Source organism: Actinomyces denticolens (assembly GCF_002072185.1).
GTDB lineage: Bacteria > Actinomycetota > Actinomycetes > Actinomycetales > Actinomycetaceae > Actinomyces > Actinomyces denticolens.
On sequence record NZ_MVIW01000004.1, the window covers coordinates 1 to 57671 of the forward strand.

At 71.3% G+C, this 57671-nt stretch carries 47 protein-coding genes (1 of these 47 running past the window's edge); 35 read left to right on the forward strand and 12 right to left on the reverse strand.

The features are described 5' to 3' along the window. A partial coding sequence (locus B1H55_RS01760; RefSeq protein WP_143222401.1) for a LysM peptidoglycan-binding domain-containing protein occupies nucleotides 1-219 on the forward strand: 219 nt, incomplete at its 5' end. A gap of 102 nt (nucleotides 220-321) precedes the next feature. Further along, nucleotides 322-792 (forward strand): transcriptional regulator NrdR, encoded by a 471-nt coding sequence (nrdR, locus tag B1H55_RS01765; protein WP_073452201.1) that lies wholly within the window; start codon nucleotides 322-324, stop codon nucleotides 790-792. A gap of 80 nt (nucleotides 793-872) precedes the next feature. Here nrdR and B1H55_RS01770 read toward each other — a convergent pair whose 3' ends face one another. The 3 genes from B1H55_RS01770 to B1H55_RS01780 form a co-directional block, all read right to left on the reverse strand. Continuing rightward, nucleotides 873-2012 carry a glycosyltransferase family 4 protein gene (locus tag B1H55_RS01770; RefSeq protein ID WP_080461536.1) on the reverse strand — a complete coding sequence of 380 codons (1140 nt, stop codon included), beginning with the start codon at nucleotides 2010-2012 and terminating at the stop codon, nucleotides 873-875. Nucleotides 2013-2117: 105 nt separating this feature from the next. After that, on the reverse strand, nucleotides 2118-8627 hold the full coding sequence (locus B1H55_RS01775) for a DUF4011 domain-containing protein (protein WP_077239998.1): 6510 nt from the start codon (nucleotides 8625-8627) through the stop codon (nucleotides 2118-2120). Nucleotides 8628-8970: 343 nt separating this feature from the next. Beyond that, complete coding sequence (locus B1H55_RS01780) at nucleotides 8971-9711, reverse strand: IclR family transcriptional regulator (protein WP_073452197.1); 741 nt, start codon at nucleotides 9709-9711, stop codon at nucleotides 8971-8973. 175 nt (nucleotides 9712-9886) lie between these two features. Between B1H55_RS01780 and leuC the strand changes: the two genes are divergently transcribed. The 5 genes from leuC (at nucleotide 9887) to B1H55_RS01805 (ending at nucleotide 15376) form a co-directional block, all read left to right on the forward strand. Beyond that, a complete protein-coding gene (gene leuC / locus B1H55_RS01785; protein ID WP_073452195.1) occupies nucleotides 9887-11329 on the forward strand; it encodes a 3-isopropylmalate dehydratase large subunit in 1443 nt (480 codons plus the stop codon). Between the two features lie 35 nt (nucleotides 11330-11364). Next, a complete protein-coding gene (leuD, locus tag B1H55_RS01790; protein WP_077239999.1) occupies nucleotides 11365-12018 on the forward strand; it encodes a 3-isopropylmalate dehydratase small subunit in 654 nt (217 codons plus the stop codon). A gap of 101 nt (nucleotides 12019-12119) precedes the next feature. Next, entirely contained in the window at nucleotides 12120-13442 is a 1323-nt protein-coding gene (gene murA / locus B1H55_RS01795) for a UDP-N-acetylglucosamine 1-carboxyvinyltransferase (protein ID WP_077240000.1), read from the forward strand. Between the two features lie 87 nt (nucleotides 13443-13529). After that, on the forward strand, nucleotides 13530-14345 hold the full coding sequence (locus tag B1H55_RS01800; RefSeq protein ID WP_073452190.1) for a lysophospholipid acyltransferase family protein: 816 nt from the start codon (nucleotides 13530-13532) through the stop codon (nucleotides 14343-14345). Further along, nucleotides 14342-15376 (forward strand): NAD(P)H-dependent glycerol-3-phosphate dehydrogenase, encoded by a 1035-nt coding sequence (locus tag B1H55_RS01805; protein ID WP_073452188.1) that lies wholly within the window; start codon nucleotides 14342-14344, stop codon nucleotides 15374-15376. The genes B1H55_RS01800 and B1H55_RS01805 overlap by 4 nt, the downstream gene beginning before the upstream one ends. Before the next feature lie 50 nt (nucleotides 15377-15426). Here B1H55_RS01805 and B1H55_RS01810 read toward each other — a convergent pair whose 3' ends face one another. Beyond that, entirely contained in the window at nucleotides 15427-16113 is a 687-nt protein-coding gene (locus tag B1H55_RS01810; protein ID WP_077240001.1) for an AMIN-like domain-containing (lipo)protein, read from the reverse strand. Between the two features lie 375 nt (nucleotides 16114-16488). On the opposite strand from B1H55_RS01810, the gene B1H55_RS01815 reads away from it, so the two are divergent. The 5 genes from B1H55_RS01815 to B1H55_RS01835 all read left to right on the forward strand — a co-directional run bounded on the left by B1H55_RS01815 (nucleotide 16489) and on the right by B1H55_RS01835 (nucleotide 23198). Next, entirely contained in the window at nucleotides 16489-18792 is a 2304-nt protein-coding gene (locus tag B1H55_RS01815) for an Ig-like domain-containing protein (protein ID WP_077240002.1), read from the forward strand. Between the two features lie 37 nt (nucleotides 18793-18829). Next, nucleotides 18830-20044: a D-alanine--D-alanine ligase family protein gene (locus B1H55_RS01820; RefSeq protein WP_172575539.1), complete on the forward strand. Its 1215-nt coding sequence runs from the start codon at nucleotides 18830-18832 to the stop codon at nucleotides 20042-20044. Beyond that, nucleotides 20031-21209, forward strand: a complete 1179-nt coding sequence (locus tag B1H55_RS01825; protein ID WP_080461538.1) for a thiamine-phosphate kinase — start codon at nucleotides 20031-20033, stop codon at nucleotides 21207-21209. The genes B1H55_RS01820 and B1H55_RS01825 overlap by 14 nt, the downstream gene beginning before the upstream one ends. Before the next feature lie 565 nt (nucleotides 21210-21774). Next, on the forward strand, nucleotides 21775-22836 hold the full coding sequence (locus B1H55_RS01830; protein WP_157750271.1) for an OmpA family protein: 1062 nt from the start codon (nucleotides 21775-21777) through the stop codon (nucleotides 22834-22836). Further along, entirely contained in the window at nucleotides 22791-23198 is a 408-nt protein-coding gene (locus B1H55_RS01835; RefSeq protein ID WP_080461540.1) for a hypothetical protein, read from the forward strand. The genes B1H55_RS01830 and B1H55_RS01835 overlap by 46 nt, the downstream gene beginning before the upstream one ends. A 237-nt stretch (nucleotides 23199-23435) precedes the next feature. On the opposite strand, the gene rpmB is transcribed toward B1H55_RS01835, so the two are convergent. Continuing rightward, nucleotides 23436-23627, reverse strand: coding sequence for a 50S ribosomal protein L28 (gene rpmB, locus B1H55_RS01840; RefSeq protein WP_017178316.1), 192 nt, complete (start codon nucleotides 23625-23627; stop codon nucleotides 23436-23438). Between the two features lie 226 nt (nucleotides 23628-23853). On the opposite strand from rpmB, the gene B1H55_RS01845 reads away from it, so the two are divergent. From B1H55_RS01845 to B1H55_RS01860, 4 genes are read left to right on the forward strand one after another with little or no spacing between them, the layout of a single operon-like run. Then, a complete protein-coding gene (locus B1H55_RS01845) occupies nucleotides 23854-25650 on the forward strand; it encodes a DAK2 domain-containing protein (RefSeq protein ID WP_077240005.1) in 1797 nt (598 codons plus the stop codon). 16 nt (nucleotides 25651-25666) lie between these two features. Then, nucleotides 25667-28021, forward strand: coding sequence for an ATP-dependent DNA helicase RecG (locus tag B1H55_RS01850; RefSeq protein ID WP_370427855.1), 2355 nt, complete (start codon nucleotides 25667-25669; stop codon nucleotides 28019-28021). Nucleotides 28022-28069: 48 nt separating this feature from the next. Continuing rightward, the gene (locus B1H55_RS01855; RefSeq protein ID WP_073452178.1) at nucleotides 28070-28279 is read left to right on the forward strand and encodes a type II toxin-antitoxin system VapB family antitoxin; all 210 of its coding nucleotides are present in this window, start codon (nucleotides 28070-28072) and stop codon (nucleotides 28277-28279) included. A gap of 12 nt (nucleotides 28280-28291) precedes the next feature. Then, nucleotides 28292-28654, forward strand: a complete 363-nt coding sequence (locus B1H55_RS01860) for a type II toxin-antitoxin system VapC family toxin (protein WP_073452176.1) — start codon at nucleotides 28292-28294, stop codon at nucleotides 28652-28654. Between the two features lie 52 nt (nucleotides 28655-28706). Here B1H55_RS01860 and rsmD read toward each other — a convergent pair whose 3' ends face one another. Next, a complete protein-coding gene (rsmD, locus tag B1H55_RS01865; RefSeq protein WP_073452174.1) occupies nucleotides 28707-29279 on the reverse strand; it encodes a 16S rRNA (guanine(966)-N(2))-methyltransferase RsmD in 573 nt (190 codons plus the stop codon). A 100-nt stretch (nucleotides 29280-29379) separates the two neighbouring features. Here rsmD and coaD point away from each other — a divergent pair, with 100 nt between their 5' ends. The 6 genes from coaD (at nucleotide 29380) to B1H55_RS01895 (ending at nucleotide 33752) form a co-directional block, all read left to right on the forward strand. Beyond that, nucleotides 29380-29928 carry a pantetheine-phosphate adenylyltransferase gene (gene coaD, locus B1H55_RS01870; protein WP_307190089.1) on the forward strand — a complete coding sequence of 183 codons (549 nt, stop codon included), beginning with the start codon at nucleotides 29380-29382 and terminating at the stop codon, nucleotides 29926-29928. Between the two features lie 57 nt (nucleotides 29929-29985). Further along, on the forward strand, nucleotides 29986-30519 hold the full coding sequence (locus B1H55_RS01875; RefSeq protein ID WP_073452172.1) for an ATP synthase subunit B family protein: 534 nt from the start codon (nucleotides 29986-29988) through the stop codon (nucleotides 30517-30519). A 106-nt stretch (nucleotides 30520-30625) separates the two neighbouring features. Further along, nucleotides 30626-31183, forward strand: coding sequence for a YceD family protein (locus B1H55_RS01880; protein ID WP_073452170.1), 558 nt, complete (start codon nucleotides 30626-30628; stop codon nucleotides 31181-31183). Continuing rightward, nucleotides 31183-32013 carry a ribonuclease III gene (gene rnc / locus B1H55_RS01885; protein WP_073452168.1) on the forward strand — a complete coding sequence of 277 codons (831 nt, stop codon included), beginning with the start codon at nucleotides 31183-31185 and terminating at the stop codon, nucleotides 32011-32013. The genes B1H55_RS01880 and rnc overlap by 1 nt, the downstream gene beginning before the upstream one ends. 5 nt (nucleotides 32014-32018) lie before the next feature. Further along, nucleotides 32019-33041, forward strand: a complete 1023-nt coding sequence (mutM, locus tag B1H55_RS01890; RefSeq protein ID WP_073452166.1) for a bifunctional DNA-formamidopyrimidine glycosylase/DNA-(apurinic or apyrimidinic site) lyase — start codon at nucleotides 32019-32021, stop codon at nucleotides 33039-33041. 54 nt (nucleotides 33042-33095) lie between these two features. Then, nucleotides 33096-33752, forward strand: coding sequence for a response regulator (locus B1H55_RS01895; RefSeq protein WP_073452164.1), 657 nt, complete (start codon nucleotides 33096-33098; stop codon nucleotides 33750-33752). A gap of 46 nt (nucleotides 33753-33798) precedes the next feature. Here the strand turns inward: B1H55_RS01895 and B1H55_RS01900 are convergent, their stop codons facing one another. The 5 genes from B1H55_RS01900 to B1H55_RS01920 all read right to left on the reverse strand — a co-directional run bounded on the left by B1H55_RS01900 (nucleotide 33799) and on the right by B1H55_RS01920 (nucleotide 42163). After that, on the reverse strand, nucleotides 33799-35703 hold the full coding sequence (locus tag B1H55_RS01900; protein WP_080461541.1) for a sensor histidine kinase: 1905 nt from the start codon (nucleotides 35701-35703) through the stop codon (nucleotides 33799-33801). Then, nucleotides 35696-37507, reverse strand: a complete 1812-nt coding sequence (cydC, locus tag B1H55_RS01905) for a thiol reductant ABC exporter subunit CydC (protein ID WP_073452160.1) — start codon at nucleotides 37505-37507, stop codon at nucleotides 35696-35698. The genes B1H55_RS01900 and cydC overlap by 8 nt, the downstream gene beginning before the upstream one ends. Then, nucleotides 37504-39291 carry a thiol reductant ABC exporter subunit CydD gene (gene cydD / locus B1H55_RS01910; RefSeq protein WP_178140812.1) on the reverse strand — a complete coding sequence of 596 codons (1788 nt, stop codon included), beginning with the start codon at nucleotides 39289-39291 and terminating at the stop codon, nucleotides 37504-37506. The genes cydC and cydD overlap by 4 nt, the downstream gene beginning before the upstream one ends. A gap of 200 nt (nucleotides 39292-39491) precedes the next feature. Further along, entirely contained in the window at nucleotides 39492-40625 is a 1134-nt protein-coding gene (gene cydB / locus B1H55_RS01915) for a cytochrome d ubiquinol oxidase subunit II (RefSeq protein WP_073452156.1), read from the reverse strand. Between the two features lie 23 nt (nucleotides 40626-40648). Then, nucleotides 40649-42163: a cytochrome ubiquinol oxidase subunit I gene (locus B1H55_RS01920; RefSeq protein WP_073452154.1), complete on the reverse strand. Its 1515-nt coding sequence runs from the start codon at nucleotides 42161-42163 to the stop codon at nucleotides 40649-40651. A 508-nt stretch (nucleotides 42164-42671) separates the two neighbouring features. Here B1H55_RS01920 and B1H55_RS01925 point away from each other — a divergent pair. The 12 genes from B1H55_RS01925 (at nucleotide 42672) to proB (ending at nucleotide 56164) form a co-directional block, all read left to right on the forward strand. Further along, nucleotides 42672-45296 (forward strand): Rne/Rng family ribonuclease, encoded by a 2625-nt coding sequence (locus B1H55_RS01925; protein WP_073452152.1) that lies wholly within the window; start codon nucleotides 42672-42674, stop codon nucleotides 45294-45296. A 190-nt stretch (nucleotides 45297-45486) separates the two neighbouring features. Next, the gene (gene nrfH / locus B1H55_RS01930; RefSeq protein ID WP_073452150.1) at nucleotides 45487-45966 is read left to right on the forward strand and encodes a cytochrome c nitrite reductase small subunit; all 480 of its coding nucleotides are present in this window, start codon (nucleotides 45487-45489) and stop codon (nucleotides 45964-45966) included. A 13-nt stretch (nucleotides 45967-45979) separates the two neighbouring features. Continuing rightward, nucleotides 45980-47554 carry an ammonia-forming cytochrome c nitrite reductase subunit c552 gene (locus B1H55_RS01935; RefSeq protein WP_231952551.1) on the forward strand — a complete coding sequence of 525 codons (1575 nt, stop codon included), beginning with the start codon at nucleotides 45980-45982 and terminating at the stop codon, nucleotides 47552-47554. After that, the gene (locus B1H55_RS01940) at nucleotides 47554-48477 is read left to right on the forward strand and encodes a tetratricopeptide repeat protein (protein WP_080461543.1); all 924 of its coding nucleotides are present in this window, start codon (nucleotides 47554-47556) and stop codon (nucleotides 48475-48477) included. Before B1H55_RS01935 ends, B1H55_RS01940 begins: the two co-directional genes overlap by 1 nt. Continuing rightward, nucleotides 48477-49301 (forward strand): cytochrome c biogenesis CcdA family protein, encoded by an 825-nt coding sequence (locus tag B1H55_RS01945; RefSeq protein ID WP_073452146.1) that lies wholly within the window; start codon nucleotides 48477-48479, stop codon nucleotides 49299-49301. Before B1H55_RS01940 ends, B1H55_RS01945 begins: the two co-directional genes overlap by 1 nt. A 10-nt stretch (nucleotides 49302-49311) precedes the next feature. Beyond that, on the forward strand, nucleotides 49312-50859 hold the full coding sequence (gene resB, locus B1H55_RS01950) for a cytochrome c biogenesis protein ResB (RefSeq protein ID WP_073452144.1): 1548 nt from the start codon (nucleotides 49312-49314) through the stop codon (nucleotides 50857-50859). Further along, entirely contained in the window at nucleotides 50852-51796 is a 945-nt protein-coding gene (gene ccsB, locus B1H55_RS01955; protein WP_073452142.1) for a c-type cytochrome biogenesis protein CcsB, read from the forward strand. The genes resB and ccsB overlap by 8 nt, the downstream gene beginning before the upstream one ends. Continuing rightward, entirely contained in the window at nucleotides 51789-52490 is a 702-nt protein-coding gene (locus B1H55_RS01960) for a TlpA family protein disulfide reductase (RefSeq protein WP_073452140.1), read from the forward strand. The genes ccsB and B1H55_RS01960 overlap by 8 nt, the downstream gene beginning before the upstream one ends. A gap of 183 nt (nucleotides 52491-52673) precedes the next feature. Further along, the gene (rplU, locus tag B1H55_RS01965) at nucleotides 52674-52994 is read left to right on the forward strand and encodes a 50S ribosomal protein L21 (protein WP_073452138.1); all 321 of its coding nucleotides are present in this window, start codon (nucleotides 52674-52676) and stop codon (nucleotides 52992-52994) included. A 51-nt stretch (nucleotides 52995-53045) separates the two neighbouring features. After that, the gene (rpmA, locus tag B1H55_RS01970) at nucleotides 53046-53303 is read left to right on the forward strand and encodes a 50S ribosomal protein L27 (RefSeq protein WP_017178340.1); all 258 of its coding nucleotides are present in this window, start codon (nucleotides 53046-53048) and stop codon (nucleotides 53301-53303) included. 132 nt (nucleotides 53304-53435) lie between these two features. After that, nucleotides 53436-55037, forward strand: a complete 1602-nt coding sequence (obgE, locus tag B1H55_RS01975; RefSeq protein WP_073452136.1) for a GTPase ObgE — start codon at nucleotides 53436-53438, stop codon at nucleotides 55035-55037. Further along, a complete protein-coding gene (proB, locus tag B1H55_RS01980) occupies nucleotides 55034-56164 on the forward strand; it encodes a glutamate 5-kinase (RefSeq protein WP_073452134.1) in 1131 nt (376 codons plus the stop codon). Before obgE ends, proB begins: the two co-directional genes overlap by 4 nt. Before the next feature lies 1 nt (nucleotide 56165). Here proB and B1H55_RS01985 read toward each other — a convergent pair whose 3' ends face one another. Next, nucleotides 56166-56849 (reverse strand): hypothetical protein, encoded by a 684-nt coding sequence (locus B1H55_RS01985; RefSeq protein ID WP_073452132.1) that lies wholly within the window; start codon nucleotides 56847-56849, stop codon nucleotides 56166-56168. A 391-nt stretch (nucleotides 56850-57240) separates the two neighbouring features. Between B1H55_RS01985 and B1H55_RS01990 the strand changes: the two genes are divergently transcribed. Next, nucleotides 57241-57671: the 5' end (the start) of a glutamate-5-semialdehyde dehydrogenase gene (locus B1H55_RS01990; protein WP_073452130.1), read on the forward strand. It continues 916 nt past the right edge of the window; the window shows 431 of its 1347 coding nt (coding positions 1-431); the start codon lies at nucleotides 57241-57243; its stop codon lies off the right edge, out of view.

Sequence of the window (57671 nt, forward strand, 5' to 3'; positions counted from 1 at the left end):
CTCTCCCTGGTGGCCGCGGTGGGCATCATCGGCAGCGGGCTCATGGCTCCCGTGGAGACCTCCACTGCCACGGTTCAGGCCGGCCAATCCCTGTGGGATGTCGCCGCTGCGACGGGCGCTCCGGACGTGGCCGAGGCCATGGCCCAGATCGTCGACCTCAACGATCTGGACTCCTCAACGATCCACCCGGGGCAGACTCTCGTCGTCCCGGCGCGCTGACGCATCGCCCAGGAGCCGTGGCCGCGCGGGGCTCCTTGCGGCGCGGGCGGCGGGCGCCTAGGCTCCACGTCACAGGCCATGCTTCAACCCCGAGGAGCCCGCGTGCACTGCCCCTTCTGCCGCCACGACGGCTCCCGCGTGGTCGACTCCCGGACCTCCGATGACGGCCTGGCCATCCGGCGTCGCCGCGAGTGCCCCGCCTGCGGTCGGCGCTACACCACCATCGAGACGGCCAGCCTGTCCATTCGCAAGCGCTCCGGCGCCGTCGAGCCATTCTCCCGGAGCAAGGTGATCGTGGGCGTGCGCCGTGCCTGCCAGGGTCGTCCCGTGTCCAATGACGATCTCGCGCTCCTGGCCCACAAGGTGGAGGAGACCATCCGCGCCACCGGGCAGGCGATCGTCGACTCCCATGAGGTCGGCCTGGCGATCCTCGGGCCACTGCGCGAGCTCGATGAGGTCGCCTACCTGCGCTTCGCCTCGGTCTACTCCAACTTCAACAGCCTGGAGGATTTCGAGAGGGCCATCGCCGATCTTCGCACGGCCCACGCGGGCCGGCCCGTTGCTCGCGCCTGAGCAGTTCCGGCGGGATCGCCCCGCGCGGGCGGGGGCACTGGCGCGGGCCAGCGCTCAGCGGCGCCTGCCGGTGCCGTCTGTCAGCGCGCGTCGATCGCGTCGACGAGTCGCTCCACCAGGGAGGGCCACGTCCAGCGCTCGATCATGAGCCGCCTGCCGGCGGCGCCCATCCGGGCGCGCATGTCGGCGTCGGAGAGCTGGCGGACGATCGCCCCCACGAGCGCGTCCTGGTCCCGCCCATCGACCACGTTCCCGGTCACACCCTCCTCGACGGTCTCGGGCGCCCCGCCGCTGGTCCCCGCGATGACGGGCAGACCTGCGGCGGACGCCTCGAGGAAGACGATGCCCAGCCCCTCGACGTCGAGCCCCCCGCCGCGCGTGCGGCAGGGCATGGCGAAGACATCCCCCATGGCCACGTGCCCGGGCAGTTCGTCATAGGGGACCTTGCCGGTCAGGATGATCGAGTCGCGGACGGGGGACTGGCGCTTGAGGAGCGCCAGGCGGCGCGCGTAGGAGCCCCAGCCCACGATGACCAGGCGGGCCCCGGGAACGCGCTCCGCCACGCGCGGCCAGGCCTCGATGAGGGAGTCCTGGCCCTTGCGGGCCACGAGTCGGGATACGCACACCACCGTCGGGGCATCCCCCAGCCGGTAGCGGGCGCGCAGCGCGGAGCGGGCGGCGGGGTCGGGGCTGAAGCGGTCGACGTCGATGCCGCTGGGAAGATGGGTGGTGAGGGCGACCTGTGGCATGAAGGGGCGCAGGCGGCCCAGTGTGTACTCGGAGATGTAGGTCACGACGTCGGCCTCGCGGAGGATGCGGCGCAGGAGCCGGCGCGAGCCGGGCAGCATGGACCAGCCGACCTCGTGCCCGTGCGTAGTGGCGATGACGCGGCTCGCGCCGGCGCTCTTGGCGGCGCGGCCGAGCAGCCCGAGCGGGGCGGCGGCGCCGAACCAAACGGTTTCGATACCGCGCTCGGCGATGATGCCCCGCATCCTGCGCCGCACGTCTGGGGTGGGCAGGAGCATATGGGTGGGCATGCGGACGACGTCGAAGGGGATCTCGGAGTCGAAGGCCGCAGCGGCCTCGGGACCCTCAGGGGGAGTGGAGGCCAGGACGGTCAGGTCCGAGGGCGGCAGGCGGCGGGTGTAGTCGTCGAGGTAGGACTGGATCCCGCCCACGACGGGCGGGAAGTCATTCGTGACGAGGAGTGTCCGGCGCATGCCGCGAGTCTAGAAGACCTCTCCGTCGAGACCGGTCGAAAACGGCATCGAGACCGGCTCCCCGTCCACAGGGATGGCTGAGACACGCCGAGCACCACTGGCGGCTCATAGGCGATTCTCCTGCTGCCTGACCCGCGCCACCGACTGGGCGAGCACGCGGCGCACGGATGCGGTGAGCTTGCGGCGCGTCGAGAATGACAGCCCCGCGAGAAGGTTGTGCAGCAGCTGTTCATCATCGAGCCCGCCGTCCTCCCGCATGCGCTCTCGCGCGTAGTTGTCCAGCTCGCGCGGATGAATCTCCTCGATCGCGACGAAGTCGTACGGATAACGGCGGTAGCCGGTGAGACCAGCCGGATCAACGCCCTCCGGCCAGACGAAGCCATCGTGGTCGGTGAGGACTCGCGCGCTGCGGATGAGGGCGCGGATCTGCTGTTTCCTCACGCTTCGTGCCTGCTGCATGCCGAAGTCGTAGCAGACCAGGCTGAGAAGCCGTTCTCGTGCGATCGGGTACTCCTTCTCGCAGATCCGCTCTGCCGCCTCACGTACGAGCGCACGAGCCTGGGGATTCGTCGCCGTCTCGTCGAGAAGCGCGCGATCAAGGTGCTCGTTCGACTCGTAGGGAACGAAGTCGACGACTGCGCTGAGATCCCTGCGCTGCTCCGGCCACGCATGAGTTGGCGCTGCTGCGGTGGCATCCGTCACGGTGTGATCGGGCGTTGTCTCAATGCGCAGCGGGGCAACAGTCGGTTCGAGTGACGTCATGAGCCGGACTTGGTCAACCCCACCTCGATCAGTCGGCCCGGTCCCACAGGCTGCGGCCAGATCAGGGAACGAGGCCGGGGCCGCAGGCGCGGGTGTGACTGTGGATGCGGGCGTGGCTTCAAGTGGGCCCGGGGTCGCGTCGTCGCCGCATGGCTCGCTGCAGTCCTGCGCATGCTCGACGGCGCCGACAAGACGGGAGACGACCGTCTCCGGGTCCTGGAGCCATTCCGGCATCCAAATCCGCTCGACCCTCGGCCAGTGCATCATGCGAGCGAGTACCCTCGTCGGCAGCACGTCGCGGTCGTAGGAGGTGCGCCGGTTCTCCCAGCCCGGACCGTCGAGCAGGACGGCCACCCGCGGCTCGTCGGGGCACTCGCCAGGGGCGAGGACCAGGTCGATGCGGAAGTCGGACAGGCCCACGTCGGAACGCACAGCCAGCCCCTGCTCGCGCAGGGCGGTCGCAATCTCCTCACGATGTCCGTCGGGACGCGCCTGACTCGCCGCGCGCGCGGGCAGGACGCCCGTGCCGTGCTCGGCGAGCAGGAGATAGCGCTTGAGATCCTGCAAACCCGCCGAGGCACTGCGCTCTGCGCGGAGCGAGATCGGGTCGAAGGAGCAGAAGAGGATGACCTGGGCTCGCGCCCTCGTGATGGCGACGTTGAGGCGGCGCTCGCCGCCGCTCCGATTGAGGGGCCCGAAGTTGAGCGGTACCTGCCCGTCCTCTCGCGCCGAGAAGGCCACGGAGAACAGGATCGTGTCCCGTTCATCTCCCTGGACGTTCTCGAGGTTCTTGACGAAGACTCCCTCGGCTGCGTCGAGCGAGGTGGTGATCCTCGGGTCATCGAGCTCGCGCAGGCGGGTCTCGATGAGGTCTCGCTGCTGGATGTTGAACGTCACGACCCCAACCGACGGACCCTCGGGACCAGTGGGACCGTCATCGAACCGGCGCCGGATCTCCTCGACGATGGCCTCAGCCTCCGCCTGGTTCGTGCGATAGATCTTGCGCGACTGCCCGCGCGGGACGCTTCGCACGAAGTGTCCATCGACATGGCGCAGGCTGATGCCGAAGCCGTGGGGGCCGTCATCCCGCTCAGCCGCCATGGGACTCGGGAAAGAGGACAGCCTGCCCTGGTAGTACGCGGAATTGGAGAAGGCGATGAGGGACTCGACCCTGCTGCGGTAGTGCCAGGACAGCCAGAACCGTGGAACGTGGGCGGCCACGCACTCGCTGAGGATCGACTCCTCGTCGACGAGGTCGTCTTCGCCGTCGTCGTCTCGTGAGAGCTCAGCGAAGGAGGTCGGGGGCATCTGCTTGGAGTCCCCGCATACGACGACGCTACGGCCGCGCCCCATGGCTCCGATGGCGGCGGCGACCGTGATCTGGGAGGCCTCGTCGAAGACGACGAGATCGAAGTCCTGGCGGTCCGCAGGGAAGAACCGCGCCACCGAGTCCGGGGAGACGAGGACGCATGGGGTGAGGGACGTGATGAGGTCGCCGAACTCGCCGATGAGGTCGCGGATCCTCCGCTTCTTGCGCTTGCGCTCGAGAGCGGTGCGCAGATTGGCCAGTCGCAGGCCCTCGCTCGCCAGAGCATGGCCTCGGGCGATAAGAGCATCCTCGACGAGTGCCTCGGGCAGCATGCCCCGGATCTCGTCGAGCACCGCTGCGTACTGGGTCACGGTGGCGTTGTGCCGCTCGGCGTTGAACTCATCGAGTCGGCCCCGCTCCCCCTGCAACTCGAGCGTGGCGTGGATGAGACCGATTTCGAGGGCGGTGGAGGCATCCGAGGCGAGCACCTCGCCTCGCCGGAGCTGATCGAGGCAGGAATCGAGGCCGAGGCGGCGGAACTCCGCCCCGGCACTGAGGAACTCGCTCCAGCCGCGGAGGACTCGTTCTCGGCGCGGGGCGGGGATCGGCAGGAGGACCTCGATGGCGCCCCGTCCGATGCCGACTCGGCTCAGGGCCGTCAGCCCCTCACGGGCCCGGGCGTACGCGCGCATCCATCCCGCGATTGCCGCGCGGTCCGGCCGGATCGAGCGCGCGGCGACAATGATCCGCGTCTGGCTGTGCTGCCCCGCAGCGGCCAGATGAGCCCGCTCGAGCAGTTGGCGCAGCCTGTCCCCGGAGGCTGCGGCCGTGGGCCCGTCGAAGGGTGTCCAGCCATGGATCATCGCTGCGGTCCACGGCAGTAGGGACGAGTGCAGTCGGCGCAGTCGGTCACGGCGGTCGGCGAGGCTGATGAGTTCGTCGACGATGCCGAGCAGCGCGGCGGCGTCGTCGGGCATTGACTTGCCGCTGCGGTGGGCGGCGAGCCGGGCGAGTGCTTTCTCGGCCTTCTTGGACTTGCTGAAGAAGGCGTGCTTGGCGTCGATGAGGCTCTCTCTGACCTCGCCGAGAGGTTCGTCGAGGACGCTCTCCCGGTAGTAGGTGAGGGCCGGGTGCGGGTCAATGGCCTCGGCGTCGAGCTGCTGGAGGAGCCACTGGGCGTCGCGCACCCATGATGGATCTGCGATGAGGTCGAGGACGCGAGTGTCGAGGACGGGGTCCTCGAGGATGAGGGCAGCAGTCTCCAGCTCGGAGTCCGGCATCGTCTCGACGGCTGCTAGGAGCTCGTCGTCGCCGCTCGAGATGATGCTGTCCCAGCGTGCGGTGGCGGCGAGGACTTCAGAGAGGGAGACGTCGTCGAGAGGCTGGGAGATCACGGGCTCGGAGCCGACGAGCACGTCGCGGTAGCGGTCCAGGAGCATACTGACGGACGGGATGCTCGTGCGCAGACCGGCAACGTCGTCGTCCGTCATCGCAGCGAGTCGCTCGGGCGTGATCGTGAGGCTCCCGACGCGGTGGCCGGAGTATGCGATCTCAGCGGTTCGGGCGTCGTAGAAGGACATGCCGCTCTGGCTGCGCCCGTGGAGGGAGGAGCGGTACTCGGCGAGTCTGGCACTGTCGGCTCCAGCCAGAGCCCTCCGGGACTGCAGGGTGATGCGATCCGGGTGAGCCTCGAGATCCATCGCGGCGAGGATCTTCCGGCGCACGGCGTCCGGGGACTGCTTGCGGTCGTGGAGGTCCAGGAGGAGCCCGCCGACGCCTGCGTCGCGCAGGCGCCTGGCCACGACCTCGAGCGCCGCCTGCTTCTCAGCGACGAAGAGGACCTTGCGGCCTTCCGCGATGGCACTGACGATGACGTTGGTGATCGTCTGGGACTTGCCGGTGCCGGGTGGGCCCTCGACGACGATCGAGCGCCCGCTGAGAGCCTGGGCGACCACCTCGGCCTGCGAGGCGTCGGCCGCCACCGGGAGCCGGGGCAGGAGCTGCTCGAGGCCAACCACCGGGGCATGCGCCTGTGGGTCGGCGAACTCCTGGTCGGGCGTCTCGATGAGGTGGCGGACGAGGGGGTTGCGGGCGATCTCCTTCCATGACTCCTCAAGGTCCTTCCACAGCCGGAAGGTGCCGAACTGGAAGATGCCGAGGTACGTGGTCGCCTCGACGTGGAAGGGCAGACGGTTCTCCGCGAGTACTCGGCGCACGATCTCGAAGAGGCCTGGAAGGTCCAGGCCGGCGGCATCCTCCTCCGGTTCGCTCAGCTCCGTGAGTTCGAGGCCGAGATCGATCCGGAGACGCTCGACAAGGGAGTAGTTAGGGGTGGTTGTGCCCGAGGGATCGATCCGTAGGCGGAAGGGACTACGGGCTGAGCGGCGCTCTAGGTCGACCGGGATGAAGACGAGAGGAGAACGGATGGTCTTGCCGCCCGTCTTCCAGATGAGTGAGCCGAGCGCGAGATAGAGGTTGTTGGCGCCGGTCTCCTCGGCGAGAGTCCTAGCGTTGGAGCGCAGACGGCGCAGGATCGGGTCGTAGGCGTCCGCGCCCAAGTCGACCTCGACCTCGCGATGGTCCGCCAGTAGCGGGGCGAGCTGCGGAGGATCGAGCTCCGTGCGGAAGAGGCCACCGATGCGGCGCACCTCGGCGGCCCGCTCACCGGCGGGTCTCAGTGTGATGTCACGCCCGGTATTCACGAGGTCCTCGAAGGACCCGATAACCGCCTCGGGCACCGCGAGCTCGACGATCTTGTGGCTGCGGATCGCGCGATCCGAGCAGTTGATGAGGCGGTTGCGCGGGCTGAGATCGAGGAGCCGCGCCTTCCAGGCCTCGACCCGATCCGGGGCCTTGGCCCGCGTGGAACGAGGTCGGGCGGTGTTGAAGAGTTCGTCGGGCAGTAGGACGGTGTTCGGCCGCGGTGCGGCGACATAGGTGCTCTCAACGACCTCACCGGCCTCGTTACGGCTCCTCAACGGCATGGGGACGACCCCGCGCTCGCGGGCCGCCCGCACAGGGATCACGACATCGATCTCGGCGGCGTCGACGCCGATGAGCCGACGGGCCGCTTGATGGAGCTGGTCAGCGGTGGCTGAGGCCTCGCCGGTGAGGAGAGTCGTCTCGACCAGGCGGATCTCTCCGAGGTCGATCTGGTTGAGCAGTTTCCACCCGGGCATCGAGAGATCTTCGGAGATGTGGTGCTGCGTGCGCCAGTAACCGAGGAGGGCGTGGCCCGGAAGAAGGATGATCAGCGGCTCGATCTCGAGGTACTCCAGAGCGCTCGCCAGGAGGATCGTGGTGTCGAGGCAAGTGCCGAGACGGTTGTCGAGCACGTCTTCCGCAGTGCGCACCCGCTGTCCCGATTCGCCCCAGCTCGTCGGCGGAACCGCGTAGGCCACCTCGGCGTCCTGGATGGCGCGGCAGACTGCTGCGACGATGGAGCTCACCCTCGCGGGGCCGCCCTCATAGCCGTTGAGGGACGTCGATCCTGTGGCCGTGCCGAGCAACTGAGCGGCGTGGGAGCAGAGCGCCGCGAGCCTGGGCTGCTGAGGCTGGACGAAAGCGGTCAACGTGGCAGCAGCCTCCGAGGGGCGGCCTCGCATCACCCACTGGCGCGGAGTGAGGACATCCGGTCCATCGAAGAGGAGATCGCGTCGCGCGCCTGCCGACTCGAGGAGCAGATGAAGATGCGAGGGGCTCTGGGCGTCGACCTGAAGCAGGGCTGCTCGCTCCGGGAGGACGCTGACTGTGAGGGCCTCCCCCTCCGCGCCGAGCCGAGTCAGGATGACAGGACGACCGGAGGCGACACTCTCGCCATCAACCTCGACGCTGACGGTGACGCGGACGTCCTCGAGGGGAACCCACTGCCGAGCCCCTCGCTCATCGAGGTCGGCACCGTGGTCATCGACCGGCCGCAGATGGATGGTCACGGACAGGTGCCACCCGGCGACGGCGTGGGCATAGGAAACGACCGGGGGAGCATCGACGGAGATCGCGAGGAAGTCGAGGTCAGTCCCAGTCGGCCGTGGCAGGGGCGGTGGCTCGGCCACGACGCGCACCGTCTCGTCGTGGGCAGAGGACAGCGGGTCGGAGACGGCCGGAGCCGCCTCGGCCGCGGTGCGCCCGGTGCGCTTGTCCCAAGGCGTCGGCTTCTCGCGCGCTGCGGCCGGCTCCTGGAGAGGACCTGCTCGGGGAGCGTCCAAAGGCTCGACAGAAGACTCGGAGCCGGCGGGGGGCTCCGCCCCCGACGTCTCCATCCTGGGTCCGGCAGCCGCATAAGCCGCGAGTTCCTGCGAGACCCGGTCGGATGCCTTGACATCCCCGATGATCCGGAGGATCTCAACGATCCCGCTCAAAGCCGTCAGCATCTCGGAGCGTTCAAGCTCAGCGCCGTGAGCGAGCCGGTCGCGCACGATCTGGATGTCATGAATCCTGCCGTGCAGGCCCGGTTCGGCGCTGAGGATCGACTTGCCGCTCCTGTCTTGCCCGGTCAGGATGAAGAACTGCGTGGAGAGATCGTTGAGGTCGACGTTCCCCGGCACGCCGTCCCACAGCGCCGGGGACGACCAGTTCCGGTCCGGATACTCGTCGGCCAGGCGCCGACGGACGTAGGGGCCGAGGCTTTCCGCGAGGACCTGAAGGACGATGTGGAAGATAGGCTGCCGATCATCGGGCGCGGGACGGTCCTAGCGCTCGGGAATGGGTGTGCATAGTTTCGCACGCCAACCCCCTCTGGAGCAGCGGGCGTCGGAGGACATGGGTGGGCTTCCGGATCGGCGCCACCGCCTCCGATCGGTCCGGCGGCATCGCACGACCGGTCTCGTTGCCCGTATCGACCGGTTTCGATGGCGTTTTCGACCGGTCTCGGCGGAAGGCGGGGAGGGGTCAGCCCTCGTCGGCGGCGCGCAGGATCTCGGAGAGGCGGCGGGCGGCGGCCATGACCACGGCGCCGTGCATGCGCCCCGGCTGGCGGCCCATCCGCTCGATCGGACCCGAGATCGACACGGCCGCGATCACCTTGCCGCTCGCGCCGCGCACGGGGGCGGAGACCGAGGCGACTCCCGGCTCCCGCTCGCCCACGGACTGCGCCCAGCCGCGCCGGCGCACCGCGGAGAGCATCGTGGCGTTGAAGCGCGCCCCCACCAGGCCCCGGTGCAGCCTGTCCGGCTCCTCCCAGGCCAGCAGCACCTGCGCCCCCGAGCCGCCCAGCATGGACATCGTCGCCCCCACCGGGATCGAGTCGCGCAGGCCGATCGGGCGCTCCGCGTTGGCCACGCACACGCGCACATCCCCCTGACGGCGGTAGAGCTGGGCGGACTCATGGGTCTTATCCCGCAGGGCCGCCAGCACCGGACCGGCGGCCGTGAGCAGATGGTCCTCGCCGGCGGCCGAGGCGAGCTCGGTCAGGCGCGGGCCGAGGATGAAGCGCCCCTGCGAGTCGCGCGAGACCAGCCGGTGGTACTCCAGGGCGACGGCGATGCGATGGGCCGTCGGCCGGGCCAGGTGCGTGGAGGAGACGAGCTGGGCGAGGGTCGCAGGGCCCGCCTCCAGGGCGCTCATGACGAGGGCCGCCTTGTCGATGACGCCCACACCGCTGCTGGTCGCTGACTCCAACGCTTCGTCCATACTCTGATACTGCCATCCCGAGGGCTGAGATCTCAAGTAATGTCGAGGATCCACGGCAACGGTGTGTCACGAAAGACAGTGAGCGACGTCGAGCGACGCTGAACGGCACCGAGCGACATCAAGCTATATCAAGCGACATCGAGCGACACTGAGTGATGAGTGAAGGGGAGACGCGATGGGAATGACCCTCGCCGAGAAGGTGTGGCGGGACCATGTGGTCAAGAAGGGGGCGGATGGCGCCCCGGACCTGCTCTACATCGACCTCCATCTCGTCCACGAGGTGACGAGCCCCCAGGCCTTCGAGGGGCTGCGCCTGGCCGGGCGCTCGGTCCGCCGCACGGACCTGACGATCGCCACCGAGGACCACAACACCCCCACCCTCGACATCGACCTGCCGATCGCCGACGTCACCAGCCGTGCTCAGATCGAGACCCTTCGGGCCAACTGCGCCGAGTTCGGGGTCCGCATCCACTCCCTGGGCGACGCCGACCAGGGCATCGTCCACGCCGTCGGCCCTCAACTGGGCCTCACCCAGCCCGGCATGACCGTGGTCTGCGGGGATTCCCACACCTCCACCCACGGAGCCTTCGGGGCGCTGGCCTTCGGCATCGGCACCAGCCAGGTCGAGCACGTGCTCGCCACCCAGACCCTGCCGGTCGCCCCCTTCAAGACCATGAGCGTGACCATCGACGGCGATCTGCCGTCCGGTTCGGGGGCCAAGGACATCATCCTGGCCATCATCGCGAAGATCGGCACCAATGGAGCCCAGGGCCATGTCATCGAGTACCGGGGCCGCGCCATCGAGGACCTCTCTATGGAGGCCCGCATGACGATCTGCAACATGAGTATCGAGGGCGGTGCCCGCGCGGGTATGATCGCCCCTGACGAGACCACGTTCGACTACCTCAAGGATCGCCCCCATGCCCCGCGGGGCGCCGACTGGGACGCCGCGCTGGAGTACTGGCGCACCCTGCGCACCGACGACGACGCCGTCTTCGACACCGAGGTCGTCCTCACCGCCGCGGACATCGAGCCCTTCGTCACCTGGGGCACCAATCCCGGGCAGGGCCTGCCGATCTCCGCGTCCGTCCCCGACCCCGCCGCCATCGCCGACGAGACCGAGCGCCGCGCCGCCGAGCGCGCCCTGGAGTACATGGATCTCACCCCCGGCACCCCGCTGCGGGATATCGCGGTCGACACCGTCTTCCTCGGCTCGTGCACCAACGGGCGCATCGAGGATCTGCGCGCCGCGGCCGAGGTCGTGCGCGGCCGTACCAAGGCTCCGGGCCTGCGCATGCTCGTCGTGCCCGCCTCCGCCCGCATCCGCCTCCAGGCCGAGGCCGAGGGCCTGGACCAGGTCTTCAAGGGCTTCGGCGCCGAGTGGCGCAACGCCGGGTGCTCCATGTGCCTGGGCATGAACCCCGACCAGCTCGCCCCCGGAGAGCGCTGCGCCTCGACGTCGAACCGCAACTTCGAGGGCCGGCAGGGCAAGGGCGGGCGCACCCACCTGGTCTCGCCCGTCGTCGCCGCCGCCACGGCCGTGCGCGGGAGGCTGTCCACCCCTGCGGACCTGGAGCCCTTGGACGGGCGGAGCGCCGCGGCCGGCCGGGCCGCCTGAGAGACACCGGGACGAGACAGGGAAGCAGGATCACCATGGACAAGTTCATCCGCCACACCGGTATCGGCGCCCCACTGCGCCGCAGCGCCGTCGACACCGACCAGATCATCCCGGCGGTCTACCTCAAGCGCATCACCCGCACCGGCTTCGACGACGCCCTCTTCTCCGCCTGGCGCGCCGGCGAACCCGATTTCATCCTCAATCGGGACGCCTACAAGCGTGCCTCCGTGCTCGTGGCCGGTCCCGACTTCGGCACCGGCTCCTCGCGCGAGCACGCCGTGTGGGCGCTCAAGGACTACGGCTTCAAGGTGGTCCTCGCGCCCCGCTTCGCCGATATCTTCCGCGGCAACGCGGGCAAGCAGGGGCTCGTGGCCGGGGTCATCAGCCCCGAGGACTGCGAGCAGCTGTGGAAGATCCTCGAGAACGAGCCCGGTACTGAGGTCACCGTGGACATCGAGGAGCGCAGTGTCACGTGCGGATCCCTGCGCACGACCTTCCAGATCGATGACTACGTGCGCTGGTGCCTCATGGAGGGCCTCGACGACATCTCGCTCACCCTCACCGAGGAGGATGCCATCAGCGCCCACGAGGCCGCGCGGCCCTCCTTCAAGCCCACCACCCTGCCCGCCCGCCACCTGCCCCCGGCCCGGGTTGTTCCCGCCCGCAGTGCGGAGATGCCCACATCCTGAAGGGCTCGGCGGGGCGCCGGGCCTCGCCTATGCTTGGTTGGCCCGCCGTCCCTGCGCCGGGCGGAGCGCGGACCCCGCCGCGCGGCACTAAGGAGGTAGGCATGGTCGACGGTCTTCTTCAGGTTGAGGGCGGCCGCCCGCTCAACGGCGAGATCACCGTGCGCGGTGCGAAGAATCTCGTCCCCAAGGCGATGGTCGCGGCGCTGCTCGGCACGACGCCGTCGGTGCTCGGCAACGTCCCCCTCATCCGGGATGTCGAGGTGGTCTCCGGGCTGCTGACCCTCCACGGCGCCCAGGTGGACTACGACCAGGCCGCCGGCATCCTCCACCTCGACCCCTCCCGGGTGGAGGCGGCCCACGTGGCGGACATCGACGCCCACGCCGGCAGCTCGCGCATCCCGATCCTGTTCTGCGGCCCCCTCCTGCACCGCCTCGGCGAGGCCTTCATCCCCGACCTCGGCGGCTGCCGCATCGGGGACCGCCCCATCGACTTCCACCTCGACATCCTGCGCAGCTTCGGCGCCGTCGTCGACAAGCTCGAGGCCGGCATCCGCCTGACCGCGCCCGACGGCCTGCGCGGCACCGTCATCGAGCTGCCCTACCCCAGCGTCGGCGCCACCGAGCAGACGCTGCTCACCGCCGTGCGCGCCGACGGGCGCACCGAGCTGCGCGGCGCCGCCGTCGAGCCCGAGATCATGGACCTGGTGGATGTCCTGCAGAAGATGGGCGCCATCATCTCCGTGGACACCGACCGCACCATCCACATCGAGGGCGTCGAGGAGCTCGCCGGCTACCGGCACACCGCCCTGCCCGACCGCATCGAGACGGCCTCCTGGGCCTCCGCCGCCCTGGCCACCGGCGGCGACGTCTTCGTCCACGGCGCCCACCAGAGCCACATGACGACCTTCCTCAACATCTTCCGGAAGGTCGGCGGCGCCTTCGACGTGCGCGACGACGGCATCCGCTTCTACCACCCCGGCGGGGATCTGCGCTCCATCGTCGTGGAGACCAATGTCCATCCCGGTTTCATGACCGACTGGCAGCAGCCGCTCGTCGTGGCCCTCACCCAGGCCGACGGCGTCTCGATCGTCCACGAGACCGTCTACGAGAACCGCTTCGGCTTCACCAAGGCCCTGTGCAAGATGGGTGCGGCCATCCAGGTCTACCGCGAGTGCCTGGGCGGGACCGCCTGCCGCTTCGGGCAGCGCAACTTCTACCACTCCGCCGTCATCTCCGGGCCCACGCCGCTGCGCGGCGCCGATATCGTCGTGCCCGATCTGCGCGGCGGCTTCTCCCACCTCATCGCCGCCCTGGCCGCCCAGGGGACGAGCCGCGTGGAGGGCATCAACCTCATCGACCGCGGCTACGAGCACTTCATGAGCAAGCTGGGCTCGCTGGACGCCAAGGTGACCCGCCTGGCCTGACGCCCCGCGACACGAGGGGACCGCGGTCGGCGAGGCGCACGGTCGGCCCGATCCGACTAGAGTCGTGCCGTGCCCCAGAAGCGTCCTATGAGCCTGTTCTACCGCTTCGCCTCGCGCGGAGCGATCATCCCCTTCCTCAAGCTCGTCTCGCGCCAGCGCGTGACCGGTGTCGAGCGCTTCCCCGCCGACGGCGGCTTCATCGCCGTGGCCAACCACCTGTCCAATATCGACGCCCTCACCGCCATGCGCGCGCTCGTGGACGCCGACATCCCCGCCTACTCGCTGGCCAAGGCCAGTCTGTTCAAGATCCCCGTGGTCGGGCGGGTGCTGCGCGCCGGCGGCCAGATCCCCGTCGAGCGCGGCACGGCGAGCGCCTCCGACGCCCTGCGCGAGGCCGAGAGGATCCTCGCCGGCGGCGGCGTCATCATGATCTTCCCCGAGGGCACCCTGTCCCGCGATCCCCTGAAGTGGCCGATGGTCGGCAAGACCGGTGCGGCCCGCCTGGCCATGCGCACCGGCGTGCCCGTGGTCCCCATGGCGCAGTGGGGCGGGCAGGACATCATGGACACCTGCACCGACGCCTTCCACCCCTTCCCGCCCAAGCCCGTCACGGTGCGCGTGGGCGAGCCGCTGGACCTCACCCGCTTCGGCGCCGATACCGATGACCGCGACGCCGTGCGCGCCTGCACCGCTGAGATCATGCGCGCCATCACCTCCGAGCTCGAGGTCATCCGGGGCGAGAAGGCGCCCCGCCCCTTCGACCCGCACTACGACATCGACCACGGCCCCGGGGCCTATGGCGAGCGCCTGCCCGATCCCGAGCCGGGACCGGGCGCGGGCGAGGGGAGTGTCGCCCCGCCGGATCCCGAGCCGGGAGCCGATCCCGAGGAGGCCGGGCGGTGACCGGCCCCGGGAGGCCTACCCGCGCCGCCATCATCGGCTCGGGGGCCTGGGGCACCGCCTTCGCCTCCCTCGTCGCCGAGGCCGGCGGCAGCGCCACCATCTGGGCCCGCCGGGCCGAGGTCGCCGAGGAGATCAACACCGGCGCCAACGAGCGCTACCTGCCGGGCCTGCGCCTTCCCGCCGGCGTGCGGGCGACGACGGACATGTCCGCAGCCGCCAGCGGCGCGGAGATGGTGGTCGTCGCCGTGCCCTCTCAGGCCGCCCGGGGGATCGTCGCCCCGCTCGCCGGGCGCCTCGAGGAGGGCGCCGCCGTCGTCTCGCTCATGAAGGGCATCGAGCTGGGCACCGGGATGCGCATGAGCGAGGTCATGGGCCAGGCCCTCGATGCGGGGCCCGAGCGCCTCGCCGTGGTCTCCGGCCCCAACCTCGCCGACGAGATCGCCGCGCGGCAGCCCACCGCCACCGTCATCGCCGCAGCGGACGAGGATCTCGCCGCGCGTGTGGCCGCCGCCTGCGCCACCGCCGCCTTCCGCCCCTACACGAACACCGACGTGCTCGGCGTCGAGCTGTGCGGCGCGGTCAAGAACGTCATCGCGCTCGCCGTCGGCATGGCCGCCGGCCGGGGCTACGGCGACAACTCCAAGGCCACGATCATCACCCGGGGCCTGGTGGAGATCACCCGCCTGGGCCTGGCCCTGGGCGCGAGCCCCGAGACCTTCGCGGGCCTGGCCGGGATGGGAGACCTCGTGGCCACCTGCTCCTCGCCCCTGAGCCGCAACCAGTCCTTCGGACGCCACCTCGGCGAGGGCATGACCGTGGACGAGGCCGCCGCGGCCTCACGGGGCGTGGCCGAGGGCGCCAAGTCCGCGCGCGCCGTCCTCGACCTCGCCGCCCGGCACGGCGTTGAGATGCCGATCACCGCGGGAGTGGTGGCGGTCGTCGAGGGGGCGGCGAGCGTTGAGGAGGTCAACGACGCGCTCCTGGCGCGCCCCCGCAAGACCGAGGGCGTCCACGGCGAGCGGATCGACTGAGGGCTCCACCCGCCGGGAGCGGGAGGCCGAGCCGGTCCGGGGCGCGCTGCTCAGGGATGCTTGACGTCCACGACGAGGCGCGTGGGCGAGCTGAGTGCGAAGACCCGGTAGGACTGCGATGAGGTGCCCAGGACCAGCTGGTACTGGGCCTCGACGGTCGGGTCGTAGTAGACCGAGGCGATCGCGGGCAGGTCCAGGTCCGCGTTGAGGGTCTTCTGGACCGACGCGATCTCCTCAGCGGTGGAGGGCATGCGCGCACCCGTTCCGAGAACGCGCAGGACGTAGGCGCCGGAGGGCTGGATCGGGTCGCCCTTGCCCTGCGTGCCCGCCTCGGAGACCCAGTCCGCCTGCCAGCCGGGCGTCCCCTCGCCGCTCAGATCGACGACGACGCGGTCGTAGTCCTCATGCGTCCCCGTGCGCACGCCGGTCACCAGGAGGCTCGCTCCGTCGCCGGCCTCCCGCTCGGAGGCCGTCTCCACCCAGGGCGCGTCGGAGCCCGTCTCGGACGACTCCGAGGCGGTGGCGATCGTGGTGGCCGTGGGCAGGGGCTCCCCGGTGGGGATCGCCCCGGTGGTGGCGGCGCCATCCGCGGCGGCACTGGTGGCCGGGGCCGCGCCCGAGGCACTGGGGGCGGAGGGCGCGGGGTCGGCTGCGGAGCCGCAGGAGGCCAGCGCCAGGGAGGACAGGGATGCGAGGGCGGAAGCGGTGAAGATTCGGCGGCTGGGCGCGGTGGTCATGGTTCCTCCTCGTGGGCAGTGGTGGGACGACAATAGCGCCTTGTGTCCCATGGCACTGCCCGGACCGCTCACGGGCCGAGCCGGGGGAACGCCTTGCGACATCGAAGGGGATGGATGATCGTCCGCCCATTGGGATGAGGGAGGGCGATGCGCAACGATGGTATCTATTGTCGGTCTCTTTGCGATAACTCCGCCGATACCGCCTTCGGTCGAGAGGTAGATTGTCGGCTGGCGTTTAGGGTGCCCATTCCCCTGAGGTGCCTGCTCGCCTCCCCTGTCGGCAGAGTTGAAAGATATGGAGGAGCGTTCGTGCCGTCTCAATCCCATGCCCGGATGTCCCGCCATGCCTCAAGTCGGATTATGTCGAGAATATCGATGATCCTGATCATCGTCGCCATGGCGTCATCGCTGCTCGTGCTCCCGGTGTTTCCCGGCGTGCTGCCCCGCGCGTCAGCTGTCAACGCCTGCGCCGGCAGTGTGTCCGAGTTCTCCTGGCAGCCGGGCCCCAACATCGTCAACGTCGATGGCGTGAGCACCTACCAGAGCAGGGCCGGCCAGTTGGCCCGTCTCCAGTGGAAATGGACGGTCGATGCCAACGCCAAGGCCGGCGATGTCATCACGATCACCCTGCCGGACCTCGTGGAGGTCTACCCCCTGCTGACCTCTTTCGACGTCTATGACGGTGCGAGCAATAAGGTCGGCACCGTCACCTGGGGCTCCGGCAAGGGGGCCACGATCACGCTCACCCTCGGTGACTACGTGAACAACCACGGCTCGGTGTCGGGATCCGCCTATATCAATATCGTCTGGACACAGGGGGCGGCTGTCGGCAAGCACGACCTCGTCTTCAAGGGATGCAAGGGCGAGGGGACGCTGAAGTCCGAGCTCCTGCCCGAGCCCCCGGCCGGCACATTCTCCGTCAGCTCCAAGTACGGCCAGGTCGACTCGGCGAGGAATCAAGTCGTTTGGAGTCTCGGGCTTGGCAGTGCCACGAAGCAGAACTACTCCGACAAGCAGCCGGTGATCGAGGACCCGGGTGGCGAGGGTTATGTTCTCACCTGCGAGAACTTGACTATAGACAACATCACGCCGCGCCCGTACGACCAGGTTGTGTACCGAAAGAACTACCTCGACAAGAAGAGGTACAACTGCGAGAAATTCGGTGAGCGCGGCATCAGGGTGACGATCAACAAGAACGGGGACGGCAACTACATCGATCGCTATGAGACGTACTTCATGACCGTCTACGGCACTCTCGACCCCAACTACAAGGACTACGCGAAGCTCCACAACACCGCGAAGGTCATGAACGGCCCCGACGCGGAGAAGGGCCCTGACTATGAGGTGCCCGGTGAGGCGGAGGTCCCTGACGCCGGCGGCGTGGGCTCCGGCAAGCAGGTCAGCTTCTCCATCCAGAAGGAAGTGAGTGGTCCCGCTCCCGGCGGGGCCAAGTACTCCTTCGAGTACAAGTGCCTGGGGGACCGGTTCGCCCCGCTGAGCGCCGTGTCCGCCGGTGAGACGACCACCAGCGCCAAAACCAAGTCCTCAGCGACGTGCACGATCAGGGAGAAGGATGTTCCCAACGGCGTGGGAGTCTCATACGAGCTCCTGAATCCCGACTCGGGGGCGATACTGACCCCGGGCCAGGCGGGCGAGGCCACCTTGACGTTCAAGGAGGACTCCCAGGCCGATGTCAGGATCAAGGCGGTCAACACCTTCCCCGCGGAGCTCCCCGCCTTCGCCGTGAAGAAGGAGACATCCGACGGCGGCTTCGTCGTCGGCTCCACCGTGAGCTCCCTGCGCCGCACCTACAGCGTGACGGTGACGAACACGGGCACGGGGCGAGGGACGTCTCCGGAGGTCGTCGACACCCCCTCGACGCCCCGAGGATTCTCGATCGACACGGTCGAGGTCAACGGCGCCAAGGTTGAGAAGGCGCAGGCCGGGTACTACGTGACCCGAGGCGATGAGCTCGACGTCAACGCCTCCAAGACCCACGATGTGGTCATCACGTACAGCATTGATCCCACGGTCATGGACTCGGGGAGCCTTGAGCTCCTCGGCGAGTGCCGGACGGGCGGGGCCGCCGCCGATCCGACGAAGGGCCTCTACAACAAGGTCACCATGGACCAGGACTCCGATGGCGATGCCAACAATGATGCCTGCACCATTGGCGAGGACCGGCGGGGGCGGGTCACGTGGACCAAGATCGACGCCGACACCCGCCAGGCCCTGGCCGGATCCGAATGGGAGATGACCGGCAACGGCATCCCCGCCGGCACGGTCATCACGGACTGCGTCGCCGATCGCGCGGAGTCGTGCGCCCCTCAGGGCGGCTACGACGCAGCGGCCCTCTACGACCACGACCCGAAGCCGGGCGCTTTCGACGTCCAGAATCTCACCCTGGCGAACTCCTGGCGCAAGCTCAAGGAGTCCAAGGCTCCCGCGGGCTATCGGATGGACACTCGGGTGAAGAACTTCATCAACTACGCCGACGCCCCTCATTACACCTTCCAGGACTCCTTCGAGAACTCCAAGTCGCCGGTGCCGCTGCTCCCGCTCACCGGTGGGATGGGGGCGGACGCCTTCCTCATCAGCGGAGGCGTCGTCTTCCTCCTGGGTGCCGCCTGGGAGGCGGTCCGCAGGGTCCGATCGAGGAGGCGGCCCGCGGTCCTATGATCCGGTGACGGGAGTGAGTGGCGGGTAGCCTGGGCCCATGTCTGAGACCCTGGAACCCGCCGCTCCCTCCGCCGCAGAACCCGCCGTCGACGCCTCCGGGGAGCCCGCCGCCCGCACTCTCCCCGCGTCCGGCAGGCGCCCGCGTGTCGCCGTCGTCTTCGGGGGGCGCAGCGGGGAGCACACGATCTCCTGCGCCACCGCCGCCGGGGTCCTGTTCGCCATCGACCGGGAGCGCTACGAGGTCGTGCCCATCGGCATCACCATGGAGGGGAAGTGGGTCCTCGTCGACGACGACCCCGCCGCGCTGGAGCTCCGGGACGGCGCCCCGCCCGTGCGCATCACCGCAGAGGGCATGGGGCGCGGCGAGCTCGCCATGCGCCTGGGCGGGGGAGCGCCGGTGGCCCTGACCCAGGCCGGCCCGAGTGTCCTGGAGGCGATCGACGTCGTCCTGCCCCTCCTGCACGGCCCCTACGGCGAGGACGGCACCATCCAGGGAATGCTCGAGATGCTGGGCCTGCCCTATGCGGGCTGCGGTGTTCTGGCCTCCGCAGCGGGCATGGACAAGCAGGTCGCCAAGGTCCTCCTCGCCGATGCCGGGATCGCCACCGCGCCGCACGTCGTCGTCGGCCCGCACGCCTGGAGGCGCGATCCCGAGGCGATCCTCGCCGCCTGCCAGGAGCTCTCCTATCCGCTCTTCGTCAAGCCTGCCCGTGCGGGCTCGTCCCTGGGCATCACCCGCGTGGAGGCGCCCGAGCGCCTGCGCGCCGCCATCGAGGCCGCCCGCGAGGTGGACCCCAAGGTGCTCGTGGAGTCCGGGATCGAGGGCCGCGAGATCGAGGTCGCCGTCCTGGGCGGCCGCGGCGACGACGCCCCTCGCGTGGCCGAGCCCGGCGAGATCGCCATGGACGCCGCCCGCGGTGCCGGCGAGTTCTACGACTACGAGACGAAGTACCTGGCGCACGACGCCGTCGCCATGGTCTGCCCGGCACCCATCGCCCCCCAGGAGCGCGAGCTGCTCATGATCACCGCCGCCCGCGCCTTCGAGGCCATCGGCGCCGAGGGCCTGGCGCGCGTGGACTTCTTCCTCACCCCCGACGGGCGGGCGATCGTCAACGAGGTCAACACGATGCCCGGCTTCACGCCCTTCTCCATGTACCCCTACATGTGGCGCAAGAGCGGCATGACCTACCCCGAGCTCGTCACCGAGCTCATCGAGCTGGCCCTGGCCCGTCCCGCGGATGTCAACCGCTGAGAGTCCGGGCGCGCAGGCTCCGTACGCCCGGGGGCGGGGCGGGGATGAGACCCGCCCGACCGTCGCGGATCTTGGGGAGGAGGGGCTCCTCGCCCGCTTCGCCCCCCTGCTGCCTCACGCCGACGACGAGGTCGTGGGCACGGGCGATGACTGCGCCGTCCTGGCCGCACCGGATGGCCGCTACGCCGTGAGCACCGACGTGCTCGTCGAGGGCCTGCACTTCCGGACGGATTGGTCCACTCCGGAGCAGGTGGGCAGGCGCGCCGCCGCGCAGAACCTCGCCGACGCCGCCGCCATGGGGGCCCGGCCCACCGCGCTGACCGTGGGGCTCGCCATGCCCGGGACGACGCCGGTCGCCTGGGTGGAGGGGATGGTCGCCGGCATGGGCGAGGCCTGCCGCGAGTGCGGGGCCGGCGTGGTCGGCGGCGACCTCGTGGGCGGCCCCGCCATCGTCATCTCCGTGACCGTCCTGGGCGACCTCCAGGGGCGTGCCCCCGTGCTCCGCTCCGGGGCGCGGCCCGGGGACGCGATCGTCCACGTGGGCGCCCCGGGACGCAGTGCTGCAGGACTGGCCCTGCTCAGCGCCGGGACCGGGGAAGGGGATGCCCCGGGCCTCCAGGGGCGGGGCCAGGAGCCGGCGCATGCGGGATCGGCCCGCCCTCTCGACGCGGCCACCCGTGCCGAGGCGCGGGCCTGCCTGGAGGCCTTCCGCGCGCCCCGCCCGCCCCTGAAGGCCGGCCCCGCCCTGGCGCGGTCCGGTGCGAGCGCGATGATGGACGTCTCGGACTCCCTGCTGCGCGACGGCGAACGGATCTCCCGCGCGAGCGGCGTCATCCTCGATATCGACGAGCCCGCCCGGGGGAGTGGCGCGCTCGCGGACGCGATGGCCTCACTCGTGCCGGTGGCCCGCCTGCTCACCGACGACGAGGCCGCTGCCGCGGCGATCGCCCGCACGTGGGTGCTCACCGGGGGAGAGGATCACGGGATGCTGGCAACGGTGCCCGCAGAGATCCTGGGCGCGCCCGCGGGCGGCACCGACGGGCTCCCGGACGGGGCTCGGGTCATCGGGCACGTGCGCGCGGCGGGCGACGGTGAGTTGCCGGGCGTGCGCGTAGGAGGGCGCGCCCCCGAGGCCGGCCTCGGCTGGGACCACTTCGGGGGCTGAGCATCCTCCGGGGCTTGAGGGTGAAGGGCCGGGCTCTGGCATCAGGGACAGAGGGACAGAGGGACAAGGTAGGTCCGCCATCCGCGCCTCTTGTTCCTCGGGACGCTCCCACCGGCGCCATCGCAGTCCCGGTTCCCTCCGACTCCGAACGCCCCACTATGCCCCCGCGAGCATTGGGCCTTCTTCGAGCGGAGATGGTGGGCTGGGCGATTGCTTGCGAAACCCACCCTCAAATCATTGCGCCGTTATCAATCTGAGACACAGGATGCTCTTGGCCTGACCAGTGGTCGTCTCTGTGAGCTGATGGCGGCGGTCGGAATGCTGCTGTCCCGGTATGTTGATCAGTGCACCGCCGCTGTTGTTGGTGGCGGTGGTGGGAGGGATGAGAATGCCGATTCTTAGTCGTCGATCCTTGTTGTCTGTCCCTGTTCTTGTTGCTGTGGGTGTGCCGGTGGTGGCTGCCTGTTCGGGGGAGGGTTCTTCGGGTGAGGGCGGGGCGACGGTGGCTTCGGTGTCGGCTCCTGCGGGGTGGCAGTCGTTGTCGGGGAGTGTGATGGGGCATTCGGTGACGGTGGATGTGGGTCCGTTGGTGCGGATGGATGAGTCGACGACGCTGCTGCCGTTGCGGGTGACGCGGGCGGCGGATGATCCTGATGCTGAGGGGCTCGATCTTCGGGATGTGTGGTCGCATTACGAGGTCAAGCCGTCGTTGACGGCGCTGCGTGTGATCGATGTGGAGGGGTCTCGTGTGTGGGATCCGTTGAACAGCAATGATTCGTCGATGCCTGTGGAGGTGGGGCAGTCGGTCTTGTGCGCCGGCGTGTTCGGGGCCGTGGATGTGGGTCGTGTGACGGCGATGCTGCCGATGGTGGGCTCGCCTGCGGTTGAGGTGTTGGAGCGCGCGGACGCTGAGGCGGCGCTGGGGGCGGATGTGGATCTGGATCAGCTCCTGGCGGATGCTGCTATCGACCTGTTCGGGCGGTACCACAAGAGCGGCCTGGATGAGGCTCGTGAGCCGGTAGGGGTGGAGTCGTTCACGAGGGTGCTGGATGGTTCGGCGGCGTCGCGGACGACGACTACGAGTATTACGACGATTCTGTCCAGTGATGTGACGTTCGAGTTCGGCAAGTACGATCTGACCGCGCAGGCTGATGGGCAGTTGCAGGCGGTGGCCGGTCAGATCGCCTCGTATGGCGGTGGTGAGTTGAGCGTGGTTGGGCATACCGATGATGTGTCCGATGATGCGTTCAATCAGACGCTGTCGGAGCAGAGGGCGGCGGCGGTGCGCAAGCGGCTGGGGGAGTTGACTGATCTGTCGGCGTGGAGCGTGACCGAGGAGGGCAGGGGCAAGACCGAGCCGGCCGTCGAGGGCACTGATGAGGCGGCCAGGGCGGCGAACAGGCGTGTGGTGGTGACGATCACGCCCACGGGGGGGGCACCGCGACCGAGTCGGGCGTGCCTGCCTCGGCGAGCCCGTCGGCGGCTTCGTCGTCGGGGGCGCTTCCTGAGGCCAAGGGGCCGGTGGGTGCCGGGGCCGAGGGTGTGGTGGTCACCAGGGGTGCGGGGCAGGCGACGATCTCCATGGACAAGGTGGTGCGCCGGGGCAAGTACCTGTTCGGGACGCTGACGGTCAGTGGGGATGCGACCCTCTTGGTGTACTGGCTCAACGACTCCTCGGCGGGTATCTGGGCGAGCAGTCGTGAAGAGGCCAAGAAGACGATTCATCCCGCTGCCACGGGCGCCAATGGTCTGGACCTGCTCGCCGGTGGGCTGCGGTACTCGCCGTGCGATCATGTGCGGCCGGGCACCGAGCATCACATCACGCTGGCGGATGTGAGTGTCGATCATGACATGAGCGGGACCACCGGGGTGTGCGTCATCTGGCCGGACGTGGGTGGGGATACGGTCACCCTCGACCACGCCCCGGCCAAGCGCGTCCAGGACTCCATCCCCTGGCGCCTGACCGACATCCCCGTCGTCGACGAATGAGACGAATGAGTCGTCGAGGACCGGGCGGCATCAGTTGCCCGCGTTCCCCGGGGTTGCGAACGCGTCCGGGGGTTGCGGACGCGCGCCCGGGGCACGTCCGCAACCCCCGGACGCGTCGTCAACCCCGGGACGCGCTCTCAACCCGCGCTGGTGACGACATGGGGCCCGCTCATGACGAAGGCCGCCGCCCCGCGGGGGCGACGGCCTCGACCTTGAGCCTCGGCGGGCGGGCGCGCATCAGACGTTGCGCGTGACCTTTCCGGCCTTGAGGCAGGACGTGCACACGTTGAGGCGCTTGGGGGCGCCCTTCACGAGCGCGCGCACACGCTGGATGTTCGGGTTCCACCGGCGGTTGGTCCGCACGTGGGAGTGCGAGACGCTCTTGCCGAAGATGGGGCCCTTGCCGCAGACGTCGCACACAGCAGCCACGGATCTCTCCTGATCTTCCTTGCTTCAACGCTGGGGCCCTCGGCCCCGCGCCAGGTCTTACCGCCCGAGGCCGCGCCTCGGGCAACCAGGACACAATAGCGGAACCGCGGGCCGGGCCCCAACCAGCGCTGGCGTGGGCTCAGGCACACGACGACGGTACCCTGGCCCCGGGCGCGCCGCCGGTCGGCCGCGCGCGGCATGAGGAGCGACAGGGGAGGACGCCACCATGGGACCACGCGCGATCAGTGACTCCGGCCCCGCGCCCCTCCTGGACGCCCCGGCCCTGCGCCACTGGCTCGCCCTGGCCGTATCCGTCGCCGAGCGCTCCCGGAACCTGGTCGACTCCCTCAACGTCTTCCCGATCCCGGACGCCGACACCGGAACCAACGTCCTACTCACCCTGCGCTCCGCCCTCGACGCCGTCGGGCTCCTCCCCCCCGGTGCCGACGCCGCCCAGACCAGTCGCGCCATCGCCGACGGCGCCATCCGCGGCGCCCGCGGCAACTCCGGGCTGCTCGTCTCCCAGGCCCTCGCGGCGCTGGCCGAGACCTGTGCGAGCGCCCCCGATCCGGCGGGGCTGCGCCCCGTCGAGCTCGTCCAGGCCTTCGACCAGATGGCCTCCAGCACCTGGGCGGCCGTCTCCCGGCCCGTCACCGGCACCCTGCTCACCGTGGCCGCCGACGCCGCCTCGGCCGCCCGCGATGCCCTGGAGGGAGCCGGGCCCCGCCGGCCCGCCAGCCCCGTCCTCATCGCCGCCGCCGCCGCGCTCGGGGCTCAGGAGAGCGTCGTCGAGACCGGGGGGCTCGGGCACGGCCCCGTCGATGCCGGCGGTGCCGCCCTCATGCTCCTGCTCACCAGTCTCGCCGACACGCTCGACGCCGCGGGACTGCCCGCCGCGCTCGGCCCGACCACCGGCCCGGCCACCGACGTCGCCCTCCAGATGCTGACCGACCTCGCCGCCGGCGCCACCGCCCACCAGGGCGCGGGCGCGCAGGCCGAGGACGTGTCCACCGGCGAGTTCGAGGTCATGTACCTCCTCGAGGCCACAAGCGCCCAGGCCTCCCGCCTGCGCGCAGCCCTGGAGGGCATCGGCGACTCCGTGGGCGTCGTGGGCACCCCTGATGCGCTCGGCGTGGGCCTCTTCCAGGTCCACGTCCACACCGACACGCCCCGCGCCGCGCTGCCCAGGACCGGGCGCGCCCGCCAGATCTGCATCCACCACCTCGCCCCCACGCCCCTGATCGCCGAGGCCGATGAGCCGCCCGCCCCGTGGCTGGACGCGGCGGGGGGCGACAACCGCGTCGTCTCCTTCGAGCGGCTCGCCGCCCGGCGCGCCCGCCGGGGCACCGCCCAGCCCCCCGCCGACCACCCGCGCGCCACCGCCCGCATCGGGGTCATCGCCTGCACCCGCGCCCCCGGGCTCGTCGAGCAGCTCGCCCGCGCCGGGGCCGCTGTCGTCCTCGACCCCCAGCGGGAGGGCATCATCCGCGCCGCCGGAGACCTCGGTGCCGACGAGGTCATCGTCCTGCCCTGCGACTCCGCCGCCACCACCGCCTCCCACGAGGCCGCCCGGGCCCTGGCCGCGCGGGCCGCCAATTCCCCCGGCGGGTCCGGGGGAACGCATCTGACCATCGGTGACACCGATGACGAGGCCCGGGTCCTCGCCGCCGCCGTCGCCCTCGCCGGCCAGACGGGCCGCGAGGGCGCCCAGGTCGGGGATCTCGCCCGCCGCGCCTGGCGGGCCGGCGCCCACGTGCGCACGAGCGCCCTGAGCGGGTCCGGGGCCGAGCCCGATGCCGTCGCCCGCGCCGTAGCCGCCTCCCTGAGGGACGAGGACGAGATCCTCACCGTCATCCTCGGCCGCGCCGCCCTGCCCGACGTCGGCTTCATGGCGCGCGAGGCCGCTGCGCGCCCCACCGGGGGCGTCGGCGACCCCTCTGGCGGCGACGGCGACGGCGCCGTCGAGGTCATCGTCCTGGCCGGCGACCAGCCCACGCCCGACGTCCTCCTCGCCTTCGAGTAGAGCGGTGACGCGCCCCATGTGCCCGCCTCCCTCCCGCGATACCCTCACGGGCCCCTCACCCGGCTCCGTCCCCTTCCTGCGGCGTCCCCTGGACAAGGTCCTGGGCAAGCGCACCGCCGATCAACTCGCCAAGCAGGGCGCCACCACCGTAGCCGGGCTCCTGCGCCTCCTCCCGCGCCGTTACGACACCTGGGGCGAGCTCACCGATCTGGCCGCCCTCACCGAGGGCGAGCAGGCCACCATCCAGGCGGAGGTCGTCCGCTCGTCCTCCCGCCGCACCCGCTCCGGCCGGCCGCCCGCCATCCTCGAGGCCACCGTCACCGACGGCAGCGGCCTCATGGACATCGTCCTCTTCGGGGCGCCCGGGCTCATGAGCGCCTACGCCGCCCAACTCGCCCCCGGCTCCACCGTCCTGCTCAGCGGCAAGGTCGGCATGCGCCAGGGCCGCCGCCAGCTCGCCGGCCCCCGCTTCCAGGTCCTCACCGATCTCGACGACGCCGAGCGCGAGGCCCTCCTAGCCCGCCCCGTCCCCATCTACCCGGCCACCGACGCCCTGCCCTCCTGGCGGGTCGCCAAGGCCGTGCGCACCGTCCTCGACCAACTCGCCCCCGGCGACGTGCCCGACCCCATCCCCGCCGACCTGCGCGAGTCCGAGGATCTCATCGATGCCCTCACCGCCTACAGGTGGGTCCACATGCCCCAGGACCCCTCCCAGTGGAAGGCCGCCAGGGCCCGCCTGCGCCATGAGGAGGCCCTCGTCACCCAGACCGCGCTGGCCCAGCGGCGCGCGGAGCACGCCGCCCGCCGCACCGCCGTCGCCTGGCCCGAGCCGCCGCCCAGCGGGAGCCTGCGAGCCTCCCTCGACGACAGCCTGCCCTTCGCCCTCACCGAGGGCCAGAGGCGCGTCGGCGACGAGCTCGCCGCCGCGCTGGCGTCCACCATCCCCATGCAGCGCCTCCTCCAGGGCGACGTCGGCTCCGGCAAGACCCTCGTCGCCCTGCGCGCCATGACCCAAGTGGTCGGCGGGGGCGGGCAGGCCGCCCTCCTGGCCCCGACCGAGGTCCTGGCCGCCCAGCACCGGGAGTCCCTCGCCGCGCTGCTCGGCCCTCTGGCCAGCGCCGGCACCCTTGAATCCTCCCTGCTCACCGCGCCCGGTCAGGCGCCCGCCCCCACCACCGCCCTCCACCTGCTCACCGGCTCCACCCCCGCGCCCGAACGGCGCCGCATCCTCGCGGCCCTCGCCGGAGGAGAGCCCGGCATCGTCGTGGGCACCCACGCCCTGCTCTCCGAGACCGTCCGGATGCCCCTCCTCGGGCTCGTCGTCGTCGATGAGCAGCACCGCTTCGGCGTCGCCCAGCGAGACGCCCTGCGCGAGCGCCCCGGCGTCACCGACCCCGCCACCGGCCAGGTCCGCACCCCTCACCTGCTCGTCATGACCGCCACACCCATCCCCCGCACCATCGCCATGACCGTCTTCGGGGATCTCACCACGAGCATCCTGGACGAGCTGCCCGCCGGGCGCAGCCCCGTCGAGACCTTCCTCGTCCCCTGGGAGCGCCGCAGCTGGGTGGAGGGGCTGTGGCGCCGCGCCGCCACCGAGATCGCCGGCGGCGGGCGGGTCTACGTGGTCTGCCCGCGCATCGAGGCCGACGATGACGCCGCGACTGGGGAGGAGGCCCCGGTTCCCGGACCCGGGGCGGGGGAGGACCTGCTCGACGGCCTCGCCGGGGGAGCGGGGGATGGCGCCCCCGCCCGGCCGCTCGCCGCCGTCGAGGACTGGGCCGAGCGCCTCGCCGCCGAGCCCGCCCTGGGCGGGGTCGGAGTCGGCGCCCTCACCGGCCGCATGACCCCGGCCGAGAAGGACGCCGCCATGCGCTCCTTCGCCTCAGGGGCCGCGCCCGTGCTGGTGGCCACCACTGTCATCGAGGTCGGCGTCGACGTGCCCGAGGCCACCATGATGGTCATCCTCGACGCCGACCGCTTCGGCCTGTCCCAGCTCCACCAGCTGCGCGGGCGCGTGGGCCGCGGCGGCCGCCCCTCGGTGTGCATGGCCGTCACCGGGGCGGAGGTCGGTTCGCCCGCCTACCACCGCCTGCGGGCCTTCGCCTCCACCCTCGACGGCTTCGCCCTGGCCGAGGCCGACCTCGAGCTGCGCAGCGAGGGCAATGTCCTGGGCGCCGCCCAATCCGGGCGCCGCAGTGACCTCGACCTGCTGCGAGTGCGCCGCGACGCCGCCCTCATCGAGCGCGCCCGAGCCCAGGCCGAGGCCATTATCGCCGCTGACCCGGAGCTGGCCGAGCACCGCGCGCTCGCGGCCGCCATCGCCGACCGCCTCGACGATGAGGCCCAGGCCTACCTCGAGCGCTCCTGAGCATGGACGGGAGCATCGTTTGGCATCAAAATTGATGTAGGAGGGATGATGCGCACCACGATCACACTTGACGACGATCTTCTGGAACGAGCCACCGAGCTGACGGGCATCACCGAGAGAGCGGCCCTTGTGAGGGAAGCCGTCCAAACCCTGATCAGGGTCGAGAGCTCGCGCCGTCTCATCGCTTTAGGAGGAACCGACCCCACTGCCGAGGCGGCCCCGAGGCATCGAGGCGTGCGAGTCCAGCGGGATCGCTGACGAGGCCCCGCCATTATCCTCGTCGACACCAACGTGTGGATCGACCACTTGCACGCCAGTGAAGCTCGTCTCGTCGACCTTCTCGAAAACGCTCTGGTCGCCACCCATGAAGCGGTGCTCACCGAACTGGCGCTCGGGTCGATCAAGAACCGACAGGACGTCCTCGACTCCCTGGCGTCCCTACGACGAGTGCCCCGTGTCTCTGATGGGGAGGTTCGTTGGTTCGTTGAACGCCGTCGCCTGTGGGGAAGAGGCCTCTCAGCAGTTGATGCGCACCTGCTCGCATCCGCTGTCGCCGTGCCCGGCACGCTGTTGTGGACCAGGGATGAGCGTCTTGCGGTCGCCGCCGACGAACTTGGGGTCGGCCATCAATGATCGGTAGATGCGTTGACCACTTGACCACTGAACGGAATACCAAGGTGAGTCGTCAGTCGTCGGCGCCGGAGGGCTCGGCGAACCAGACGGTCGTCTCCCCGTACTTCCTGGAAGAGAAACGGCGCAGGCCCGTCGGCCATTCGGGCTCGCCCGAGCGCGTGGCCCGCTCGACGACGACCACCGCCCCCTCGGCCAGCCACGGGTCCTCCGCGCGCGTCAGTGGGGCGAGGATCTCCGATAGGGTCCCCGCGTCCATGTCATAGGGCGGGTCGATGAGCACGAGGTCCACCGGTGCCCCGGCGGCGCCGGCCAGGTAGGCGGCGGCGCCGGTCCTGACCGCCCGCACGCCCGCCAGCCCCAGCGATCGCGCGTTGCGCAGGCAGACCGCCACCGCGCCCCTCGCCGAGTCCACGAGCGCCACCTCCGCGGCGCCCCGGCTCGCGGCCTCCAGGCCCAGGGCCCCCGAGCCCGCGCACAGGTCCAGCACCCGGGCGCCACTGACCACCCCCAGGTGCTCCAGGCGGGAGAAGAGGGCCTCGCGCACGCGCTCGGAGGTGGGGCGCGTGCCCGCCGTCGGCACCTCGATCCGCCGTCCACCGGCGCTGCCCGCCACGATCCTCGTCATGGGCCGGAGCCTACGCGACCCTCGCACCGCACCGGGTCCCACCCGGCCCTCACCGGCGCGCGTCCCGCACGAGCGCCGGGCCCGCCGCTAGCGTGATGCCATGCCCATGCCGTCCGAGCCCGCCGCGCCGTCCTCACCGCCGGCGCCCCGCACGAGCGCCCTGGCGGTCTACCCGGGCAGCTTCGACCCCATCACCCTGGGCCACGTGGACATCGCCCGTCGAGCCGCCGCCCTCTTCGACGGGGTCATCCTCGGCATCGCCCACAACGCCGCCAAGGCCGGCCGCCACCTGCTCGACATCGACACGCGCCTCCGCCTGGCCCGCACCGCGCTCGAGGGGATCGAGGGCGCGCGCGTCGAGATCATCCCCGGGCTGCTCGCCGACTTCTGCCGGGAGCGCGGCGCCACGGCCATCGTCAAGGGCCTGCGCAACGGCACCGATCTCGACGCCGAGGCGCCCATGGCCCTGGCCAACAGGGAGCTCGGCGGGCCCGAGACCGTCCTGCTCATCGCCTCCCCGGCGCACGCCCACATCTCCTCCTCACTGGTCAGGGACATCGCCTCCTACGGCGGCGACGTCACTCCCTACGTCCCGCCCGCCGTCGCCACGGCCCTCGCCCAGCGCCTGGTCGCCACCCCGGGGCCCTGAGCGCCCAGTCCCCGGGCCCCAGACCACTCCACCCGACCCATCCTGAAGGACTCAGCCGTGACCAAGCAGCACGACGCGTCAGACGACCTCCTCGACATCCTCGATGCCCTCGACGAGCTCATCGCCACCGCGCGCTCCATGCCGATGAGCGCCTCGGCGATCGTCAACCGGGACGACGCCCTCGACCTCATCGACCGCGCCCGTCGCTCCGTGCCCACCGCCATCCACCGCGCCCAGGCGATCGTCGCCGACGCCGACGCCGTCCTGGCCCGCAGCCATGACGAGGCCGAGCGCATCGTCGTCCACGCCCATGAGGAGGCCGAGCAGATCGTGGCCGGGGAGAACATCGTGCGCATGTCCAACGACCGCGCCGACGAGATCATCGCCGCAGCCGAGGAGCGGGCCTCCTCCCTGCGCAGGGGCGCCGATGAGTACTCCGACCGCTCGCTGGCCACCCTGGAGGCCGAGATCGCCAAGATCTCCGAGCAGATCCGCTCCGGACGGGAGGTCCTCGCCTCCCGGCTGGGCGCCTGGGACGGCATCATCGGCGGCGGGGAGACCGACTCCGGCTCCCGCCGCCCATCGTGGTGACGCGGCCCGCACGAGGGGCGCTTCTCACGCCGACGTGCGCCGCCGGGACGCGCGAGGGGCGCCGCCCAGCGAGTACATTCGGCGCATTGGCACTCCTGGAGGAATCATGACCGGACTCGTCGTCGACATCCTCGACCTTCCGCCGACCATCGGCGCCACCAAGCAGATCCATCTCGACCTGGTCGCGCCCGAGGACCTGGGGACCGGGGTCATCGGCGCCGAGCCCGGCAGCCCGCTCATCCTCGACGCCTCCCTGTCGTCGATGGAGGACGGCGTGCTCGTGCGCGGCAGGGCCCAGGTGCGCGTCCACGGCGAGTGCGCGCGCTGCCTGACCGGCATCGACTCCGAGCGCGAGATCACCTTCGACGAGCTCTACCTCCTGCCCGACAAGGCCGCCCGGGCCCGCGCCGCCGAGGAGGACGAGGAGGCCGACGACATCTTCGTCGCCGGGGAGACCACCGTCGACCTCGAGCCGGCCCTGCGGGACGCCCTCATCCTGGATCTTCCCCTGCGCCCCCTGTGCCGCCCCGACTGCGCCGGTCTGTGCTCGCAGTGCGGGGAGCGACTCGAGGACCTGCCGGCCGACCACCACCACGACGCCATCGACCCCCGCTGGGCCGCCCTGTCGGGGCTGCTGCCGGACCCCGATGAGGCGCAGGACTGATGGCTCGCCGCACCCCGCCCCCCGCTCGCGACGACGTCGAGACCCTCGTGTACCGCTGGGGGGAGCGGATCGACCCCGAGCTGCTCGACCTCGCCCTGACGCACCGCTCCTGGGCCCACGAGAACGGTGGGCTGCCCACTAACGAGCGCCTGGAGTTCCTTGGCGACTCCGTGCTCGGCATCATCGTCACCGAGCGGCTCTTCCGCACCCACCCCGAGTCCCCGGAGGGGCAGCTCGCCAAGATGCGCGCCGCCACCGTCTCCGAGCCCGCCCTGGCCGCCGTCGCCCGCGACCTGGGCCTGGGGGAGTTCATCAAACTTGGCAAGGGGGAGGCCCTCTCGGGTGGGAGGGACCGCGCCTCCATCCTGTCCGACACCGTCGAGGCACTCATCGGCGCCACCTACCTGACGGCCGGCCTGGAGCCCACGCGCGCCGTCGTCGAGAGACTCGTCTCCCGCTTCCTGGCCACCGCCCGCACCCGCGGCGCCGGACTGGACTGGAAGACCAGCCTCCAGGAGCTCGCCGCCGCCCACGCCATGGGGCTGCCCTCCTTCGAGGTCGACGGCGTCGGACCGGACCACAACCGCTTCTTCTCCGCCCGCGCCGTCATCGACGGCGAGACGTTGGGCGAGGGCGAGGGCCGCTCGAAGAAGATCGCCGAGCACGCCGCCGCCGAGGCCGCCTACGCCGCGATCCTCGCCGCGAAGGGCGACGGCGGCCTCGATCTGCCCGGTGTCAACGAGGCCCTCCGCAAGGACCTGGCCGACCACTCCCGGCGGATGGCCCCCTCCGCGCCCGCCTCCGAGCGGGCGACCATGCCCCGGGGCTGACCCGCATGCCTGAGCTCCCCGAGGTGGAGGCGGTGCGCGCGGGCCTGGCCCGGCACCTGACGGGACGGCGCATCGCCGATGTCGAGGTCCTCGACCCCCGGCCGCTGCGGCGCCAGGACGGCGGTCCCGAGGCCTTCGCCCGGGCTCTGCGCGGGCGCGCCATCACCGGCGCCGCGCGCCGGGGCAAGTTCTTGTGGCTCCCCCTCGACGACGGGCGGGCCCTCGTCGCCCACCTGGGCATGAGCGGCCAGCTCCTCGTGCGCGGAACCGCAGCCCCAGTGGCCGCCGCCGCACCTGGCGCCCATCTCGGCCCTCCGGGCGAGTCGCCGCCGGACCTGACGGCCACCCGCGCCCCGAGCCTCGTGCGTGATCTGTCCGTTCATCCCCGCCACCTGCGCGTCCGTCTGCTGCTGGCCCCCGAGCCGGGGGATGCCCCCGGTGGTGCGGCCCTGGACCTCGTCGACCAGCGGATGCTCGGCGGCATGCGCGTGACCGGGCTCGTGCCCACCACTGATGGCGCCCCGGGCGGGAAGGGGTCGCCAGAACCGCTCCTGCCCGCCGACGCCGCCCATATCGCCCGCGACCTCCTCGACCCGGCCCTGGACTGGACGACCGCCATCGCCAGGGCCCGGTCCTCGCGCCGTGCCATCAAGGCCGTCCTGCTCGACCAGGGCATCGTCTCCGGGATCGGCAATATCTACGCCGACGAGGGCCTGTGGCACGGGGGAGTCCACGGTCTGCGACCGGCGGCCTCGCTGAGCCGGCGGGCGGTGGAGCGCGTCCTGCGGGCCACGGCGGACGTCATGGATCGGGCCCTGGCCGTGGGAGGAACCAGCTTCGACGCGCTGTACGTCGACGCCGAGGGCGCCCCCGGATATTTCGCGCGGTCACTGGCCGTCTACGGGCGGGCGGGCCGCGAGTGCCGGCGCTGCGGGGCCGCCCTCCGCTCCGAGGTGATCAGCGGGCGGTCCCACACGTCCTGCCCCCGTTGTCAGACGCGCCCCCGGGCGCGCAGGACGCGCGGTTGAGCCCGGGGGCGGCCTTTGTGACGTAGGTCCTCAGACGCTGCTAATGTCAGGTGCATGCCGAATGCTGCAACGCCCGGGACAGTCCGCGTCATGATCGTGGACGACCACGAGATCGTCCGCCGCGGGATCGCCGAGATCATCGACCGAGCGGACGGCATGGAGGTCGTGGCCGAGGCCGGCTCGAAGGCGGAGGCCGTGCGCCGTGCCGAGCTCGTGCGCCCCGACGTCATGCTCGTCGACCTCCAGTTGCCCGACGGCACCGGCATCGAGGTCATGCGGGAGGTTCGCGACTCCGTGCCCACCGCCCTGCCGATCGTCCTGACCTCCTTCGACGACGACGAGGCCCTCGCCGAGGCTCTCGAGCTCGGGGCCCGCGCCTACCTGCTCAAGACCGTGCACGGCGCGGAGATCAGCGACGTCGTGCGCGCGGTGGCCTCCGGCCGCGTCCTGCTGGATGAGCGCACGGTCACGCGTCGCCGTGCCGACCACGACGACCCCACCGCCGAGCTCACCAACGCCGAGCGCAAGGTCCTCGAACTCATCGGCGACGGCCTGTCCAACAGGGAGATCGGCGAGAGACTGGGGGTGGCGGAGAAGACCGTCAAGAACCACATCACCTCGCTACTGGCCAAGATGGGCCTCCAGCGCCGCACGCAGGTGGCCGCATGGGTCGCGGGGCAGCGGGCCTCCGGCTGGCGCAACAACAGCTGACGCCCGCCCCGCCCGTCGGGGCCGCCCGGCGCCCGCGGCCCCGGGGCTAGGCGTGGTCCAGCGGCGCTATCCAGGTGAAGATCGTCCCCCGTCGGGGCCCATCCGAGCGCGCCCTGGGACCGATGGAGAAGCTGCCGCCGTGGCGCCTGGCGCGCTCGGCCATGTTGGCGGTACCGGAGCGGCGCGTGACCGCGGGATCCACCCCGATGCCGTCGTCGCGGCAGGCGATCGCGGCGAGAGGCCCGGTCATGCCCCCCCAGTTCTCCTCCACGCGCTCGGAGGCGGGAAGCACCCCGTTGATCCGCACGTGGATCGTCGCCGAGGAGGCCCGGGCGTGGCGGGCCACATTGCTCAGTCCCTCCCTGACCACGGCCACCATGTCATCCGCGACGTCGTCATCCACGGACGCGGCGATCGCCCCGGACAGCTCGCGGTGGGTGTCCGCGCCCTCCTCGGTGAGGGCGTGGCCGTCGACGGTGATGAGCAGGGAGGGCGCGAAGCCGAGGGAGGTGCGCGCCAGGGAGGCCTCGCGCCGCAGCCGTTCGACGAGCCCGACCTCCTCGTCACGGTCCCGGAGCGAGTGGACGATGGCGCGGATCTGGCTCACCGAGTCATCGACGGCGGACAGGACCGAGTCCAGGATGTCGCGCATCGCCTCGCAGTCGGCGTCATCCTCGCGCAGGCGGTCCCGGGCGGCCGTGACCCGCATCCCGGTGGCGAAGAGCTGCTGGATCGCCAGGTCGTGGAGGTCCCGCCCGATGCGGGCGCGCTCATCGAGGAGGGTGGCCATCTCCTCGGCGTGCTGGGCGTCGGCGAGCTCGAAGGCCATGGTCGCTTGGCCCGCCACGAGCTCGGCGATCTCCAGGTCCTGCTGGGTGAAGGGGGCCTCCCCGGGCTCGCGCAGCAGCAGCATGACGCCGACTCCCCGGTCGCGGTGGATCATCGGGGCGTAGAGGGCCGGGCCGAAGCGCGCCAGCGCCTCCACCTTGAGGTCCTCCGCTCCCCAGGCGTCGATGAGGGAGGGGACGGTCAGGCCGGTGCGCCGCGCGAGGGTGGACATGGCGCGCCCGGCGGGAGGGAAGTAGGTGCCGATGAGCTCGTCGGCATGGTGCCCGTCGGCGATCTCGCAGATCCAGGTGTCGCCCACGCTGGGCAGGACGAGCGCGGAGGTGCCGGCGTGGGCCACCTCCCGCACGCGCCGCGCGATGAGGGTGAGGGCGTCGTCCTGCTCGGCGCCGGACAGCAGGAGGGTCGTGATCTCCTGGGACAGGGCCATCCACTGCTCGCGGTCCCGGGCCTGGCGGTACAGGCGGGCGTTCTCGACGGCGATGGCGGCCGCCTCGGCGAGCGTCACCACGGCGTCGATGTCGGCGCGCCCGAAGCCCCCGGGGCGGTCACCCAGGTAGAGGCGGCCGAAGAGCCGCCCGTGGGCGCGAACCGGCACCGACAGCATCGAGCCGGACTCCTCGCCCTCGATGGCCCCGGTGAACGCGGTGGCGCCCGAGAGATCGTTGACGACGACGACCCCCTGGGGGATCCCGTCGGTCGGTGCGCCATCCACGACGCCGGGGGCGTCCGGCGCGCCGGACGCGGGGGCCCCGCTGAGGAACTGCTGAAGGATGTCGGGCTGGTCCCCGATGAGGGTGGGGACATTGCCCGTGGAGGGGGGCGCTGCCGCTTCGGGCTCGACGACGGCGTCCTTGCTCACGGCGATCGTGCCCCACGTGGCGCCGGTGATCGAGCAGGCCGAGTCCACCAGGCGCCGCAGCGCCTCGGTGACCCGCAGTGAGCTCGTCAGGCGCAGCGCCGCCTGGACGACGTCGGCCGCGCGCTCCCAGGGCGGCTCTTCGCCCCGGGGCCCCCCGGTCCCCGCCGGTGCCTGGCGGGCGTGGACGGCGTAGGCCAGGGGTCCGCCCGGGCCCGGCCCCCGCGTCTCCTCGTTGTCAGGCATCGGCGTCCTCCTGGGAGAGCGACCAGCGGTAGGTCTGAGAGTTCCTCATGAGCTCATCATGCGTGCCGCGCGCCAGGACGGTGGCGGGTTCGCCGGAATCGCGCGCTGATCCCCCGCGGCGGCCCAGCACGAGGATCTCATCGGCGTCCGCCAGAGCGCTCAGCCGGTGCGTGATGAGCAGGACGCCCCGCTCGCGGCTCCCGGCGCCCAGCAGATCGGCCACGAGCCGGTCGGCCGTGACGGCGTCGAGGTGCTCCCCGGGCTCGTCGATGAGGAGCAGCGGCGCGGGGGCGGCCAGGGCTCGGGCCAGGAGCAGTCGGCGCCGCTCCCCGCCCGAGATCCCGGTGGCCCCGGTGCCCAGGGGCGTGTCGAGCCCCGCGGGCAGGGCATCGAGCCAGGCGGCCAGTCCCGCCCGCTCGAGGAGCGCGGTGGCGCGCTCGGGCGTCAGAGCGCCATCGGCGACCCTGAGGTTCTCCAGGACGCTGGTGTCGAAGACATGGGCGTCCTCCGCAGTGAGCGTGAGCCGGACGGCCACATCCCGCCGTTCGGCGCCCCAGGGCGGGGCACTGTCGATGGTGATCTCGCCGGCCTTGGGCTCGATGAGCCCGGCGAGGGTGAGCAGCAGGGTCGTCTTGCCGATACCGGAGGGCCCGACGATCGCCAGGCGGCGCCCGGGGGCCAGGTCCAGGTCGATGCCCGAGGCGACGACCGGCCCCTCGGGCCAGCCGACGGCCAGGCCCCGGGCGCGCAGCCTCGGTCCTCCCCCGGAGACCCGAGGGAGCGGCGACGGCTCGGGCACGCGGGCCGCCGAGGCCTCAGCGGCCTCCACGAGCTCGACGACGCGCCGGGCAGCCCCCGCTGAGCGGACGAGCTGCACGCTGGCCGGGCCGAGCGCGGACACCGCCTCGAAGGCGGACAGGGGCACCAGGACGATGACGGCCAGCATGACCGGTGCGAGCCGTCCACTGCTCACTGCGGGGATCCCCGTCAGGAGGGCGCCGATGACGGCCAGTCCCAGGGCGGCGGCGTCCAGGGCGGCGGCGACCGCCGCCGGCCGGGCTCCCGCGTCGCGGGAGGCGGCGAGGTGCTTCTCGGCGCGCGCCACCTCCTCCATGAGCCGCGGCATCCGCCCCGAGACGCTGAGCTCGGATCCGGACTCGATGGCGGTGAGCGCATGGGCGGCCAGGTCCGTCGCCTGCTCCTGGCGCGCCAGCTCGGCGGCCCTGGCCGAGCGGACGGTGATGGCCGGCCCGACGACCCCTGACAGGAACAGGCAGGCGGCGAGGATGAGACCCGCGGGCCAGTGGACGATCATGATCCCCACCACGGTCCCCGTGCTCACGGCGATGGCGATGGCCACGGGCAGGTAGGCGCGGATGACGAGATCCCCGACGGCGTCGATATCCGCACCCACGCGAGCCAGGACATCGCCGCGGCGCAATCCCGCCACTGTGTCGGTGCGAGAGGCGGCCAGGGTCTCATAGAGGCGGGCGCGCAGCGCGCTCATCCCGCGCAGGGCGGTGGAGTGCGAGACGAGGCGCTCGCAGTAGCGCAGGACCGAGCGCGAGATGCCGAAGAGCCGCACCGCGACGGGCGCCACGCCGAGCGCGGCGACATCGGGGATCTCGGCCGCTCGCGCGATGAGCCATGCGGCCACCGCACTGAGGCTGACGGCGCTGCCCAGCCCCAGGGCCCCGGCGATGACGGACATGGCGAACCGGCGGCGGTCGAGTCCGAGCAGGTCGACGGCGCGCCGCAGCGCCCGCCGTTCGGCGATGATGAGGGGGGAGAGGGACATGCTCATCGACCATCACCGGCCCTCGTGAGGGCGCCCGCGGCGGTGGCCTCGCCAGGCGGTGCGGCCCCCTCGGACGGCGTCGCGTCGGGATCGTGGGCCGAACGAACCTCGACGACGTCGTCGGCGATGGCGATGAGGGCCCGGCGGTGGGCGATGACGATGATCGTCCGTCCCTCGGCCCGCAGCGCCTCGACGGCGCGCAGCACATGGGCCTCGCCGGCGGCGTCGAGGTGGGCGGTGGGCTCATCGAGCACGACGAGGGGCCTGGGGGCGAGGAGGGCTCGGGTGAGCGCGAGGCGCTGGCGCTGACCGACGCTCAGACCGACCCCGCCCTGGCCGATCGGGGCCAGCCAACCGCGCTCCAGGGAGGCGATGACCTCGTCGAGCCCGGTCTGTGCCGCGGCCCGCTCGACGGCCTCGGGAATCGGGGCTCCCGATGCTTTCATCGCGGCCTCCTCGTCCTCGCCCAGGACGTGGGCCAGGAGGGTTCCCGGCAGGATGGCGGGGCGCTGGGGGACCCAGGAGATCTGCTCCCACCAGGTGGCGGGATCGATGTCCGCCAGGTCGATCGGCCCATCGGCGGGCGCCTCGGGGGAATCATCGAGCGGGGCGCTGATGAGCACGCGGCCGCGGTCGGCCGGCAGGAGGCCGAGGAGGACCTGGGCGGTGGTGGTTTTGCCGGCCCCGGAGTCCCCGGTGAGCACCACGAGCCGACCGGGGCGGATGACGGCGGTGAGCTCGTGGGGCGCCCAGGCGCCCCGGGCGGCGACCGACAGTCCCTCAATGCGGATGGTCGCGGTGGCGAGGGAGGGCGCCGCAGTGGTGCCGTGCTCCGGAATGGGGGTCTCGAGGATGGAGAAGACGGCCTCGGCGGCGGCCACGCCATTGGCGGAGGCGTGGAAGTGGAAGCCGACCTGGCGCAGGGGGTTGAAGATCTCCGGGGCGATCATGATGACGAGAAGACCGGTGGCCAGGTCGAGGTCGCCGTACAGGAGCCGGAAGCCGACCTCGACGGCGATGATCGCGACCGACAGCGTGGTGATGAACTCCAGGACCGCGCCGGACAGGAAGGCCACGCGCAGGGTGGACATCGTGGTGGCGTTGTAGGCCTCGCCCAGTGCCCGCACCCGCTTGGCCGGCCCGGCCTCACGGCCCAGGGCCTTGAGCGTCGGGAGGCCGGCGATGAGGTCGAGCACCTGGGATCCCAGTCGCTCCATGGCCTCCAGGCGCGCCTCGGAGTGCGCCTGGGTGAGGCGCCCGATGAGGATCATGAACACCGGGATGAGGGGGATCGTGAGCACGACGGCGACGGTCGATGGGATGTCGGCCGCGAGCATGACGGCACCGGTCATCGGGGTGACGGTGGCGGCCAGGAGGAGCTGGGGCAGATAACGGACGAAGTAGGGCTCGAGGTCGTCCAGCCCACGGGTGAGCAGGGTGGTGGTATCGGCGCCGTGGGCGGACTGCCACCGGGGGCCGAGCGCTGCCGCGCGGGCCAGGACGAGGCGCCGCAGCTCGATGATCGTGGAGGTGGCCGCCCGGTGGGCCCGGCCCTCCTGGACGAGCACGACCAGTGCGCGCGCCACCGCCACGCCGGCCAGGGCCGCCAAGAGGCCGCTCTGCTCTCCCGGGCGCGCCTGGTCCAGGATGACGGGGGAGACGATCCGGGAGATGAGACAGGCCTGCGCCACCACGAGGATCGCCGTGAGGACGCCCGTCACGGCGGTCAGGACCACGTAGCGCCGGGCCGAGCGCGCGTAGCGCATGAGACGTGGGTCAAGGGGCTTCACGGCGCCCATCCTATGTGTAGGGCTCTTGAACGCCGGTTCATAGGGGAAGGCTATGTTGCAGGGTGCGATGCGCGGCACGACGATGATCGCCGCCCGGCCCCGATGGGCCGGGCGGCGATCATCGTCGGTGGCGGGATCTCACCCCGGCAGAGGGTGAGAGGGTGCAGGGGTGCTCCCTAGCGCGGCGGGGCCGCGTCGGTTCAATAGCCGATCACGGCCTCCGGCTGGGCGGAGTCGCGCACCTTCGTGGGATGCAGGCCGCCCGTATCGGGGTTGATGGTCTCGGCGCTGATGCGCCCGGCGAACACCTTGTAGCCCCAGATCGTGTAGAAGAGCACGACCGGGACGAATACAACGGCCGCCACCGTCATGATGAGCAGGGTGACATCAGCGGAGGCCGCCTGCTGGATCGTCAGGGAGTAGGCCGGGTCGATGGACGAGCGCATGACATCGGGCGCCATGGCGGAGAAGATGAAGGCCACGGCGAAGGCGATTCCCGCGAAGTGCAGCCCGAACGCCATACCGAAGCGGCGGCGGTGGCTCATGGCCAGGGAGCCGATGAGACCGACGGCGGCGATGATGAGCGGCAGCCAGGCCAGGGCGTTGGGGGAGTGGGCCAACTGCGCCCAGAGGGCCCACACTGCGGTGAGCGTCGCGGAGACGCCGCCGGAGCGCACGGCGAAGGACTCGGCGCGCTCGCGAAGCGCCCCGGTGGTCTTCAGGGCGGTGAACAGCGCGCCATGGGTGACGAAGAGCATGCAGGTCACCGCACCGCCAAGAAGGGTGAACGGGGTCAGCAGCGAGAAGAATCCGCCGGTGAGCTGATGCGAGGCCCCGCGCAGAAGCGAGTCGGCCGGGACGAGTGACGGGTCCACGGCCGCCCCGCTCGCCGTCTCGATGACCTCGATCCTCATTCCCTGCACCAGATTGGCGAAGGCCACGCCCCACAGCGCGGCGGGCACCCACGCGCTGATCGTGTGGGCCCAGTCCCACCAGTCGCGCCAGCGCTGGGAGTTGATCTTGATGCGCCACTCGATGGCGCAGATGCGCACGATCAGGCACAGCAGGATGAGGAACAGCGGCAGATAAGCGCCGGAGAAGAGGGTGCCGTACCACTCCGGGAAGGCGGCGAAGGTGGCGCCGCCGGCGGTGAGCAGCCAGACCTCGTTGCCGTCCCAGTGCGGCCCGATCGTTCCCATCATGGCGCGGCGCTCGCGCTCATCGCGGCCGAGGATCCTCAGGAGCATGCCGACTCCGAAGTCGAAGCCCTCCAGGGTGAGGTAGCCGGTCCACAGGACGGCGATGAGGACGAACCAGAGAATCGAGAGCGTCATGGTCGTGTTCTTCCTTCCCGGCTTCAGTACTGGAAGGACAGCAGGGCGGGGGCGCCCGCGGTCCTCGTGGATTCACTCGGCCCGGAGGCCTGGGCCCCGGAGGCGGTCTTCGGATCGACCGGGGTGCGCACGCCCTCGCGGATGTAGCGGCGCAGCAGGTAGAACCAGATGACCCCCAGGGTCGCGTACAGGAGGGTGAAGAGAACCATGGAGGCCAGGACGGTTCCCGAGGAGACCACGGTGGAGACCCCGTCGGCGGTGCGCATGTAGATCTGGGAGACCGGGTCGGCCAGATTCGGGACGATGACCCAGGGCTGGCGGCCCATCTCCGTGAAGATCCAGCCGAAGGAGGAGGCGATGAAGGGCAGCCACATCGTCCACAGGGCAGCCTTGCCCAGGGCCGGGCTGCCGATGAGCCGGTCGCGCCGGGTGAGCCACAGCGCGAGGGCGCCGATGGCCATGGAGATCATGCCGAGCCCGATCATGAGGCGGAAGGTCCAGAAGGTGATCATCTCGTTGGGCGTGTAGTCGCCCGGGCCGAACCTCTGCTCGTACATGGCCTGGGCGTCGTTGAGGCCCATGACCTCGGCGTGCGGGTCGTTGGTGGCCATGAAGGAGTAGACGTTGGGGATCGTCAGGATGTGCGACGCCGTGCCGTCGGCGCACGAGCCGAAGGCCGCGACGGTGAATCCCGCTCCCTCCCGGGTCTCGCACAGCATCTCGGCGGCGGCCATCTTGGCGGGCTGGACCTCCGCGATGATCTGCCCCTGGGCGTGGCCCGAGGCGGTGCACAGCAGTCCGGAGATGATCATGGTGACCGCCCCGAAGCGGGTGAGGCGCCGCCACAGCTCCCGGGCCTCGAAGTCCTGGCCGGCGCGCACGGCGCGGGTCATCCACCATACGGCCACGCCCAGGATGACGGCCCCCGCCACGAGGAAGGAGGCGGAGATGGTGTGGGCCAGGGTGGTCCACAGCAGCGGGTTGCCCAGCACCTTGAGGAAGCCGCCGACGCCGTCGAGCTCGGCGCGCCCGGTCTCCGGGTTGAGGACGGCGCCCATGGGGTTCTGCATCCAGGAGTTGGCCGCCAGGATGAAGAACGCCGAGACGTTGGTGCCCAGGGCGACCATCCACATGCACAGGTTGTGCAGCTTGGGGGACAGGCGGTCCCATCCGAAGATCCACAGGCCCAGGAAGGTCGACTCCATGAAGAAGGCCAGGAGCGCCTCGAAGGCCAGGGGGGCGCCGAAAATGTTGCCGACGAATCGCGAGTACTCCGACCAGTTCATCCCGAACTGGAACTCCTGGACGATGCCGGTGGCCACGCCCAGGGCGAAGTTGATGAGCAGGATCTTGCCGAAGAACTTGGTGGCGACCTTCCACTGCTCGTTGCCGGTGCGCAGGTAGAGGGTCTCCATGAGCGCCACGAGCGGGGACAGGCCGATCGTCAGGGGAACCAGGATGAAGTGGTAGACCGTGGTGATGCCGAACTGCCATCGAGCCAGGTCGAGGGAGTCCAGCGCCATCGGCGCGAGGGTCATGATCGCACCTTTCGGAAGAGGTGAACGGAAATATAGGCGACACCATTGGATGCGGTGACGACGTATAGGAGTTGGGGTTGGTGCGAGTGTAGGCCACGGGCTGACGCTGTGTCGCGATTTCGTTGGCGCGCGGGGCCTCGTATCCCAATCGCATCCGGCGCGCCCGGCCCGCGGCGCCCCTGGGCGGAGCCGCCGCGGAGGTCGACGTGCGCTACGCCTCGGGCATGATCGGCCCTGCCGCGCAGCCGGGCGCCAGGGGGTGTGGAATACTCTGACCCGGCCCCGGCCTCCCTCGTACAGGCGGTCGGTGTCCGACCCTCGTCGGCTACCCCGGCAGTGGAGACTTGCGCCGCATCGCGCGCCGCCGCACTCCCGCGCCGAGCGGGTGCCCCGACGAGTCGGCGCCTCACGGCGCAGACGCAGACTTTCTCTGCCCCTCGCCGAGGGGCTGACAGCGCCCCGGCGCCGCGAGTACGGGCGGCGCGCGGGCATCCGGAGAGTGCACACGATGCCACGAGCCAAGAAGACCAACGAAGCCGCGACCGAGGCCGTCGAGCCCATGAGCGCCGTCGAGCCGGAGGAGGTCCCCGCCGCGCCCCCGCGCCGACGCCGCAGGGCGACCGCCGCGGCGGCGGCCCCGGAGACCGCGCCCGCCCCCCAGGCGGAGACCCGGGCGGAGAAGAGCCCCCGGCGCGCCCCGGCGGCCGACGGGGCCGAGGGGCACGGGGTCGAGCGGGACGGCGCCTCGCAGGAGGCTCAGCCGATGCTGCCCGTGGCCTCCCTCCTCTTCCAGGCGCCCGACCCCGCTCGCGCGAGGCGTCGTCGCCGGGTCTCCTCGGCGACGACGGCACCGCAGGAGGCGCCCGCAGCCGAGCAGTCCGCCGCCCGCGGGCGGGGCGCCGATGATGATGCCTCCGAGGCCGTCGGGCCGCAGGGCTCCGATGCCGCCTCTGAGGGCGACGCCGCGCCCGCGGGGAAGGGGCGCCGCCGTCGCAAGGCGACAGCCCCGGCCTCCGCGCCCGAGCACGTGGAGGAGGCGGCCCCCGGTCGTCGCCGCTCGCGCAGGAAGAAGGCGGCGGACGCCCCCGCCGAGGCCGAGGGCTCCGACTCCCAGGAGACTCCGGTTCTTACCGAGGATGAGCCCGCGGAGCCCTCCGAGGGCGAGGGCGACGCTGCCGATGACGCCGCGGACTCCGAGGCCGGGCAGGGCAGGCGCAAGCGCCGTCGCGGGGGCCGCGGGCGCCGCTCCCGGGGGCAGTCGGCCCAGGACCCCGCCGAGGAGGGCCCCGACGATGCCCCCGGCTCCGAGAGCGCCGATGGCGCTCAGTCCGACGACGACCGGGACGCGGGCGCGTCCGCGGATGGCTCGGAGGACTCCGATGGCGCTGAGAGCGCTGAGGAGGGCGGTTCCTCGCGCCGCCGCCGTCGCCGCCGCTCGCGCAGCCGTTCCGACCGCGAGCCCCGCGAGAGCCGGAGCAAGGACATCCGCGATGAGGTCACGGCCCTCAAGGGCTCCACGCGCCTGGAGGCCAAGCGCCAGCGGCGCCGGGAGGGCCGTGCCGCCGGCCGGCGTCGCCCGATCGTCACCGAGGCCGAGTTCCTGGCCCGGCGCGAGAGCGTCGACCGGCGCATGATCGTGCGCGAGCAGGATGGGCTCAACCAGATCGCGGTGCTGGAGGACGGCCTGCTCGTCGAGCACTACGTCGCCCGCCACACGCAGGCCTCGATGGTCGGGAACATCTACATCGGCCGTGTTCAGAACGTCCTGCCCTCGATGGAGGCGGCCTTCGTCGATCTCGGCAAGGGCCGCAACGCCGTGCTCTACGCCGGCGAGGTCAACTGGGACGCCGCGGGCATGGAGGGCAGGCCCCGCCGGATCGAGGACGCCCTGTCCAGCGGTGACACGGTCCTCGTCCAGGTCACCAAGGACCCCATCGGTCACAAGGGGGCGCGGCTGACCAGCCAGATCACCCTGGCCGGCCGCTACCTCGTCCTCGTGCCGGGCGGCACGATGACCGGTATCTCGCGCAAGCTGCCCGACACCGAGCGGGCCCGCCTCAAGAAGATCCTCAAGCGGGTCGTCCCCGACTCCGCCGGCGTCATCGTGCGAACGGCCGCCGAGGGCGCCTCGGAGGAGCAGCTCGCCGCGGACGTCAAGCGACTCGTGGACCAGTGGGCCTCGATCGACAAGCGCGCCAAGGCCGTCCTGGGCGGCTCGGGGAAGGCCCCGGTCCTCCTCAAGGGCGAGCCGGAGCTCGCGCTGAGGGTCGTCCGCGATGTCTTCAACGAGGACTTCCGCCAGCTCGTCGTGGCTGGGGCGGAGGCCTGGCGAACCATCTCCGAGTATGTCACCGAGCTCAGCCCCGATCTCGCCGATCGGCTGCGCCACTGGGTGGAGCCGGAGGACGTCTTCACCGCCCACCGCGTCGATGAGCAGCTCGCCAAGGGCTTCGACCGCAAGGTCTGGCTGCCCAGCGGCGGCACCCTCGTCATCGACCGGACGGAGGCCATGACCGTCATCGACGTCAACACCGGCCGCTACACCGGCGCCGGCGGCACTCTGGAGGAGACGGTCACCCGCAACAACCTCGAGGCGGCCGAGGAGATCGTCCGCCAACTGCGCCTGCGCGACATCGGCGGCATGGTCGTCATCGATTTCGTCGACATGGTCCTGGAGTCCAACCGGGACCTGGTGCTGCGCCGCCTCGTGGAGTGCCTGGGCCGGGACCGCACCCGCCACCAGGTCACCGAGGTCACCTCCCTCGGCCTTGTGCAGATGACCCGGAAGCGCGTCGGCCAGGGCCTGGTCGAGGCCTTCTCCACGCCCTGCGACTGCTGCGGGGGCCGCGGCTTCATCGTCCACGAGAGCCCCGTCGAGAATCAGCAGGCGGACATGTCCGCCTCGGGCTCCCGCTCATCGGGCCGCAAGGGGCGCAAGGGCAAGGAGGGCGCGGCGAAGTCCTCCGACCGCGCCCCGGGCAAGACCGGCACCGGTCGCTCCGACCAGGCCGAGGATGCCGGTGACGAGGCGGCCCGCGCCGCCGTCCGCGGCGCCCTCGCCCAGATCGCCGCCGCCGCCGAGCACGCGCACGAGCAGTCGCAGGACGCCTCCCCGGAGACCGACGACGACTGATCGGGTCCGGATGGGGCCAACGTCCCACCGCCTGGGCGTGTCGCCGGACTCGCCGCGGAGAGCGCCTGCCCCGATCTCATCATTGTGGCGGTGAATCCCTGAAGATCCCCGTAGCATTGGATGTGATGACGCAATGCCATCAACCGGGGGAGGGGCCCCGGTGCCGTGCACGGAGTTGTGGGGAGGGGTCATGGCGGCGGCCACCGTCAGGCGGATCGGGATCGCCGCGATCCTGCGCTGGATCGTGGCATTCGCGATCGGCATCCTCATCGGGCTGATGGCCTACACCTTCGTGTACGCCAAGGGGTTCTCCTACCTCAGTAATGACCCGCAGGCCTGCGTCAACTGCCATGTGATGGAGGACCAGTACGAGTCCTGGCAGGCGGGGCACCACCGGCACACCGCCACCTGCGGGGACTGCCACCTGCCGCATGACAACATCGTCCACAAGTACTGGGTGAAGGCGGAGGACGGCTTCCTCCACGGCTTGAAGTTCACCACCGGCGACTACCCCGAGAACATCGTCATCCGCGACGTCAACATGGATGTCGCCAACGAGGCCTGCGTGCACTGCCACGCCGATGTCACCGACGACATGCGCCATGGGGCGCTCAACCGCAACGAGGTCTACGACTGCGTTCACTGCCATTCCGGGATCGGCCATGAGTAGAGAGGATCAGGCCATGGACACCGCCGACGAGAGCCCCAAGGGGCTCGCAGCGGAGGTCGAGCGCGACAGCGCCGAGAGCCCGATGAGGGGCGAGGGCCCCGGTGAGGGGACGGCGCGGCACAAGCGCTCCTTCCTCAGGGGACCGGTGTTCATGGTGCTGCTCATGGCGCTGGTCGCAGGGGCGACCTTCGTCGTGACCATGCTGCTCATGAGCATCAACAACCACCAGGCTGAGGGCTCGCGCGCCTTCCACAACGTCGTGGAGCTCGATGAGACCTCCTACGACCCCGCCGTCTGGGGTCAGAACTACCCCATCCAGTACGCCGACTACAAGAAGACCGCCGAGTTCACCCCCGCCGAGCACGCGGGCACGATGGTGCCGCACTCGGTGGAGGGCGACCCCCGCACCGAGGTCAAGTCCCAGAAGCTGGAGGAGGACCCCCGGCTGGTCGAGATGTGGTCCGGCTACGCCTTCGCCGTGGACTACCGGCACGCCCGCGGGCACGAGTACGGCACGGTGGATCAGCAGTACACGCTGCGCAACGCGAAGGACCAGCAGCCCGGAACCTGCGCGAACTGCCACGTCTCGGCCCCGGCCCTCTACGACAAGCTCGGCAACGGCGATCGGGAGGCGGGCTTCGAGGCCACTGGCACGATGAAGCTCTCGCAAGTCCTCTCCGATGACTCGGTGTCCCACCCGGTGGCCTGCATCGACTGCCACGACCCCAAGACCATGGAGCTGCGGGTCACCCGCCCGTCCTTCATGCGCGGCATCAAGGCCCTCAAGGCCAGCCAGGGCGTGAACGACTTCGAGGTCAACAAGGACGCCACGCCCCAGGAGATGCGCACGTACGTGTGCGCCCAGTGCCACGTGGAGTACTACTTCAAGGGGGACGACAAGGTCCTGACCTTCCCCTGGGACAAGGGCATCGACATCGACAACATCTACTCCTACTACGAGGAGCAGGGCTTCACCGACTGGACTCACGAGAAGACCGGGGCGCCGATGCTCAAGGCCCAGCACCCCGAGTTCGACATCTGGTCCAACTCGGTCCACGCGGCCAATGGCGTTGGCTGCGCCGACTGCCACATGAACTACAAGCGCGTGGGCTCCGGCAAGGTCTCCAACCATCACGTCACCACGCCGATGGTGGACGTCAACGCCTCCTGCGGCACCTGCCACAAGACCGGAGACGGCGTCCTGGAGAAGCGGGTGAGGACGATCCAGTCCAACTTCATCGCCTCCCGCGACTCCGCCTTCGACGCCCTGGTGGGCCTCATCACCGATCTGGAGGCGGCCAAGACCAATGGCACCTCGCCCGAGCAGATCGCCCTCGCCCAGCAGTACCAGCGCAAGGCGAGCTTCTACCTCGACTACGTCTACTCCGAGAACTCCTACGGCTTCCACGCCCCGGACTACGAGCAGCGGATCATCAACCAGGCGGAGAGCGCCGCGCAGAACGGCCGCCTGGCGCTGACGGGCAAGACCGCCGAGGAGCTCAAGGCCTCGGACATCTCGACCGCCAACGCCGAGCACTACCCCTCGGACAAGGCGGCGACCGGCGCCTCCCAGGGCAGCGGCCACTGATGGCGGGCGCTGAGGACAACGGCGCGCAGGGCGATGCCCCGGCGCCGGACGAGGGGCGCCTCCGCTGGGTCCGCGAGCTGCTCGATGAGCTGAGCCCGCAGGAGCGCCGAGCGGTCCTGCGGGGCCGGGGAGCCTCCACGGGCTCCGAGGAGGCCGGGGCCGCCGCCCAGGGCGGCTCGAAGGACTCGGGGAAGGACCGCGCTGACGGCGTCGGCGCCGAGCCGGAGGAGCAGGACGAGTCCGAGGCCTTCTACGCCGGCCTGGAGGAGGACGACGACCTCATCGGCTCCAAGCTCGCCTCGCGCCGCGCCAAGCGGGGTAAGGACGGGCACCGGGGGCCTGCCGGCTCAACGCCGAGGCGGCGGGCGCCGTTGTCGAGCGCGGAGCGCATCGCGCTCGTCGCCGCCGTCATCCTCGGCATCGCCGCCGCGATCTGGTACAGCGACGTGGGCGGGCTCTCCTCCTCCCCCCACGGGGACGCCATGGCCGGCGCGGGCGCGCGGGCCGATGCCACCAGGCCGGGCACCGAGCAATGGGCCGCGGAGGTCTCCAGCATTCAGGCGCAGATCGAGGCCGACCCCTCGAACCTCGATCTGAGGGTTCAGCTCGGGCGCGCCTACGCCGGCCTCGGTGACTACGACCGGGCGATCGAGACCCTCACCGGCGTCACCGACGAGGACCCGGCCAAGGCGGAGGCCTGGTACTACCTCGGCTTCATCCACATGAGCACCAACCCGCCGGACGAGGCGGCCGCCAAGGCCGCCTGGCAGAGGGTCATCGACCTCGACCCCGACTCGGAGAGGGCCGGCAAGGCGCGCTCGCACATGGCCAACCTGGGCTCGCAGGGCGGTTCGGCCGGGCCGCAGGGAACGCCCGCCGATCCCATTGGAGGCGCGAGCGCCACCGCCGAGGCGGTGCCCTGATGACGTCCGTGTCCGTCCCCGTCGCGCTCCTGGCGGGCCTCATGGCCTTCGTCTCGCCCTGCTTCCTGCCACTGGTGCCCGCGCTCCTCGCCCACCTCGCCGGGCGCGGGAGCGCCGCAGCCGCGCAGATCCCCTCGCTGCGCCGCGCCCCCGTGCTCACCAGGGACGACCTCGGGAGGGCGGTGGGCGGCGGCACGGCGGTCCCGCTGAGGGCTCCTGCAGTCGGCAAGACCGCGCGCCTCGCCCCGAACCGCGTCGTGCTCAACGCCATCGCCTTCGTCCTCGGCTTCTCCGCCGTGTTCGTGGGGCTGTGGGCCCTCGTCGTCACCGGCGCCGTCGCCCTGGGCCCGCATCGCCGGACCCTGCGCCTCGTCGGCGGTGCCCTCCTGGTCATCATGGGCCTGCACGCCGTCGGATTGCTGCGGATAAGGGCCCTGGATCGCGCCCTGGGCGGTGGGCTCGGCGATGTCGGCCGCTCCGGCACAGGCGCGACCCCTGTCAGCTCGCTGCTCATGGGCTGCGGCTTCGCCCTGGGGTGGTCGCCCTGCATCGGTCCGGTGCTCGGCGCGATCATCGCGCTCGCCTCCCAAGCGGCCTCCGCCTGGCAGGGGCTCGCGCTGATGGCGGTGTTCTGCGCCGGGCTCGGCGCGCCGGTGATCGTCCTTGCCCTGGGCATCGAGCGCGCCGCCGCCAGAACAGCGTGGCTGCGCGCCCACGGCCGCGCTATCCGCATCGCCTCGGGAATCCTGCTCATCGCCGTCGGGGCCCTGATGACCATGGACCTGCTGGCCCCGCTCTCCGGTCTCGCGAGCACCCCACTATGAGGAGGACTCCATGACAGACAAGGCGCCCAAGGCCGCTCCAGGTCCGAAGAGCCCTGACTCGGCCGCTGAGGTCACCGCTCCCGACATCAGCGGCGGCGAGAGGGACGTGCCGGTCGCCGAGCTGTTCCTCTGGCTCTACCGGCTCTTCTACTCCAAGACCCTCGGCCTGACAGTGATCCTCCTGTTCGCCCTGTACGCCTTCATCGGCTCGCTCCTGCCGCAGGCGACGAAGGAGGTCCTGGCCGATCCGTGGGCCAAGGAGGCCTTCCTCAACGCCAGGCGCCCCGCCCTGGGGCGGATGACGACCGCCCTCGACGCCCTGGGCCTCTTCCACGTCTTCACCTCCATCGGCTTCTACGCAGTGGTCTCGCTACTGGCCCTGAGCATCATCGCCTGCACGGTCCACCGCATGCCCGAGCTGGTCAAGCGCGAGAGGGAGCCCCGGGTTCATGTCGCCCCCAGGTTCTTCGACAAGGCCCGCTACCGCGCGCGCATCCCCAGCCCCGACGGTGTCCCGGCCTCCCTGGAGGCGGCCCGTGAGGTCCTGCACGGGGCCCGATGGCGGGTCATCCCGGATGACCGCGACCCGGAGCACTGCCTCTACGCCGACCGCAACGCGCGCTCGGGCATCGGCACCGTCCTCGCGCACACGGCCTTCGTCCTCATCCTGGGCGCCTTCGTCGTCTCCTCCACCTGGGGCATCGAGGAGGACCTGACCGTTCCCGTCGGCTCCAGCGTCGAGATCGGCCACGGAACGGGGCTGAGCGTGCGCGCCAACTCCTTCACCGACTCCTACACCGACACCGGGCAGCCCATGGATTACGTGTCCGACCTGTCCATCCTGCGCGGGGAGGCGGAGGTCGCCCACCAGGAGGTCCGGGTCAACTCACCGCTGTCCGTCGAGGGCTACCGGCTCCACCAGGCCTCCTACGGCACGTCGGCGGATGTCACCATCGCCGACGCCGCCGGGACCGTCCTCGCCCAGCGCAGCGTGCCGCTCCAGTGGCAGACCCCGCAGAGGACCGAGGCCTACGGGCGGGTCGATCTGCCCGATGGCAGGGCCGTCTACGTCTTCCTTCCCGCCTCGGGGCAGGCGATGTCCCAGATCGCGCCGGGAACCGCCGTCTTCGGTCTGGCCCCCGACGGCCACAGCGACCCGCAGGCCGAGCAGCAGGCCGAGGCCGGGACCGCGGCCCGGCTCGAGGACCTGACCGTCACCTTCGATCGGGAGCGCCAGTACACGGGGCTCACACTCCGGCGGGACCCGGGCACCCCGATCATGTGGGCCGCCTCGGCGCTGCTGATGATCGGCATGTCGATCACGTTCCTCATGCCCTACCGGCGCCTGTGGGTGCGCGTGGAGCCCGACGAGAAGGGCGCCGGGAGCGTCATCCGCCTCGGGTCGGTCTCGCGGCTCGACATCACCTTCGAGCGCATGTTCGCCGCGCTCGTCGGGCGCATCGAGGACGCCGTCGCCTCCCCGGAGGGCCCTGAGGACCCCGATCCCGCCGCCAGTGCCAAGGAGAGCAAGGAGAAGGAGCTCAGCGACCATGAATAATGTTCTCTCAATCGGCCAGTTCCTCCTGACCTCGGCCATGGCGATCCTCGGCCTGGCCGTCGTCTGCGATGCCGTCGTCCTCACCGGGCGCGGGGCGCGGGCCCGGGCCATCCCGGCCGCAGCGGGCTCAGGCGGGGGCCGCGGCGGCCGGTCCCCCGGCAGGGCGGCGGGGAGCCGGGCGAGCCACTCGGCCCATTGGGCGCGCGCCTCACGGCCGGGCCTGCCTAGGGGACTGGCGCTGTACGCCACCGGCTTCACGGTGATCGCCCTGGCGCTCATCACCGCGTACTTGGCGCTGCGCGCCAGCGCCACCGGGTACAGCCCCTTCGCCAACCAGCATGAGTTCGCGGTGTCCTTCACCTTCGGCATCCTGCTCATGTACCTCATCGCGGAGTTCCGCTACCGCGTGCGCTGGCTGTCCATCGTGGTCCTCCCCGTGGTCATCGCCCTGCTCATCTACGCCAACAGCCAGGACAAGGCGATCAAGCCGCTCGTGCCCGCCTTGCGCAACTCCCTCATGCTGACGCTCCACGTGTTCTTCGCGGTACTGGCCTACGGGGCGGCCTGCGTGTCCTTCGCCGCGGCGATCCTCTACCTCCTCCACCCTCATCTGAAGAGGTTCCGGTCGCTCCCCTCGCGCGAGGTCCTCGACGACGTCGGCTACAAGGCCGCCACCGCCACCTTCCCGCTGCTGACCATGATGACCGTCCTGGGCGCCGTTTGGGCGAACACCGCGTGGGGCCGCTACTGGGGCTGGGATCCCAAGGAGACCGCCGCCCTCGTGACCTGGCTCATCTACGGCGCCTACCTGCATGCAAGGGTCACTAGGGGCTGGCAGGGGTCGCGAAGCGCGTGGCTCCTCGTCCTCGGATTCGGCGCCGTGCTCTTCGCCTACTTCGGGAACCACTTCTTCGGGGGACTGCACTCCTATGGCTGACAGTGAGGTCAGGGACGACGAGGCCCTCCTGGACGAGTGCGGGGCGAGCCCCGCCCTGTCGATGGCGCCCGATGCCGGGGGAGGGGATGCCGAGCCGGGCCCCCGCCGTGTCCCCATGTGGCTGAGCAACATCCTCGTCCTGGCCGTGGCCACGGCGCTCATCCTGGGCGGCGTGTGGCTGACGGGCTCGTGGCGAGCCCAGGGCCCCACCGCCGAGGCCTCCGGCCAGGGGGACGGAGGGGTGACGATGCTGTCCACGGACGCCCCCGGCGCCGCCCCCCAGGTGGGCCAGGAGGCCCCCGCATTCAGCGCCACGGATATCAACGGCCGCCCGGTGGACCTGACCGAACTGCGCGGCAGGCCCGTGTGGCTGCTCTTCGGCGCCACCTGGTGCGCCGAGTGCCGCACCGAGGCGCTGGACATCCAGGCGATCTCGGAGGAGTACGCCGAGCGGCTGACGGTGGTCGCCGTCCACGTTCAGGACAGCCCCCGGACCGTCGCCGACTACGTCCAGCGCCTGGGACTCACGCACCCCACCGTGGTGGACTCCGATGACACGATCTCCTCGGCGTACGGCGTCTACGGGATCCCCTCCCACTGGTTCATCGACGCCAACGGCACGATCGCCGCCACGAGGGTCGGCGCGATGTCCCCCGCCCAGATGCGCGAGCAGGTGCAAGCGCTCACGGGCTAGTCGTGCAGCCGGTCGCCGCTCCGTGCCGAAGAACACAGGCTCGTCGCGGCCATGGGCTTGGAGCCCCGGGAGCCTTTCACCTAAAGTAGTCAGCCGGTGCGTGTCGCACCGTTTGCCCAGGAGAGCGCCCTCCCGGTGCGGGCCGGTCCGGCCCACCGGAGGCGCTCCGCAGATTCGGAAGAGATGAGCATTCCCGTGGTCTACGCGATCGTCAAGGCTGGTGGCCGTCAGGAGAAGGTCTCCGTCGGCGACGTCGTGGTTGTCGACAAGCTTGCCGGTGAGATCGGCGACGAGGTCACTCTCGCCCCCGTCATGCTGGTCGATGGCGACAAGGTGACCGCCTCCGCCGCCGACCTTGCCAAGTCCTCCGTCACGGCTGAGATCGTCGGCGACGAGAAGGGCCCCAAGATCAACATCCTCAAGTTCAAGAACAAGACCGGCTTCCGCAAGCGCCAGGGCCACCGGGCCCAGCTCACGGCCGTCAAGATCACCGCGATCAAGTGACGCCCGGCGCCACCGAAGAATCGCACCAGTCAAGAGAGAGAGAAGCCTGAGATGGCACACAAGAAGGGTCTTGGTTCCTCCCGCAACGGCCGTGACTCGAACGCCCAGCGCCTCGGCGTCAAGCGCTACGGCGGCCAGTTCGTCAAGGCCGGCGAGATCATCGTCCGCCAGCGCGGCACCCACTTCCACCCCGGCAACAACGTGGGCCGTGGCAATGACGACACGCTGTTCGCCACCGCCGCCGGCAACGTCGAGTTCGGCACCCACCGCGGCCGCCGGGTCGTCAACGTCGTGCTCCCCGAGGCCTGAGCCTCGCGCACCCGGACTCTCGCGAGGGCGAACGGCTTGGGCCGTCCGCCCTCGCGCTGTTCCCAGGGCCGGGCCCGGGCGCCCCGGCCCGGCCCCCCCCGTCCCACTCGGCCCAATCCATGAGGAGAGACCATGCCCAGCTTCATCGACCGAGTGGTCCTCCACGTCGCCGGGGGCGACGGCGGCGACGGCTGCACCTCCATCCACCGGGAGAAGTTCAAGCCGCTGGCCGGCCCCGACGGCGGCGACGGCGGGCACGGCGGTGACGTCATCCTCGCCGTCGACCCCCGGACCACCACCCTGCTCAGCTACCATCGCGCCCCGCACCGCAGCGCCGGGAAGGGCAGCCCGGGCATGGGCGATTGGCGTCGCGGCGTCGACGGCAAGGACGTCATCCTGCCCGTTCCCGAGGGCACGGTGGTCAAGGACGACGAGGGGCGGGTCCTGGCCGACCTCGTGGGCGCGGACGCGCGTGTCGTCGTCGCCCGGGGCGGAACCGGCGGGCGCGGCAACTTCTCCCTGGCCTCCTCCAAGCGCCGTGCCCCCGGCTTCCACCTCCTGGGCGAGCCCGGACAGGTCCGCGACATCACCCTGGAGCTCAAGACCATCGCCGACGTCGCCCTGGTCGGTTACCCCAGCGCCGGCAAGTCCTCCCTCATCGCCGCCATGAGCGCGGCCCGTCCCAAGATCGCCGACTACCCCTTCACCACCCTCGTGCCGAATCTCGGCGTCGTGGAGGCGGGCCAGACCCGCTACACGATTGCCGACGTCCCCGGCCTCATCCCGGGCGCCAGTGAGGGCAAGGGCCTGGGTCTGGAGTTCCTGCGGCATATCGAGCGCTGCGCCGTCATCGTGCACGTCCTGGACTGCGCGACCCTGGAGCCCGGCCGTGATCCGCTGAGCGACCTGGACACCATCGAGGCCGAGCTGGCCGCCTACTCCGAGCGCCTCGGCGACGAGAACGACCCGGTCCTCACCGGTCGCGTGCCGCTGATGGAGCGGCCCCGCGTCGTCGTTCTCAACAAGGCCGATGTCCCCGACGCCGCCGAGCTCGCCGAGTTCGTCACCGACGACATCGCCGCCCGGGGGCTGCCGGTGCTCACGATCTCCGCCGTTGCCCGCACCGGCCTGCGCGAGCTCTCGTTCGCCCTGGCCGAGCGCGTGCGCGCCGCCAGGCGGGCCCGGCCCGTCTCCGCCGAGCGGATCGCCGAGGAGGCCGAGGCCGCCCGCCCCGTCATCCGGCCGACTGCCGTCGGACGGCGCGGCAAGGAGGACATCGCCGTCGTGCGGCCCATCAATCATCCCACCGAGGGGCGGGTGTTCCAGGTGAGGGGGGACAAGCCCGAGCGCTGGATCCTCCAGACCGATTTCTCCAACAACGAGGCGATCGGCTACCTCGCCGACCGGCTCGCCGCCGGGGGAGTCGAGGACCTGCTCGTCAAGGCCGGTGCGCGCGCCGGGGACGCCGTGCTCATCGGCGAGGTCGACGGCGGCGTCCTGTTCACCTGGGAGCCCACCATGACCACCGGCGCCGAACTCCTGGGGGCGCGGGGGACCGACACGCGCGTCGAGGACTACCACCGGCGCACCAACGCCGAGCGCCGCGTGCGCTACCACGAGCGCATGGACGCCAAGGAGGCCGCCCGCCAGGAGCTGCGGGACGAGGCCGCCGAGGGCATCTGGACCGACGCCTCCTCCTGGGGGCGCGGGGATGAGGATGGGGCGGACTCATGAGCGCGCGCCCCGCCGCGCTGCCCGAGGGATCCCGCGTCGTCATCAAAGTGGGTTCCTCCTCCCTGACCCGCGATGACGGCGGCCTCGACCTCAACCGCATCGACGTGCTCGCCAGGCTCGTGGGGGGCATGAGGCGGCGCGGTCACGACGTCGTGCTCGTGTCCTCCGGCGCGGTCGCGGCGGGCCTGCCCCCGCTGGGGATCGAGAGCCGCCCCGATGACCTCAGCATGCTGGCCGCCGCGGCCTCCGTGGGCCAGAGCCACCTCATGGCCCGCTGGCAGGCGGCGATGAGCAACTACGGGGTGGTCGTCGCCCAGGTGCTCCTCACCGCGCAGGACGTGGCCGTGCGCAGTCACTACCGGACCGTGCGCGCCACCTTCGACGCACTGCTCGACCTGGGCACGGTGCCGATCATCAATGAGAACGACGCCGTGGCCACCACGGAGTTCAACCTGGGGGACAACGACCACCTGGCCGCGCTCGTCGCCCACCTGGTGACGGCGGACGTCCTCATCCTCCTCACGGATGTGGACGGCATGTGGACCGCCCGGCCCGGGACGCCCGGTGCCACGCCCATCCGCTACATCCCCGGCGGCAGGAGCTTGGAGGACGTCGATGTCACCGGCTCGGGATCGGCCCTGGGCACCGGTGGGATGCGCACGAAGGCCCAGGCCGCGACCATCGCCTGCGCCTCGGGGACCGCCACCATCATCGCGTCGGCGGATGATGCCGCCCGATTGCTCTCACCCGGGGGAGTGCCGACCGACCTCGGCACATGGTTCGAGCCCACCGGCCCCCACCGTCCCAGCAGGCGGTTGTGGATGGCCCACGCCTCCCGCGTCGAGGGCCGTGTGCTCGTCGACGCAGGGGCCGACCACGCCCTCACCGCGGGCAAGAAGTCGCTCCTCCTGCCCGGCGTGGTGGGTGTCGACGGCGAGTTCGAGTCCGGCGCCGTCGTCGAGATCGTCGGGCCGAGGGGCCCCGTGGCCCGGGGGATCTGCCGCTACGCCTCTGCGGAGATCGAGGAGGTCCTCGACGCCCGCGGCGGCGGGGCGCCGATGCCCGACCACCTCGCGCCCGTCGTGCACCGCGACGACCTGGCGGAGCTCCCGCGCCTGGCGGGCTGAATCACTGCTGAGCCTTCCGGATCAGAGTGAGGGTGCCCTCGGAGCGCTCCAGGACGATGGAGCCATCGGCCGAGCGGGTGATGGAGCGCGCCACGAAGAGGCTCCCATCGCGGTTCGTGATCGTGTAGCCGCGCGAGTCCTGGCCGATCTCCCAGCCGTCGTACTCCGGCAGGCAGGGCGCGGGCGCACTGGCCACGGCGGAGCCGACATAGGTGTGGTCGGCGTTGAACGTGGCCTCGAGCCCGACGCACTCGGGAGCGGACGCCTGGGAGATCGTGAAGGTGGCGCCGCTGAGCGCGGACTCCAGCGCGCCCTTCTCCGAGCTGATCGAGGCCTCCGTCGACGCGCGGTTCTCCGTGGCCCGGGCGGAGGGGACCGGTGATGCCTGCTCGGTGGGGGAGGGGCGGGTGGCGGCGCTTTCGGGGCTCGCGCCGGTGCCCACCGAGGTCGGGGTCGTCTCAGGCTGGATCGACGCCGGCGCGTGGCCGGCGCCCGTGGCCCGGTCGGGCTCGATGGCGAGGCCGCCGCCGGCGGCGCCCGGGGGGACGACGATCGTCGGTTCCGGGGAGACCGAGGCCCCGCCGGGGCGCCCGCCATCATCGGCCGGCGCGCTCTGGCAGGCGGCCAGCGGCGCGAGGATCGCGAGCGCCAGGGCGCCGAGCGGGGCGCGAAGGCGAGGTCTCATGTGCTGACTCCTCGAGAGACTGGGTACCGCGCCCATCGCACCGTGAGCGGTGCCGACGGCACGGGGCGGGGGCACCGGAAGGCGCCGGAACTGCCACGACGTGACCAGGCGTTGTTGGAGTTTACCGCGATGAGGGGATCGTGCCCAGGGCGAGGATGGTGACGGCGACGCCGCCGCGGATGGAGCGCATGGGGACCTCATCGGGAAGGATCGGATAGGTGACAGCCACCACGGTATGGAGTGAGGTGGGTTGTGAACAGCAATTTCTTCTCCTTTCTCGTCCACTGAGACACGGACTGGGCCCGCTGGAGGCGCCCGCGGTCAGGATGCGGCCCTCTCACTCCCTGTTCCCCCGATACGTGAACCTCCCCGCGGACCGTAGGCTGGCCGCATGACGACGACGCGGTCCGCCCCGCCCAGCACCAGTGCCGCCCATGCCCCATCGGCCCAGCCCGACGCCCATGCCCTCGTCCGCGAGACGGGCCTGGCGGCGCGGGCGGCCCAGCGCGAGTTCGCCGGGGCGACCCGGGCGGTCAAGGACGCCGCCCTGCTCTCCATGGCCTCCGCCCTGCGCGCCCGGAGCGGGAGCATCCGCGCGGCCAACGAGGATGACCTGGCCGCCGCCCGCGAGGCCGGCATGAAGGAAGGGCTCGTCGACCGCCTGGCCCTCGATCAGGCCCGGATCGAGCGGATCGCCGCATCCGTGGAGGAGATCGCCGCCCTGCCCGATCCCGTCGGCCAGGTCGTCGACGGCTCCGTCATGCCCAACGGGCTGCGCGTGCGCAGGCTCCGCGTCCCCATGGGCGTCGTCGGCATGATCTA

Coding starts and splice junctions, on each gene's coding strand:
- B1H55_RS01770 (WP_080461536.1), bottom strand. CDS start 2,012: ATGCGCCGGACACTCCTCGTCACGAATGACTTCCCGCCCGTCGTGGGC.
- B1H55_RS01780 (WP_073452197.1), bottom strand. CDS start 9,711: ATGGACGAAGCGTTGGAGTCAGCGACCAGCAGCGGTGTGGGCGTCATC.
- leuC (WP_073452195.1), top strand. CDS start 9,887: ATGGGAATGACCCTCGCCGAGAAGGTGTGGCGGGACCATGTGGTCAAG.
- leuD (WP_077239999.1), top strand. CDS start 11,365: ATGGACAAGTTCATCCGCCACACCGGTATCGGCGCCCCACTGCGCCGC.
- murA (WP_077240000.1), top strand. CDS start 12,120: ATGGTCGACGGTCTTCTTCAGGTTGAGGGCGGCCGCCCGCTCAACGGC.
- B1H55_RS01800 (WP_073452190.1), top strand. CDS start 13,530: ATGAGCCTGTTCTACCGCTTCGCCTCGCGCGGAGCGATCATCCCCTTC.
- B1H55_RS01810 (WP_077240001.1), bottom strand. CDS start 16,113: ATGACCACCGCGCCCAGCCGCCGAATCTTCACCGCTTCCGCCCTCGCA.
- B1H55_RS01815 (WP_077240002.1), top strand. CDS start 16,489: ATGATCCTGATCATCGTCGCCATGGCGTCATCGCTGCTCGTGCTCCCG.
- B1H55_RS01820 (WP_172575539.1), top strand. CDS start 18,830: ATGTCTGAGACCCTGGAACCCGCCGCTCCCTCCGCCGCAGAACCCGCC.
- B1H55_RS01825 (WP_080461538.1), top strand. CDS start 20,031: ATGTCAACCGCTGAGAGTCCGGGCGCGCAGGCTCCGTACGCCCGGGGG.
- B1H55_RS01835 (WP_080461540.1), top strand. CDS start 22,791: ATGGACAAGGTGGTGCGCCGGGGCAAGTACCTGTTCGGGACGCTGACG.
- B1H55_RS01845 (WP_077240005.1), top strand. CDS start 23,854: ATGGGACCACGCGCGATCAGTGACTCCGGCCCCGCGCCCCTCCTGGAC.
- B1H55_RS01850 (WP_370427855.1), top strand. CDS start 25,667: ATGTGCCCGCCTCCCTCCCGCGATACCCTCACGGGCCCCTCACCCGGC.
- B1H55_RS01855 (WP_073452178.1), top strand. CDS start 28,070: ATGCGCACCACGATCACACTTGACGACGATCTTCTGGAACGAGCCACC.
- rsmD (WP_073452174.1), bottom strand. CDS start 29,279: ATGACGAGGATCGTGGCGGGCAGCGCCGGTGGACGGCGGATCGAGGTG.
- coaD (WP_307190089.1), top strand. CDS start 29,380: ATGCCCATGCCGTCCGAGCCCGCCGCGCCGTCCTCACCGCCGGCGCCC.
- B1H55_RS01880 (WP_073452170.1), top strand. CDS start 30,626: ATGACCGGACTCGTCGTCGACATCCTCGACCTTCCGCCGACCATCGGC.
- rnc (WP_073452168.1), top strand. CDS start 31,183: ATGGCTCGCCGCACCCCGCCCCCCGCTCGCGACGACGTCGAGACCCTC.
- mutM (WP_073452166.1), top strand. CDS start 32,019: ATGCCTGAGCTCCCCGAGGTGGAGGCGGTGCGCGCGGGCCTGGCCCGG.
- B1H55_RS01895 (WP_073452164.1), top strand. CDS start 33,096: ATGCCGAATGCTGCAACGCCCGGGACAGTCCGCGTCATGATCGTGGAC.
- B1H55_RS01900 (WP_080461541.1), bottom strand. CDS start 35,703: ATGCCTGACAACGAGGAGACGCGGGGGCCGGGCCCGGGCGGACCCCTG.
- cydC (WP_073452160.1), bottom strand. CDS start 37,507: ATGAGCATGTCCCTCTCCCCCCTCATCATCGCCGAACGGCGGGCGCTG.
- cydB (WP_073452156.1), bottom strand. CDS start 40,625: ATGACGCTCTCGATTCTCTGGTTCGTCCTCATCGCCGTCCTGTGGACC.
- B1H55_RS01920 (WP_073452154.1), bottom strand. CDS start 42,163: ATGACCCTCGCGCCGATGGCGCTGGACTCCCTCGACCTGGCTCGATGG.
- B1H55_RS01925 (WP_073452152.1), top strand. CDS start 42,672: ATGCCACGAGCCAAGAAGACCAACGAAGCCGCGACCGAGGCCGTCGAG.
- nrfH (WP_073452150.1), top strand. CDS start 45,487: ATGGCGGCGGCCACCGTCAGGCGGATCGGGATCGCCGCGATCCTGCGC.
- B1H55_RS01935 (WP_231952551.1), top strand. CDS start 45,980: ATGGACACCGCCGACGAGAGCCCCAAGGGGCTCGCAGCGGAGGTCGAG.
- B1H55_RS01940 (WP_080461543.1), top strand. CDS start 47,554: ATGGCGGGCGCTGAGGACAACGGCGCGCAGGGCGATGCCCCGGCGCCG.
- B1H55_RS01945 (WP_073452146.1), top strand. CDS start 48,477: ATGACGTCCGTGTCCGTCCCCGTCGCGCTCCTGGCGGGCCTCATGGCC.
- resB (WP_073452144.1), top strand. CDS start 49,312: ATGACAGACAAGGCGCCCAAGGCCGCTCCAGGTCCGAAGAGCCCTGAC.
- ccsB (WP_073452142.1), top strand. CDS start 50,852: ATGAATAATGTTCTCTCAATCGGCCAGTTCCTCCTGACCTCGGCCATG.
- B1H55_RS01960 (WP_073452140.1), top strand. CDS start 51,789: ATGGCTGACAGTGAGGTCAGGGACGACGAGGCCCTCCTGGACGAGTGC.
- rplU (WP_073452138.1), top strand. CDS start 52,674: ATGAGCATTCCCGTGGTCTACGCGATCGTCAAGGCTGGTGGCCGTCAG.
- rpmA (WP_017178340.1), top strand. CDS start 53,046: ATGGCACACAAGAAGGGTCTTGGTTCCTCCCGCAACGGCCGTGACTCG.
- obgE (WP_073452136.1), top strand. CDS start 53,436: ATGCCCAGCTTCATCGACCGAGTGGTCCTCCACGTCGCCGGGGGCGAC.
- proB (WP_073452134.1), top strand. CDS start 55,034: ATGAGCGCGCGCCCCGCCGCGCTGCCCGAGGGATCCCGCGTCGTCATC.
- B1H55_RS01985 (WP_073452132.1), bottom strand. CDS start 56,849: ATGAGACCTCGCCTTCGCGCCCCGCTCGGCGCCCTGGCGCTCGCGATC.